Here is a 57,671-nt window from a genome sequence, read left to right as displayed (position 1 = left end):
GGGAAAAGTCTAGTAATTAATGAGAGAGAACTTCCTCTTTTATTAATCAGACCTATCTATCCATATTTTTATTAAATTAAATTGTATAAAATATGACTTGGTCAGATAAATCTTGGGAAACAATTAAGCCTATTTTTAACTCAATTTTAAAAATGCCTTTTATTCAGGAATTGATGAATGGTAATTTAGATAAAGAAAAATTTAAGTTTTATATGCAACAAGATTCGAAATATTTAGAAAATTTCGGAAAAACTTTATCCTTACTAGCATCAAAAAGTTATGATGTCAAAGAGACAATATCTCTTATTCATTTTGCTGAAACTGCTATTATAGCTGAAAGAGAATTACACGAGTTCTATTTCAAAGACTTTAATATTGTTCCGTCAAATATTATTGAGCCTTTAATTCATCATTATACAAGTCATATCAAAGCTGTTTCTTCATTCGAATCAGTTGAGATTGGAATGGCTTCAGTATTGCCTTGCTTTTGGATTTATAAAAAAGTGGGGGAATATATCTATGAAAATCAGAAAAGCAAAAATAACCCGTATCAAAAATGGATTGATACATATGCAGGTAATGACTTTGATTTAGTTGTTAAAGATGCAATTGATATTTGCGATAATTTTGCTTTTAATGCATCGACAAAAATTCAAGCTCGTATGACAGAAGTTTTCATTACATCTACAAGATTGGAATTTGAGTTCTGGGATTCATCATATCAAATAAAAAAATGGAAAGAGTTTAAAAAATGAAAGAAGAAATAAAAGCGGTAATTTTTGATATGGATGGTGTTCTGATTGATTCTGAACCTTTTTGGGAAATTGCAGAAAAAAAAGTTTTTGGCTCATTAGGTGTTAGTCTAACACCTGAATTATGTAGTCAAACAAAATTTATGACCACAATTGAAGTTACTAAATTTTGGTACGGTTATTATCAATGGGAAGGTAAATCATTTCAAGATGTTCAAAACGAAGTTATTGAATGCGTGAAATTGCTGATTAAAAAAGAAGGGAAAGAAATTAAGGGAATAAAAGGTCTTTTGAAATTTATAAAAACTAAAGGATTTAAAATAGGCCTCGCAACAAATGCACCATATGAGCTAATTCCAGTTGTTCTTGAAAAATTAAATATATCTGATTATTTCGATTTTTTTACATCTGCCGAATTTGAAAAAAAGGGTAAACCAAATCCAGCAGTTTATTTGTCTGTTGCTAAAAATCTGAAAATAAATCCTAAAAACTGTGTTGTTTTTGAAGATTCTTATTCTGGTTTATTGTCAGCAAAGAGTGCTGGAATGAAAACTGTAGCATATCGTCCAAAAAAAGAAAACTTAATAATGAAAGAAAAAATTGAAGATTTCGTAATTCATTCATTTTCGAATCTAAATTCAATAAATAGAATTTTCATTTAGTGACGGATGTTTTTTTATATTGTGTACAACGTGTTTGTATAAGATTAGTTGCGTGTTTAAGCACTAAAGTTAGCAAACAAATCACAGATAGAAAGTCTGAGAGGACTTTCGTAAGCAAGCTAGAAACTAGCAATTAATTTTATACGGTGTTAGGTAACGTTTAATCATAAGGAATCAGTTACTTCAAAATCTCCTGAATTAAAGTACGCTTTAGGGAAGTTACTTTCTTTCCCGTCAATCGTTGGCCAAATAGGATTCGTTGAGAAATCACTTTCACAATTTTCATAAAAGAAAGTAATTAAATCGTTAGAAACATTACAAACAGTGAAAATTGAATCTCTGAAATATTCCTTATATAATTCCGTGTGTTCGATTGATTTCTGATGTATTATTTTATTTCTGAGTTTCTCAAGTCTGTCAAAGTTGGCAAAAAACTTTTCTTTTTCAATAGGGTCAGTTTCGTATATGTCTGGTAATATTTCTTTAATCTTAGTTTTCAATGGTAAAAGTCTCTCGATAGAGCTTCCTTTGAACCTTTTTTCATAATGAACTCCAGCTTCTTTTTTTATTTCAAAATACTCATATTCTTCTGGAATACTAAGGTTTACAAAAGCTTCAATAGTAGTATAAGTGAATACAATAGAAGTTTGGATTTGTTCTATGAAGTCACAAATTATTTTAGAGCTTTCTTTGATGTCATCAAGAGAGTTTTCAATATTGTCACGTGTCTTAATTTCTTGAAGTAAACGTTTAGCTTCATTTTGAGATTTATTCGAAACGGATAATAATATTGCGATATTGTTCGGCGTAAAATATGAAATTTTCTTATTCCCAATTTTAGCATTTTCTCCCTCTAACATAAGAGCTTCTCCAGAGCCATCTTGAGAGACAAAATGAATTGGACGTTTAAGTCTCTCGTTGAATATTTTAAATTTTTCTGGATTTGCGGAAATAACTAAAGATTTTTTGTTACTTGAATTGGTTGGGGTAATTTTTGGAATTTCAGGTTTATTTCTATTGAGTTTAATAGAACCGAATGTTTTGCCGAATAATTCAGGATGTGGTTTAATTACATCATCAATAAATTTATGCAAAATGATATTATAAAGATGAACAGGTAACTTATCACCTTTAATTAAACTTATTATATCATAAACAACAAGACAGTTATCCTTAATTCCAATATGAACAGTTCCAGCAAATACCTCTTGATCAGATTTTTCTTTTGTATACTTAAAATATGTGGACGAAAAAGAAGCTAATTCATTTTCTTTTAAGTTTTTATTCTTGGTGAATTCTTTCGATAAGATTGATTGTTCTTTCCAATCTTTTAGTTTTAATTTCTTCAATTCAGCAATAAGAGAAATCAATTTTTTTTGATTGTTGAATTCTATTTTCAGATCTCTATAGTGTCTCATAGTGAATGTTACCTAACGGCAGTCTGTCTCAAAACTACCTGATTTGGTCTTAAAAATAGTTGAAATTAGGATTGAAAACAAATGCACTACTTTCTGTTTCCTTCTGTTTTGGCTCGGTTAAAGCTTTATTTCTTCTTATAGCGGCTTTTATAAGCTTTTTTAAGCTTAAAAAGAGGTTGAATATTAGTTCGTTAAGGTCGATTTTACTGTTGAAGAGTCTTCTTAAATTATAGGCCAGTGCGATGAGTCCAAAGTCGGCTGAAGCTGCTTTAATGCCTCTTTTGGTCATGATATGGTCAAAGCCCCATTGTCGTTTCATGGTGCCATAAGGATGCTCGACCAGTGCCTGTCTTTTTTTATAAAGCTCTCCGCTTTGTTCAATGCGCTTGGCATTGCCCTGGATGCTTTTGGTAAATTGAGTACGCTGGATGATTTTACCGTTGGCTTTAGCTGTGGTACAGTGGCTTCTTACCGGGCATTGTTTGCAGGCTTTGGTCTTGTATTGTTTAAAGGTATAGTTTCTAGCTTTGTACCAGGAGCCATTGCTGGATAAAGTATTTCCCTGGGGGCAGGTATAGGTATCCTCATCAGTATTATAGGTAAAGTTTTCAGCGTTATAACGAGGATCTGGTGCCTGGCTTTTACGTCCAATGGCCGGAATGGCCACCAGGGTATTGATACCCAGACTATCGGCAATATAAAACTCGCTTCCGGTATGGTAGCCTTTATCATAAAGCGCGGTAAAGGTATTGGTTCTTAAAATAGCTTTAGCTCTTCTAAGCATGGTACCCATTGCTTTTTTATCATTTTGATTGGTGAGTTTGTAATCAATGAGGAACTTATGTTTGGCATCTACGGTAGTTTGCGCGGTGTAGCATACCTCGGTAACGGTTCCCCTTACAATTTGATGCCTACTATCAGGATCAGAGGTTGATCGTTGTGGATTTTCAGAAGAAACATCATTGTCCAATTCTTTTTGTATTGCCCAGTATTTAGTCTGTTGCTCTTTACGTCCTTTAATTTGCTCTTCAATTTCTTCGGTCTTTTTCTGGTCGCCATCAGCTATGGCTAGTTCCTGGTTATGCTCTTTGAGCTTGTTATCAATATAGTCGAGATGCCGCTGGATTTTCTTTTTGTTGTAGTTGTTCTTTTTGCTGTTCTGTGCCCTTAGTTTGGTAGAATCCCCAGCGATAAGGGTTCCCCCGATCAGGTTGAAGTTGCGGGCAATGGACACACTTTGGCGGAATACCTTTCGGATGGCCTTTGGGTTTTCTTTTCTAAAGCGGGCAATGGTATTGTGATCGGGTTTCAGGTTTTTAAGCAGCCAGATCACCTCGATATTTCGCTGGCATTCTTTCTCCAATCTTCGGGAAGATCGCATCCTATTCATATAGCCGTAGATAAAGAGTTTGAGCAGGTCTGCTGGATGATAGGGCGGTCTTCCCTGAGAAGCTATGTTTTGAAAGCCCATTTGGGATAAATCTAGCAAGTTTACGAATTGATCGATGAGTCTTACGCTATTATCCTGGGGGATCATATCATCCAAACAGGTCGAATAAAGGCTGAGCTGTTCGCGGTCTTGTCCTTGTTGATATTCCATATCCTAAAGATACGGAATTCTTAGGTTTTGAGACAGTCTGACGGCTCCGGTTATAGACAAGTAGCGGGAGTAGGGACGTGAATTTGTCGGCTTAACCTTTTGTTTCTTGGTTTACTAAATTAAACTTTTTCGGAAAAACCCGCTATTTGCTATAACCGATGTTAGGTGCTGGCTATTCCTCATTCAAAATCTTTCTAATTAATTTTAATGAGCTATGATATTCCAAATCATTTTTAAGATTCTTTTCCATATGATTTATCTCAGCTAAAACCTCTTTATTTTTTTTGCATTTATCTCGAAGTAAACCACCAAAAAATTGAAAATCAGAGTAACTTCTTTTGTGACCAAGTTTGCCAAGTTCGTAATGGTAGCTCACTTTTATCTTAACATCAGTTTGAACCATCTTATTTACTAATGTGAAATCATTTTCTGTAAAATTCTTAAATAAAGTTTCTTTAGTTTCAGTCATTGTTGATTCAAATATTCTCTTTTTAAAAGCGTATTCAAACTCTTCCAATGTTTCATCTAACCAAGAATTCAAATCTGTCAAAAATTGATCTACGTTATTTTGATATCTTTTATGTTCATTTCTTCTTCTAAAAGATTCCAATAAATGTTCAGGTTCGTATATATAATAACTGTTAAAAATTTTTTCAAAATCAACAGCAGTTAACTTTACAATGTCTTCGAAGGCCTGAGCTTTCAGTACCTTTTGAAGGTTTTCCACCCTTTTTTTAAATCTCTTTAAAATCTTCTTACACTTTTTAATTACCTCTTCTATATAAGTTTTTAAAAATGAGTAGTGTCTGTTAATTATATCTTCAATCTTATACGATAGTTTTTCAAAAGAGTAATTATTATCAATGTGGTATCTGGAATATGCAATTTCATTGCTATTAGAATGAATATCCATTAAAACGGAAGATTTTAAAACTTCTATTCTTTTACCATTATGCTCGATTCTTATCTTTCGAATAGGATGGCCTACTAATTCATTTCTTAAGTTTCGATTTATGCTGTAATCCCCATCTTCGTAAAGTTGACCTTTTGATATTTTACAACCGAATATTCTTAATAATTCCAGAATTAAATCTTGTTGAATATAAATTGCCTGTAGAAGACCAATGTGGTACGAAAAAGCGCTTTGAAAATTATCCGTTTCAGTATTGTTTTCAATTACTTCTAAAGTATCTCCAAGGTAGCTCATTAAATTGCCGAAGGATGTTGTTTTTATATCATCTTTATCAAAATTAATTTCATTTCTGCATTTTTGGTAATCCCACAAGTAGTGAGTCCAAAAATCAGAAATTTTGTCAAGCTTAAATTTTATTTCTTCAATCATTCTTGGAATAGCTTGCACCTAACTTGTTTTATAAATAAAAAAGTGCCGAATTACCTAAATATTAATCCGGTTATCGACACTTTTTTCAAATCTTATATATTTTTTTCTTCACTATTTTTTTTCCAATAATTTCTCCAAATAAGCCACCTTATCCTTTTCCGCTTGAACCAAACGCTCATAAAGTTCAACGACTTTATCTAAAGGGTTAAACGTACAGTGAAAATTATTTAATGGACCGTTATTCACACTGTTATCGTTGAAATTATTAATATTGTGAAAAATCGATTCCTCGGAAAAATTCTCAATAGCCTCTCTACTCACCCCTAAAACTTTCGCCACTCTTTCCAACTTTTCATCCTCAATATGCTCGCTTTGTTCTAAGCTGGAAACACTCTGTTGGCTGATTCCTAATTCTGCGGCAAGGGTTTCTTGCTTCATTCCTCGAAGTTCTCTGATTCGGCTGATTTTTCTACCGATATGACTGGTTTTTGTTGCTGTGCTCATAATCTCAAATATAAACATTCTTTTTAAAAGTTGCACTCCTCACTCTTTGCAGTAAAAAACAAGTTCTTTATTGTTTTTTACTGATTATTTTGGTTCGCTACGGTCGCTTCTTTTTAAAACTTGAAGGCTCATTGATCATCACTGAAGTTTAACTTTAACACCTTTTGATCTATGCTTACCAACTTGCATTCACCCAAAGTTATAGAATTTGCGTTAACCCAAATTACGGAAATCCTCAAAAAACATATCGAAATTACAAGTTTATACTATTTCGGTATGCAATCATCGGCACAGGGAACTCATAATTCTTTGAATAATGATGCTTCCAAGAAACAGCAACACTATCATTTTTATTTGCTGCTACTTAGCAAACATATTAGCCCAAATGCTGTTGCTAACCTTTCAGATATTGTCTTTCAGGAATCGGGCGGTAAATATACTATTAGCTTATTACTCTATATGCCTAAGCAACTTATAGCAGCTTCGGATCACAATAAATACTTCTTTTCTAAAATAATCCAATCAGGTGGTTTGGTTGAGGGTGCTCCCTTTGAATTAGCTCCTTTACGACTCAGCCAAATCCCTGAACTGGATATTACGGGCATAATCAACTACACACAAGATCGAATCGCAATAGCCAAGCATTGTCTAAACTTAAGTTTTAAGAAAGAAAACGCTGGAATATTAAGCGCTCATTTAATACGATTGTCTTTTGAGCAACTTTGCTTAGGAACTATTTATGCGTTTCTGCATTACCATCCGCAACATCACCATCCGTTTTATCTTTATAAACTTGTTCAATTTAGCCATGAAATACCTCCCAATATTTTTTCAGAAAACCTATTTGAACAGTCCCCACTAAAAAGCATCTTTTGCTTTCATCATACTGAACTTCGCTATAGAGGTAAGTCTTTATTCTCAGTAGCAGACCTTCACATGGCGCATTCTTATTGTCAATGTCTTTTAGATTATCTCTTGCCAATTATTAATCACCAATTACAAACTTTAAAATCAGCATCCCATGAAAACGAGAAAACTTGACCAACTAAAATTGAAACAGCTAAAAAGAATTGGAACGACCGAGTATGGTTTAAAAAAAGAAGAAACCAAACGTCATACGTATAGAAGCGCTACCGTTCGCTTTGGAGATCATACCGATTACGTAATGCGTATTAGATCATTATTGGAAGTCTGTGTCTTAGCCTTAGATGGTGAAGGCGATTTTTATTCTAAAAACTTAAGCCACCAAAGTAAAAATTCCAGTGTCCAATTAGTCATAAAAATGGTCATTGAACTAATGCCAGATGGAGATATGTTTCAATTGGAAAAAATTATAGCCATACTGGAAAATGACACAGACTATATTCATTTCCCTAAGAAACTCAAAAAACAAATCCTTAAAAACCAAGAACGCTATGAAAAAAGAAAAACTCATCAATAAGCTTCAGAAATTTAAGCAAGATCATATGTTGCATTTAACCCCTGATACCAGTAGAAAAGGAAAATGTTATAAGGGGACTTATAGAGTTGATAGCCACTTGGATCTCATGTTTTTGATCACAAACCTAATTAAGGTATGTATTGTAGCATTAGAAGAGAATGAACAATTATGTGATCTGGAAGTACCCAATCCCAAATATAACGTTATGGAAGTACTTCGTTTTGTAACCCAGCTTATACCATCGGAAGAATTAGCTTTAGTCGATAAGCTCTCGGAATTATTGGAAGATATAGAACTAGAAAATAAAGTAGCTACGGAAAATTCCTAACATTGGTTGCTACATAGGAAGTGTACACCAATTTTAAATAGGTACATTGTATCAAATTGCGTGCTAATTCAAGATGTGTGTCTGTGGACACAATCTTGGTTGCGCCCCATGGTTGCAACGAAAAAAAAGAGATGTTTATGGGGTTAGTATTATTTGATTCCATTTACTTTTTTTATCCAGAGCATTTGCCCTTTTAGTTCCATTGAAGCACTACTAAAGATCAAATGAAATAGGCTTTAGGATTATTTCATTTACTTCTTTTAGAGCCGTCACATTACCTTTTTGATATTAATTCTTCTACAGGATTTAGGATTAGGAAAAGGGCTATAAATAGGAAAGCGAAGCTGACCGGTTTATGCGCCCGCTAATGCTAAATCCTGTTCTTTTGAGATCAAAAAGGTAAGGCTGTATTACTCAAAGTAAGCTTATAACTACGAAATACAGATCGGTCAAGGTTATTGGAATGTTGCTAAAGCGAACGTGAGCCAAAAGCAAATATTCCGCTTCAATCCATTCAAATTTTTGTTTGCTTTTGGCTTATGTTCAAGACCATTTCGACGAACCGTTTTGACTGCAACATAGTGAAAGGAAATATGGTGAGGATTGTTCGATTTATACCTAAAATTTCATTTTTACTAATTTTTCACGAAAAAAATTACCTATTTATAGGGCTTCCCAGAGGTTTTACTGGAAATTTAGTAAAAAATATTTCGAGTTAAATATATAAAATATTGATAAACAATAAATTGAGTAACTATAACATCGCTCTGCGTGTTATCCTCTTGCTATTCATTTTTTCGATGCTATCTCTATAATGAATACCTTAAATTTGAAAGTAAAATTCTAAAAGTCAATTAAATGATTGTCTGAACTTAAGAGGTGATACGTTTGTTTTTTTGAAAAACTTACTAAAAGATTGTGGATGTTCAAATCCTAAATGATAGGCTATTTCACTTACTGAAAAATTAGTAGTTGATAATCTACTTTTGCTATTTCGATGAGTTTATTGTGAATGATTTGTTGAGTGTTTTGCCCTGTAAATGAGCGTAACATATCACATAAGTAGCGTGCTGAAACATTTAATTGAGTTTCTATATAAGTAACCGTTGGAAGTCCTTCATTTAATATTTGTTCTTTTTCAAAATAAGAGTATAATAAATGTTCTATTTTGGAAAGCAGATCATTGGTGCAGAACGCTTCAATCAACGTCATTCCAGGATTTATATGCCTTGACATAAAGTCCTTTTTTCAAACTCACGATTAATTCACAATTTGTATAGAACTGTTTGAAGTAGGTTGAAGCTTCGTAAGTCGTAAAATTAATTATTAATAAAATTCCAGCAAAATTTGGAAAAACTATTTCTGACCTAATTCTTTTTCTTTACGCCACCGGTAAAAAACTGAAGGTAAGATATCCAAATCCTCACAAATCTCAGCTATGTTGATTTTAACATAACTTAATTCTACTGTTTTCTGTTTAAACTCTAAAGTGTTCTATTTGGCTTTACATCTAATAATTGCTAAATTAAAAAAATAGAAATACTATTCATTCAACTCTCTGTACAGTTTTATGCAGTATTTTCAATTATAGGGATGTGGGCTTTCATTAACTTAAAGGCATGCTTTTATTGCAAGTCCAGCTGCTCGCTTTTTTAACTTATTTCAGATAACTTCAACACTCGATTATCAACAAGTATTTCAGGGTCAATCTTTCTTTTCTTTTGTGTAAGCTTTTCGTTGTCTATTTTCACTTTTTTGATTTCATCTATCTTTTTTCTTAAATTAACCCAACGGTTTATTTTGTTTATTAAATAAAAATCGTCTTGATAAAAATCATCCTCTTGAATGATTCCTTTTGTCAGGCAATCTTTTACAATCTCCTTCATTAGTATATTCACCTCTTTATTTTGTTTTCCTCCAAAATATTCAGATACTAAAAATTCATACTTGGATTGAAACCACTTTCCGTACTCTTGAGAAATCAAGACAATTCTATTATCAACTATTTTTAAACCACTTAGAAACCATATAATCTCTTTTATTGAAATTTTCCCAATTTGAAACAGGTCCCTTAGCGTATAATCTATTCTATCGGCTGATAAAAAAGGTAGAGGATACTCCAAAAGTTGATATTTTTCAATATCAACAAATTTACTGGGATCAAGTTGATATTTTTTGAGAACATCATTAAGTTCTTTGTCTCTTAAGACTTTTTCAAATCTTTTTTCGTGATAATCTTCTTCTTCGATATCTAAAACATAGTCAATTAAATGAGAGAATGCGGTATGTGATATATCGTGAATTAATCCGGCTATTTGCTCTTCAATACTTCCACCTAATTTTTTTATTAATATCATTACTCCGATTGAATGTTCAAATCTCGTATGGTTTATTTTCGGATTGACTAAAAAAATTGCTCCTCCTTGATGGATCCCTTTTAATCTCTGAAAAACACTTGTATTTATCAGATCTTCGATAACATCTGTGAATTCAAATTCTCCGTAAATTTTATCTATGTACTTCATTTTTTCTAGCTTTCAGGTCAACATTATTACAAATGTAAAATAGATAAATTGGTTTTCACCTTTGATTGATTTTAGAATATAGATGTGATTTGTTTTATCCATTGCTCAATGTTTTCGGAATTTGCTCTATCTGCTTTGTCGAAGAAAAAATGTTGTTTGACTTTTAAACCGCAATACGTATAAATACCTTTGTCTGATGTTAGCGATAGAGCCGTATCCATTCCCATATTTTGATACTCGGTATGTGATTTTCCTTGTGTATTAATGATTACAACTTGTTTATCGGCAAGCAATCCTTTTTGAATACCTTGATCATACCGATAAGCGAAGCCGTAACTGAAAACCCGGTCAATATAGCCTTTTAGTATCGCAGGTAAGCCTGTCCACCAAATCGGATGTATAAATGTAATACAATCTGCCCAAACGATGTAATCCTGCTCAGTTTTCACATCTTCATTAACCCGTCCTATTCGCTGTCCTTCCATATCTTCTAATGAAAGAACAGGATTAAAATTCAGTTGATATAAATCCCTAACTTTTACCTGATGCCCACTTTCGGTAAGGTTTTCTAAAACTACTTGTTTTAACCGACCATTTAAACTTTGGGGATTAGGATGAGCGTAAATAACTAAATGTTTCATTTTCTACTTTTTTAATTTGTTATAACAAAAGTAGAATGTTGCTTTTCCCTAAAATTGTAAGAAAACGAAAATCAATTTATAGGATTACAAATATCTTGTTGGAATTTCAGATATTTTGTGGGGCTAAGATTTAGGTAATGTTTAAAGTCGTTAATAAGTTGGCTTTGGTCGTAGTAACCACAATCATTTATGATCGTAAACCAATCCTCTTTTGTTGCCTTGGAAGCAATGTTTTCAATGTATTCAACGGCTTTTAAAAATCTTTCGTAACGGTTAATTTCTTTTACAGAATATCCGAAATGTATTTTTTGTTTGAGTTGAATAGTTCGTTCTGTTTGGTTATTGTGGCTAGCAATTGCTTTGATAGGATTTAGCGACTGTTCTTTAAACTTTATTAATTGTTCCGCTATTTTGTCCCGTTGTAGTAAATAGGGTTTGCAAAACTCAAGAATGTAATTTACCTGTTCTTCAACATTATCCATTCTATGGAGTTCATACCACAATGACGTAAAGCAATTTTCTCTCAAGAGCTTATCAGGATGTATTGGTGAATGTTTAGTAAGTGAAATATTACCAAAGAACCGATAAAATGCATCGTCTTTGAAATTGGCAACCAAAATTTTTGATTGCGGTGGTAACGAATATTCAAACGCTTTCCTGATTGTTCCTAACACAAGACATTTGTCAATTTCTATTTGTGTATTTTCTTTGGAATTGAGTAATGTTTTTGTTCCGAAACTGAAAATCAAAATGGTTTGGTAAGAAGGTAATAAAGTTTTTGTTATCGTTTCGCGGGATTGATTTTGGGCAAAATAGAAATGAGAAAATACGTTTTCATAGTCTGCCGGAACAGCTATTCTGAAATTGTGGTATGTTTCACTGTTTTGTGTCATTCGTTTTGTTCTTGATGATAAAGTATATGAGCATCGGTATTCAAAAATACTTCTTCATAAATAGTCTCATTTTTGCAATAATCTTTTCCCCATCTTCTTCTAAAGCAAAATGTCCTGTATCATAAATATTATAGTCTATAGTATTCACATCTTTTTTAAATGCCTGAGCACCCTGTTCTGGAAAATATTCGTCATTTTTCCCCCATACAATAAGCATTGGAGGTTGATGCTCTCGCAAATACTTTTGCCATAAGGGATATTGCTTGATGTTATCTTGGTAATCATACCATAAATCTAAATTAACTTTATGAGCATAGGGTCTAGACATTCTAAGGTAATCTAAGTGCCAAGTATCAGGATTTACAGTTTCTGGATTTCTTGTTCCATGGATATATTGCCATTTTAAACCATCCAATGTAAAGGCTGGCAACAATGCTTTTTCTGTTTTCTCATTTCTATCGGCCCAAAAATACCTAATAAGTTCCCATCCTTTTCCAAGTCCTTCCTCATAAGCATTTCCATTTTGATTGATAATAGCCGTAACTCTTTCAGGATGTTTAACAGCAATCCTAAATCCAATAGGAGCACCATAATCTTGGATCATAATAGCATAGGAATTTAATCCCTTCTTTTCCAAAAAGGAATCCATTGTTTTGGAAATATTCTCAAAGGTGTATTCATATTCATCTGGGGAGGGGAAATCACTGTTTCCATAACCAGGATAGTCAGGTGCAATCAAATAATAATCGTCTGATAAAGCATTTAGCACTTTTCGGTACTGGTGTGAGGAAGCTGGATATCCATGAAGTAAAACCAAAGTAGGATTTTCCGGGTTACCGGCTTCTCGGTATGCTATATTTATACCATCTATTTCAATTTTTTTAAATTTTGTCATTCCCATATCAGGTTTATTTTGAGATTTGAAATTTGTTTGAACTATTGAGCTTACGTTATTTGATTTTTTTTTGGGTTTTGATACCCGAATAAAAAAAGCGATGATCCTAAAATAGAATCTGATTGTTTTTTCACTTTATTTATTATAAACTAAAATTTGATATGTTACATTACCGAACATTCGGTAATGTAACATATCAAATTTTTTATCTATATCTATGTGCTATCTTTTTTAATGTGCTTTCAAAAATACTAGCATCCTGTAAACCTTTACTTAAAATAAGACTACCTTGTATATCAATCAGTGTTTGCATAGCCTTTTCTTCTGCTAAATGGCTTGATAATTTCATTGATAAACCAAAATTCTTAAATGCCTTTAACCACTCATTCATACCATTAGAAATACTTTGACGGAATAAATCCATTCCGTTTTGCATGGATAAAGCTCTAAATATGCAAGACTCCATCCCTCCATTATATAGCTTTCCTATTTGTAACAGGCCATTTTTTAATCTATCCTCAGCAGAATCTCCTTCCTTATTAAGAACGTTGAATATATTATCCGCTACCCATTTGTCCATATGATTAAGTACAGATTCCGCCATTTCTTTTTTACCATTGGGAAATCTATGATAAAGACTTGCTTTTTTTAAGCCCGTTATATCAGATAGGTCTTTTAGACTTGTGCCTTCATACCCTTGTGCCCTAAAAATTTTGGCTATAGAAATTATCAACTCTTCGTCGTTTATTTTTTGTGGTCTCATAAAGCAAAGATATGAAACCCTATTCAATTACCGAACGATTGGTAATTTATTTTAAGTTACTCCAATCTATCGCTGAAATCTCATGTCGAGCAGGAAAAGTAAGTTTCACATTTCCCACTCAGAACCGTATGTGATAGTCTCCTTCATGGCTTCTAACCTGACATTATTAAAATAGATCTCCCTTTTTTAAAGTTTGGCAGTATGTACATCAAATTAGCTCATTCCACTGTTCCATTCTCTTTACAGTAGCTTCATCAATACTATGGGTTAGGCTGTCCCTATTTCCAAGAATCGCTATTCTGACTCTATTTGGCGCTATTGTGCATTTCACCTTGCATCTTGGCATAGGTTCCCGAGTTCAGTAAATAAGCCTTAATACTGGTCATGCCTCCAAAATGATGCAAGCTTCCCCTAATTAGAACTGCCTGATTGTCTAAAATTTTATTTTTACAAGCAATCCAATACGAAGAAAAGTTTAAAGAGTATGGAAAGTCAAAAATTATATGTGCGATTAGACAGTCTAAAGCATCAAAAAAATTGAAGGTATTTTAACCGAAAACAATGGCACGCAATATATCTGTTAACTTACATACTAATAGTAGTAACTCTTTTTCAAACTGTGAGTTTTGTCTCTTTTCTAATCTTTTTTTATAGGTTTATTTGTTCTTCCTTATATTTTATAATGAACTAAGTTAATTGTTTTACAATTTTCCTCTCAACTTATCCATATCATTTGAAATTTTAGAATCAATTACTCGTGCATAAATTTGCGTAGTAGATAGCTTAGTATGTCCTAACAGCTTGGAAACTGTTTCTATAGGTACACCATTAGCTAAGGTTACCGTCGTGGCAAAAGTATGTCTTGCTGCATGAAAACTAAGTGCTTTATTGATCTTGACCGCTTTGGTAATCTCTCTTAAGTATTGATTTGTTTTTTGGTTGGAATACACCGGAAGCAAGATATCACTGTTACTTACCCGCGGATGGTCTTTATATTTTTCTAGGATGCGTTCAGCTTCTTCTAGTAGTGGGATTCTAAGCAACGTGTTTGTTTTCATTCGCCTTGTATAAATCCATTTTTTACCATCAATACCGATTTGAATATGCTTTTTCTTTAGTTCCAATACATCACCATAAGGCAATCCGGTATAACAGCAAAACACAAAAATATCACGGTTAATGCTAAGGGTAGAACGTTTAAACTTCTTATCCTTGATCTTTTCTAATTCTCCCTTCGATAAATAAACCATATCAACATGATGAAAACGAAGCTTAAAACGTTTAGTAGGGTTCTTTTCAATCCAATCCAGATCTTCAGCAAGGCGCATAAGCTTTTTAAAGCGTTCCATATGTTTCATGACGCCATTATTACTTAAAGATGGTAAATCACGCAAAAATCGCTCAAAACCAAGCGTAAATTGGTAGTCGATCTGTTTTAGATAAATGTCCGAAATGTTACATTTTCCTTTGAGGTAATTCTTTAGATAGGTTTCTGTAGTCGTATAATTTTTTAATGTTCCATATTTCAAAACACCTTTCATTTTAGTGGAGTGGTAGTCCAATAATTGGGTTAAGGTGTAGTGTTTTTTATCAATGCCCAGATATCTTGACTTTACTGCACTGGCGGTAATCACCTGATCTTCCTTTTGCAGGCTGTCATAGGCTTTATATAAAAATGCCTTGGTATCGTCTATCTTTTTATTGAGTTGTTGGCTTTCCATACTGCTGCCATTTAGCTTGCAAGCTGACTGGTTCCAACGGCTTACTTCCAAGCTACGTTTTAGGCTCATTTCAATATAAATGCCGTTAACTGATATTCGGGCATAAAGGAGGGCTTCTTCCGGCTTGTTTTTTTTCTTGCGGATAAAAAAAGAAATCATAAATGTTTGAGTGGTACGCATCGTTTTGTTTTTAAATGAAACAATAATTAAGGGTTGAAAGCCAAAACGATCAATATGTACTAAGGGGCATGGGGCTAATCAAGATACAAAAAATAAGCTCACGATTAACTCACGAAAAAGACCAAAACTCACGAATAACTCACATTATAGCTGGTACAGTTTGGTAGAATTTAACGCATTAAAAAAGGGTAACTATATGAAAACCATATAATTACCCTTTTTTAACCAAAATTTGGTAGTTCAAAAAGTCGGGGTGGCAGGATTCGAACCTGCGGCCTCCTGCTCCCAAAGCAGGCGCGATAACCGGGCTACGCTACACCCCGAGTAATTTATGAATCGCGACTTGGACGCGATAGTGCGGAGAGACTGGGATTCGAACCCAGGCATCCAAAAAGGATGACAGCTTAGCAGGCTGCTGCATTACCACTCTGCCACCTCTCCGTTTTTTAAGAACTTTGCAAGTATTTTTGCGGTTGCAAATCTAAGCCATACTTACGAACCCTGCAAGAGTTTCAAAGGATTTTTGCTTTTAATTTTAGGAAATAAGTCGTGTTTTAAACTTAAGTTTCTTCATTTCAGTTATTTAAAATTTATAAAAAAATCAAATATTTTCAAGTTTTAGATAATTAGCGACGGTGGCTAATATTCTCTGATGTTTTTTTACAAAAGGATTTTCTAAATTCCATACGTAGCCTGCTAAAACTGCGCATATTTTTTCTTTGAAGTCTGGATTAGGATTATCATGAAATATGATGTCCTGTAAATCACCATTGTACCAGGCTTTAACATAACTGGAAAATACATCGATCCCTTGTTTCATGTAGTCTTCGTACTCTGTTTGCCAGTCTACTTTTTCGCCGTTTAATTCTTTTAGAGCAAGCTTAGCCGCTTTTAAACCAGATTCGGTTGCGAAGCTTACTCCAGATGAAAAAACAGGATCCAAAAATTCTGCACTATTACCGGTTAATGCAAATTTATCACCATAAAGGCTAGTGACACTTTTTGCTATATGTTTGATTTGCTTGGGAGCAAATTCTACTTTATAATTATTAAATCTGCCTTTGTAATGATTTAATTTAGAAAGCATTTCAGCAAACGCAATCTCAGGATCATTATCAAATTTTTTAAACCAATTAGTAGGAGCCACAAAACCTAAACTTGTTTTTCCATTAGAAAAAGGAATGTACCAAAACCAAACTTCGGTTTCTAAAATTTCAAAAGTAATTAATTCACCTTCTTTCCCTTCTGGTCGTTTAGTTTCTTCAATGTGGGTGAAAACCGAAGAATGAGATTCTAATTTTGATGGTTTTTCCAAGTTTAACAAACCTGCTAGGACACGCCCAAAGCCACTACTATCAATAACAAACTTCGCTTCAATTTGTGTTTTATATCCGTTTTTATCCTGAATCGTAATAATAGGATTTTCATTACTGAAATCGGCTGCTATCACTTCAGTTTCAAAAGCGATATCAACACCTCTGGATAGTACTTCAGTAGCTAAAATGTTGTCGAAATCGGCTCTTGGTACTTGCCAGGTCCAATCCCAACCTTTACCGAATTTCTGGCTAAAATCAAATTCTCCAATTTTCTCGTCTTTTATAAAACGCGCCCCGAATTTTTTCTGAAAACCAGCATTTTTCAGAACCTCTAACAAACCGGCTTCTTCAAAATTATCCATGCATCTGGGAATAAGACTTTCGCCAATGCTGAAACGAGGAAATAACTGCTTTTCTACAACTTTTATTTTGACACCGTATTGCTGAAGATACCCAGCAGAAACCATTCCTGATGGCCCCGCGCCAATAATTAAGATATCGATGAATTCTTTAGTCATTCGTCTAATTTAGATTTTATCACTGCGGAAATATTTCTGAAGTAAAAGTAAAAAATATAATGATTCTTCTGGATCGTGCAATTTTGCTTCCCGATGCTTTCCGTCAAAATGTTTTAGCGTAGGGATTTAACAGAATTTCTTAAAATTTGTACTAAATATACTACATTTGCGCTCGTACCAAAACACGCCCATTTTCAGTAATAAATTATGCTTAGCATCAAAGCACCATTAAAATTAAGCGATTTTCAACTTATTTTATTTGAAAATCAACAACTTGAAATTTCAGAAGAAGTTTTCGAGAAAGCAACAAGTTCATTTTCTTTCCTACAGGATTTCGCAAAGGATAAAGTCATTTATGGTGTAAATACGGGTTTTGGACCAATGGCGCAATACAAAATAAAGGATGAGGATCGTTTGCAGTTGCAATACAATCTTATTAGAAGTCATGCTTCTGGAACAGGAAAAGCTATGGGTCCTTTGTATGTAAAAGCTTCTATGATCGCGCGTTTAAATTCGCTTTCCTTAGGATATTCTGGTGTAAACAGGTCGGTTTTGGAGACCATGCAGCAATTGATCAATAAAGACATAACGCCACTTATTTTTGAACATGGTGGAGTAGGAGCATCGGGAGATTTAGTACAATTGGCGCATTTGGCTTTAGTGTTAATTGGTGAAGGAGAAGTGTTTTATAGAGGAGAACGAAAAGCTACAAAATCGGTTTTTCAGAATTTAAAGATCAACCCCATTGAAGTTAAATTACGTGAAGGTTTAGCCTTGATTAATGGAACTTCGGTAATGACAGGAATTGGGATTGTGAACTTAATTTATGCAAAACGTTTATTAGAATGGTCGATTTGTTGCTCTTCTATGATTAATGAGATAGTTTGTGCGTATTCCGATCATTATTCTTCAGAATTAAATAGCTCTAAACTTCATAAAAGTCAGCATAAGGTGGCTGAAATGATGCAGGAGCATTTAAAAGATAGTAAGCGAATTAAAAATCGTCAAGATCACTTATATCGAGAAACGTCAACTTCAGAAGAAGTTTTTTCAGAAAAAGTTCAGGAATATTATAGTTTGCGTTGCATTCCGCAGATTTTAGGTCCGGTATTAGCTACTATAAATTCCGCAGAAAATATTTTGATGGACGAAGTAAATTCTGCTAATGATAATCCTATTGTAAGCGTAGAAAAACAGATGGTCTATCACGGTGGTAATTTCCATGGAGATTTTATTTCTTTGGAAATGGATAAACTAAAGCTGGTAATTACCCGTTTATCGATGTTAAGCGAGCGCCAATTAAATTATTTATTAAATAGCAAATTAAATGAAATTCTTCCACCATTTGTGAATTTGGGAAAATTAGGACTTAATTTTGGTTTGCAGGGAGCACAATTTTCAGCAGTTTCAACCACGGCAGAAAATCAAACACTATCCAATAGTATGTATGTGCACAGTATTCCCAATAATAACGATAACCAGGATATTGTAAGTATGGGAACCAACGCGGCCAACATAACCAAAACGGTGATCGATAATGCATACCAGGTGCTAGCCGTACAAATGATGGCGATTATTCAGGGAATGAAGCATATCGATAATTTGGATAGCTTTAGTACCAAGTCTAAGGAGATTTTCGAAAAATTTAATGATAAATTCCATTTGGAAAAAGAAGACTTTCCATTATATAACTCTATTGAAGATATAACGAAATCTTTGAAAGAAAACGATGCATATTAAATGAAATACGCTTTAGTAACAGGAGGTTCGCGCGGGATAGGAAAAGCAATAGCCATGAAACTGGCAGCAGATTTGGGATATCATATTTTACTGAATTATCATTCGAATACCGATGCTGCTGAAGAAACCGCTAAACTTATTAAAGATTTTGGCTTAAACTGTGAGCTTTTAAAGTTTGATGTAGCCAATCCTGATGCAACCAAAAAAGCCATTGAAAACTGGCAAAACACCAATCCAGATGCCGTTGTAGAGGTAGTGGTGAATAACGCAGGAATTACCAAAGACGGTCTGTTTATGTGGATGGGAGAAGAAGATTGGAATTCGGTAATTAATACATCGCTTAATGGGTTCTATAATGTAACCCAACAGTTCGTAAAAGGCATGCTTCAAAAACGGTATGGTAGAATTATCAATATCGTTTCTTTATCTGGTGTAAAAGGCAATCCCGGGCAGGTAAATTATTCAGCAGCTAAGGGAGCAGTAATTTCTGCAACAAAAGCATTAGCGCAAGAAATCGGAAGACGAAAAGTAACGGTAAATGCGGTAGCTCCTGGATTTATTGAATCTGATATGACGGCAGATTTTGATGAAAAAACGCTAAAAAAAATGATTCCGATGCAGCGTTTCGGCCATGCTGAAGAGGTTGCCGATTTAGTTAGTTTTTTAGCTTCTAAAAAGGCGTCGTATATCACGGGAGAAGTTATAAACATCAATGGCGGTTTATATTCTTAACTTATGGCCGGCTGGAGTGGAAAATCGAGAGGTACACTTTTTACTATTCGAATTTATGTTTTTATAATTCGGAAGATTGGTTTATACCCGGCATATTTTTTACTTGCGTTTATTACTTTTTATTTTTTACTTTTTGCTCCTAAATCTTTTAAAAGTATCTATTATTACTTCCGAAGAAGACACGGTTATAATTCCTTAAAATCTATATGGAATATTTATAAAACCTATTTTGAATATGGCAAAGTTCAATTAGATCGCGTGTTGATTACCGGCGGAGCGAAAGACCGTTATAAATTTAAGTTTGACGGGATAAAGCATATTCAAAACCTTCAGGAACAAAATAGGGGCGGAATTCTTTTAACTGCGCATATTGGTAATTTTAACCTAGCGAAACATTTCTTTGATCAAAAGCACAGCCAAACCAAAATTAATCTTGTAATTAGTGATTTTGAGCATGAAAATATCAAAAATTACATGGAATCGGTTACCGGAAAATCAGAAGTAAAACTGATTGTGCTACAAAAAGATTTGTCTCATATCTTTAAAATGAATGAAGCGCTAAAAAATAATGAACTGCTAGTTTTTGCTGCCGATCGTTACATGGAAGAGGTAAAAACCTGGAAAGCTGATTTTCTGGGGGCAATGGCTCAATTTCCGCAGGGACCTTTTAAATTGGCAGTTCGCAATAATATTCCTGTACTGTTTGTACATATTATGCGAGAGCAGAGTTATGAGTATCATTTCTATGCGAGACCTTATATTCCGAAAAAAAATACACCAAAAGAACTTTTAAAAGCGTATCTTGAAAATCTAGAAAAAATGGTCAAAAAATATCCACACCAGTGGTATAATTTTTATGACTATTGGAAAGATTTCAGCTAAACAATATTTATGGCAGAAAATTTACTTCAGGCTCCAATTTTAGATCCACAGGAGATTATAAAACTTATTCCGCAAAAACCGCCTTTTGTAATGGTGGACAGCTTACATGATTATACAGATCTTACAGGGATAACCGGTTTTTTAGTACCAAAAGATAATATTTTGGTAGATGACGACTGCATTTTTTCTGAACCGGGACTAATCGAACATATGGCACAAAGTATGTCTTTGCATCGTGGTTATCAAGGGTATATTGGCGGACTAAAAAAACCGAAAACAGGTTTTATTGGTGCGATAAAATCGGTGGAGATTTTTCGACTTCCAAAAGTTGGGGAGAAGCTTACTACCTATGTTGAAATTTTGCATGAAGTAATGAATGTAACTTTGGTTACCGCTAAAACTTTAGATGAAAACGACCAGGTTATTGCTACTTCAGAAATGAAAACCGTGACCGTAGATTAATTCTTAAATTTTTTTAAGATGAATAAAGAGTTATCCAAACAGTTACAATTACAGGTGCGTTTTAGCGAATGCGATTCTTTGCAAATTGTATGGCATGGTAATTATTTAAAATATTTTGAAGAAGGTAGAGAAGATTTTGGCCGAAAACACGGTATTTCTTATTTAGATTCAAAGGCAAATGGATTTGCCACGCCAATAGTAAAATCATCTTGTGAGCATAAATCACCATTAAATTATGGTGATGAGTTTACAGTGGAAACCACTTTTGTAAATACCGATGCAGCAAAGATAATTTATAACTATCGCATTTTTAAAGCGGAAGAATTAATTTGTACCGGCGAGACTATTCAGGTTTTTATCGATAAAAATGGGGAATTAGTGCTGAATAATCCTTCCTTTTTTCTAGATTGGAAAAAGAAAATGAAGTTGATTTAATGACGAATTTATACTTACACGATGATTGCATAATTTCTCCACTTGGTTTTACCACTTCAGAAAATTTAGAGAAGCTGAGAAATGGTACTAGTGGTCTAAAGCAATGCGCCAATAATATATATTTAGATTCACCAATTTGTGCTGGAATTATTGATGCTGACAATTTATCTAAGGTGTTTTCTAAAATTGGCAATCCAGAAGATTTTACCAAGCTGGAGCAAATGATGCTACTCGCTATTCAGGATATATTAAACAAAAATCCGGATTTTGATAGAAACCAAAGCGGACTCGTAATCTCGACCACCAAAGGAAATGTTCATCTTTTGGAAGATTTACTAGGTTTTGAAGAAGAGCGCATATTATTATCAAAATTGGGTGAAATCATCAAAGATTTCTTTGGTTTTAAACAGAAACCAATAGTGGTTTCCAATGCTTGTATTTCTGGAGGCTTAGCATTGTCTGTAGCCAAAAAAATGATTAATGCTGGTCAATTTTCAGAAGCGATTGTGGTAGGTGGCGATATGTTATCTAAATTTATAGTTTCTGGTTTTAATTCTTTTCAGGCGCTAAGTGATACAGCTTGTAAGCCTTTTTCTAAAGATCGTAATGGTATAAATCTAGGCGAAGCTGCTGCTGCGGTTTTGGTAAGTGATAGCAAAAAAGCACATTCAAATTGTATAAATTTGGTAGGAGATGCTTCAGCGAATGATGCTAACCATATTTCAGGACCATCAAGAACCGGTGAAGGTTTGCATAAAAGCATTCAAAATTCGCTAAAAGAAGCCAGGATTTCTTCCGAAGTTATAAACGCGATTTCTACTCATGGTACCGCAACAGTTTATAATGACGAGATGGAGGCTATTGCGGTTTCAAGAAATAATTTAACCGAAATTCCTTTAAATAGTATCAAAGGCTATTATGGGCATACGTTAGGAGCTTCTGCTTTGATAGAATCTATTGTTTGTAAACATATGATGCTGAATAATGAGATCTATCCAAGTTTGAATTTTACTCAGTTAGGCGTTTCAGAAAAAATCAATGTGATAACAGAATATCTAAAATCGGTAAACCTGGAATATATGCTAAAAACAGCATCGGGTTTTGGGGGATGTAATTTAGCGATGATTTTTAAAAAAGAAGTAGGGAATGGCGAATCTTAAATTAGAACATTGGGTTCGCATTAAAAATGGAAAGATAATTTGCGACGATGAAATTGTTTTTTCCTCGGAAGAAGGAACTGGTAAATTTATCAAAGCTGCTTTTAAATTCCTGGAAATCAAATATCCGAAATTCCATAAAATGGATCGACTTTCTAAACTTGGATTTATAGCTTCAGCAATATTAGCCAATAAAACCAAGTTTGATGAAGATACTGCCTTAATCTTTAGCAATCACAGTTCTAGTTTAGAGAGTGATAAAAAATATCAAAAATCAATCAAAGAGTTTCCTTCGCCTGCACTTTTTGTGTATACGCTACCAAATATCGTTTTGGGAGAAATTAGCATCTATTTTAATCTGAAGAGTGAAAATGCGTTTTTTATTGAAGATCAGTTCAATGCAAATTTATTATTGAAATATTCTGAGCAATTAATTGAAACTGAAAAAGCAGAAAAAGTGGTTTGTGGTTGGTTAAACTTGCAAAACGATGAATATGATGTATTTTTGTGGCTAAATTCGAATGCTCCGAAAGCGGAAATTTTAGAACCACAAATAAGGAAAATATACGATGCCGATTATGACTGATTTGCATACCGAGTTAAAAGCCAGTATAATAGAACAGCTGAACCTGGAAGATATGGAGGTTAGCGATATAGAAAATGACGAGCCTTTATTTGGTGATGGTCTCGGTTTAGATTCCATCGATGCGTTAGAATTAATCGTTTTATTAGAAAAAGACTACGGAATTAAGCTTACCGATCCTCAAAAAAGTAGGGAAATTTTTGAAAGTATCAATAAAATGGCCGATTTTATTGAAGCGAATCGTACAAAATAATTTATGACCAAGAGCGTAGCGGTTACAGGAATGGGGATCCTTTCTTCTATAGGAAGAAATGTAGAAGAAAACCATAGCGCGCTCGTTCAGGGAAAACACGGACTATCAAATCCTGAGATTTTAGACACAAATCATCGAAATTTGCCAATTGGCGAGATCAAATCTTCAAATAATGATCTTGCTGAAATGCTGAATTTGGATAAAAATCATGTATTTACCAGAGCAGCTCTTTTGGGAACGCTAGCTTTAAAGGAAGCTGTGAAAGCTTCTGGAATAAATGATTTTACCAATATTGGATTTGTAAATGGTACAAGCGTTGGTGGGATGGATATGACCGAACGTTTTTATCGAGATTATGAGAAAGATGGTACCAATCTCCGTTTTATCCAGGCACAGCATCCAGGGTTTACCACCGAGCAAATTGCAAATTACTTTGGGATTGATGCTTACGTTACAACAATAAGTACCGCATGTTCGTCTGCAGCAAATGCCATTATGATGGGCGCGAGACTTATAAGATCCGGTCGTTTAGATAAAGTAATTGTGGGCGGTACCGATTGCCTTTCCCGCTTTACGTTAAATGGTTTTAATTCTTTAAAAATTTATTCTGAAGATTTCCCGAAACCTTTTGATAAAGATCGACAAGGGCTGAATTTGGGAGAAGCTGCTGCTTATTTAGTCTTAGAATCTGCAGCTTCAGTACAGAATAAAGAAATTTTGGGCTATGTTTCTGGTTATGGAAATGCTAATGATGCCTTTCATCAAACAGCATCTTCAGAGAACGGTGAAGGTGCCTATCTGGCCATGCAAAAGGCGTTGAAAACGGCCAATCTTAATCCACATCACATAGAATATATTAATGCACATGGTACGGCGACGCTAAACAACGACCTTTCTGAAAGTAGGGCGTTGATAAGAACTTTTAAAGAAATGCCGGCTTTTAGTAGTACCAAATCTTTTACGGGGCATACGCTCGCTGCTGCCGGAGCAATCGAAGCAGTCTTTAGTTTGCTGGCCATAAAAAACCAAGAAATTTATCCTAATCTTAATTTTGAATCACAGATAGAGGATAGCAAACTAGAACCGGTAACTCAGCTTAAAACGGCAAATATTGAGCATGTTTTATCTAATTCTTTTGGTTTCGGAGGAAATTGTACTTCTTTAATCTTCAGTAAAAATGGATAGAAAGATTTACATAAACGGTGCTGCGAGTATATCTGCACAAACTGAAGAAGAAATTTTTTCAGAAAATGCTATGGTTTTTCATGAAAACATCTTTCCTGCCAGAGAGGTAAATTATAAAGAGCACATCAAACCAATGATGCTTCGGCGGATGTCCAAGGCCATTAAAATGGGATTGCTTACGGCAAAACAAACACTAACCGAGGCTGGGGTAGACATTCCAAACAGTATAATTGTAGGAACCGGTGAGGGCTGTAAACAGGATACTGAAAAATTTTTGGAGAATATCTTAAATGAAAATGAGCAATTTTTAACGCCTACTGCTTTTATCCAAAGCACACATAATACTGTTGGCGGGCAAATTGCTCTAGATTTAAAGTGTAGCGGTTATAACATGACATACACTCAAAATAGTGCTTCATTCGAATCGGCATTAATTGATGCTAAGCTTCAATTTACAGAAGATATGGAAACGCGATGCGTTTTGGTTGGGGGAGTAGATGAACTTGCAAAAACCAGTACGCCATTTTATAACTTAGATGGACAGCTAAAACGAGGAAAAATAAATTCTTCGGAAGTATTAGAATCTCAATCGGGTGGCACGATAACTTCAGAAGGTGCTGCCTTCTTTTTGCTTTCAGAAATACGTACACAGAATTCTTATGCTGAAATTGTTGATTGTGCCATTTATCGAGTAATTTCAGAAGATAAACTTACCGAAGAAATTAGCTGGTTTTTAAAGAAAAATGATCTTGATATTGAAGATCTTGATGCTGTAATTCTTGGTAATAATGGCGATTCAAGATATGATAATTATTATGATCAACTTCAAGAAAGAATTTTTAAAAATACGCTTCAGTTAGGTTATAAGCATTTGGTAGGCGATTATAATACGGTGACAGCATACGCGTGCTGGCTGGGTGCCCAAATTTTGAAAAGAAATATAATTCCGCAGCAATTAAAATTGAATGATATTTCAGTAAAAAAGCCAAAATCAATTTTAATTTATAATCAGTATCTTGGCAAAAATCATAGTTTAACTTTGCTTCGAAGTCTTTGAAATTCCGTATTCTAAATTTCTTTATCTGGATTTTTTTAATTGCCGTGGCGATGTATTGTGGTGTTAACGGACTTGCGCTTTGGCCTATTGCAGCTGCCGCAATTATGTATCCTGTTTTCTTAATCACCATTTCTACAAATATTAGGTGGAATGTATTCGCTAAAGGATTTCATCATCAAAAAGATCATCCTAAGAAAGAGGTGTGTTTAAGCTTTGATGATGGTCCTACTAATGTTACACCAAAAATTTTAGATCTATTAGATAGATACGATGCTAAAGCTTGCTTTTTTTGTATTGGTGAGCAAATGGAAAAATATCCAGAAATTGCGCAGGATATTATCGAAAGAGGACACATTATAGGAAATCATACCTATTCTCATACTCGAAAAATGGGATTTCTTTCCTCTAAAAGTTTAGCGAGAGAGATTGATGCGTGCAACATAATAGCAAATGATATTACAGGTTTAAATCTTAATTTATTTAGACCACCTTTTGGGATTATTAATCCTAAAACTAAAAGTGCCTTAGATAAAACCGGGCATCTGGTTATTGGTTGGAATCTTAGAACATACGATGCTATTTTAAACGATAAGTCTAAAATTGTGAACCGTATAAAGCGAAAACTGAAACCCGGTGATGTGATTCTATTACATGATAATAAAGATCAAACACCAATAATATTGGAACAATTGTTGTTGCATCTAAAATCAAACGGATATCGGGCAATTAGGCCAGATCAATTATTTAAAATCAATGCGTATAATTAGTATAATACTGTTTTTTTGCAGTTTGGGAATGTTTGCACAACGTAGTAACTTTACTAGTGTAAATTTGAAATCATCTTCTCAGCTTACCGAAAAAATGGAATCGGCTAAAAGTCTTTATGGAGAATTCGAGCAAACCAAAGTGATGAAAATGATGGATGCTGAATCTTCTTCGTTCGGTAAAATTTATTACAAATCTCCAGACATTATAAAGTGGGAATACACAAAACCTTTTCTTTACTCATTACTTTTTAAAGATCATTTTTTATATATTAATGATGATGGGCATAAGAGTAAACAAGATATGAGTAGCAACAAAATGTTTGCAAAACTTGGCGATCTTATTACCGGAAGTCTTAATGGTAAGCTTTTAAAGGACGACGAACATTTTGATGTAGAATACCAAAAGAAAAATACTAATGTAGAAGCCATTATTACTCCAAAAGACAAAAATATGGTCGATATGTTTGAAAAAGTAATTATGAGCTTTGGTAATGATAAAATGCTTCAATCGGTGAAATTACTTGAGGAAACGGGGGATTATACTTTAATTAGTTTTAAAAATTGGGAAATGAATAAGCCTATAAAACCTTCTGTTTTTCAACCATAACATAATTTTTTAGCACATTTTTTACTATAAAAGAAAATTTGGTGTTTTTTCAGGCTATAACCTACATTATGTAGTTATTTTTGAACTTAATTCTGTATTTTCGTCAGAATTAAATCCCTATTATGTTGCTTAAAGATTTTTACAAAGTCTTAGAATCTTCTAAAGAAGAAGAAACATTTGTTACTAAAATATCTATTGAAAAATCTCATTCTCTTTATGCCGGTCATTTTCCAGATCGACCCGTGACTCCTGGCGTAATTTTAATGCATCTTTTTAAAGAGGAAGCTGAAAGGCGCACAAATAAAAACCTAGCATTGATTAAAGCAACAAATGTGAAATTTATGGCGGTCGTAGATCCTAATACTTCAGATAAGGTTATTCTCGAAACTAAAATAATCGAAGAAAATGGGATTACGAAAGTACAAGGAGTAGCGAAACAAAATGACGCTTTAGCTTTAAAATTCAATGCTTTATATAAAGCTGTTTAAAAATCATTTTTCTTACTTCGATATTCCTATGTTTCGGGCTTTTTAATTAATACTTTTGCATTTACAAAAGAATTAATTTGAGTACTACTGGAATTTATCAAAATCGATTTAAAGCTTTAAATTGTTGTATCATAGTGCCTACTTACAACAATCAGGGTACTTTAGCTTCTGTACTGGAAGATCTTCTAGTTTACACCAATCAGATTATTGTTTTAAATGACGGAAGTACCGATAATACCAAGAATATTCTCAAGAATTTCGATGCTATTGAAATAAGAAATTTTGAGAAAAATCGTGGAAAAGGCGTAGTTCTCAAAAAAGGATTTAAAATTGCTGAAGAATTAGGGTACGATTATGCGATCACAATAGATTCTGATGGACAGCATTATCCCGATGATTTAGATGTTTTTTTAACTGAATTGGAAAAAAGAAATCCCGGTGATAAAGAACTTCTTTTAATTGGTGATAGAAATATGGGAAGCGATGGCGTTCCCGGGAAAAGTGCTACCGGAAATGATTTTTCGAGTTATTGGTATCTGGTGGTAACTGGATTTCAGCTTCATGATACGCAAAGTGGGTATCGTTTATATCCTTTAAAAGTGATAAATTCTGTCACTTATTATACTTGGAAATTTGAATTTGAGATTGAAATTATCGTTAAAGCAAGCTGGCGAAAAGTTGATGTAAAAAATGTGCCTATAAAAGTGCTTTACGACGAGAAGAATCGCGTAAGCCATTTTCGTCCTTTTTGGGATATTGTAAGAATCACATTATTATACATGTGGTTTGTACTGGTAAGTTTTTTCTGGATTCATCCTCGTAATAAATACCGCGATTTTAAGCAAAAAGGATTTAAGCGATTTTGGAAAGAAGATATTATTAAAAGTAATGATAGTCCGGCGAAAAAAGCTACTGCAATTGCTGTTGGTATTTTTGTGGGATTATCGCCATTTTGGGGAATACATACTTTTTTAGTTTTTGTATTAGCCGCTTTTCTCAAAGTAAATAAAATAATCGCTTTTTTATTTTCCAATATAAGTATTCCACCCTTTATACCTGTAATTGTGTATTTAAGTTTTCAGGTAGGATCTGTAATCCTTGGGAATGGTTGGGATTGGAGTTTAAAATTAGAAAAAATAAGCTCTACTACAGATGTTTTTCTTGGATTAGGGCAGTATATTTTTGGAAGTCTTATTCTGGCAATTACTGCTTCAATACTGGTTTGGATTGTGTTTTATTTGTTATTTTCGGTCTTGAATAAAAAGCAGATCATCAAATCCTAAATGCATCATTTTTTTCTTAAATCTTATTATTTTTTTCAGCGAAAGAAACTGTTACTTTTTTCTGCAATATTGATTTTTGTAGCCGGTGTAGGTTTTTTGGCTTCGAAAGTACAATTAGAAGAAGATGTTACAGGCTTAATACCCTCGGGAAAAAATCAGGATGTGCTAAAGCGAATTCTGAGCGAAACTGAATTTTCAGATAAGATCGTTGTGACAATTTCGTCGGAAAAAGAGCAACCACAAAAATTAACGGCCTATGCCGATCGCTTTATAGATTCAGTCAATTCAAAAATGCCTGATTTTATAGAAAATATTGAAGGTAAAGTTCCTGAAGAAAGCATTAAAGAAATTTACAATTTTGTGTATCAAAATCTTCCTTTCTTTTTGGATAAAGAAGATTATGCTAGAATAGATGAAAAATTATCAGATTCAGCAATATCAAAACAAATAGAGGAAGATTATCGAAGCATAATTTCTCCTACGGGTATTGTTACTAAAAATTTTATTTTTCAGGATCCATTAAGTTTAGCTCCCATTGGTTTAGAAAAGCTTAGAGAATTACAAATAGGGGATAATTATTTGCTTTACAACGATTACCTTTTAACTAAAGATAAAAAGCATCTGCTTCTTTTTATAACTCCTACATTACCAGCTTCAGAAACTAATAAAAACAATCGATTTGTAGATCAGCTTCAGCAGCTTCAGCAGCAATTGAACTCGGAATACCAAGGTGTGGAAGGCGACTTTTTTGGCGGTGTTCTATATTCTTTAGCTAATGCCAATCAGATTAAAAAGGATGTTCAAATCACTATTAGTATTGCTATTTCAATTTTGTTGATTTTACTTATCTTTTTTTATCGTAAAATTTATGTTCCATTAATTCTTTTTATTCCGGGGATTATCGCGGCAATAACGGCAATTGCAATCCTCTATATTTTTAAAGGCAGTATTTCTGCAATTTCAATTGGCATAGGTTCAATTTTACTGGGCATTACTTTAGATTATGGGCTGCATATTTTAACACATTACCGCAATAATCATAATATTGAAAAGCTGTACCAAGAAGTAACTACACCTGTTTTAATGAGTAGTTTTACTACTGCTATGGCGTTTTTATGTCTCTTGTTTGTAAATAGTGAAGCGCTAAACGACTTAGGAATTTTTGCTGCGCTTAGCGTTGTGTTTGCTGCTTTTTTAGCTTTGCTTTTAATACCTGTTCTTTACGGAAAGAGAATTAGCGAAACTCAAAAAATCACTTTTTTAGATAAGTTTGCCGGGGTTCGTTTTTTTAAAATTAAGCCCTTGTTTTATGGCGTAATTGGATTGTTTGTACTCGGGCTTTTATTCTTTTCTAAAGTTGAATTTAACAATGATCTCAGTAAAATTAATTTTCAGCCTGAAGCGATTAAAAAAGCAGAACAGAAAATCCAGAATATCGCCAATAGTAGCGGAAAAACACTCTATCTGGTAAGCTACGGCAAAACCATCGATGAAGCACTACAAGAAAATTCTAAAGTTTATCAGGAAGTTAAAAGTATTAGTGAGAGAGAGGAATTAAATAGTTATAGCAGTATTGGTGGGTTAGTACTTTCTACGCAATCTCAAAATAACAAAATTCAGCAGTGGAAAGATTTTTGGAATGAGCGAGATACTTTAAAAATTAAAAACAAAATTCTTGCAGAATCTTCAAAATACGGTTTTAAGTCAGAAAGTTTTAAGGACTTTTACAATTTACTTCAGAAGGATTTTAATAATCTACAATTAGACGATTATCAAAATACTACCAATCTGTATCTTAATGATTTTATCTCGATTAGCGAGGATTTCGCAACAGTTACTACTACGGTAAATTTAGGTGAATTTGCGTCAGAAGAATTTACCTCGCAATTCGACAATCTTGATAGTACTCTTATCATAGACCGCGAGCGAATAAACGAAAGTTTTTTGGGGAATCTTAAAAATGATTTTAATAGTCTTATTGGGATTTCAATCTTAGCTGTATTTCTTATTCTTTTAATTTCTTATCGAAATCTGGAAATTAGTTTATTAACCTTACTTCCTATAGGAATTACCTGGGTTATTGCACTGGGCATTATGGGAGCATTAGAAATCGAATTCAATATTCTTAATATTATAATTTCAACATTCATTTTTGGTCTAGGTCTGGATTATAGCATATTTATCACCAACGCTTGTCTTAAAGAATATCAAACAGGCAAAAGCGAATTGAAAACATATCAAACGTCCATTTTAATATCTGTAATCACTACTTTATTAGGTATCGGTGCTTTGATTTTTGCCAAACATCCCGCATTACAATCGGTTTCTACGGTTTCTATAATTGGTGTAATTTCAGCAGTCTTAGTGGCTTTTGTGATTCAGGTGTGGTTATTTAATATGTTATTTATTAATCGCCGAAAGAAAGGCTTACCACCATTTCGATTTAGTAAAATAGAAAGCTTTATTCGAAACAAAATCTATTATAAACAGGATTTATACTATCGTGACGCTGTACTGGATAATTATCGATATAAACCGGTCTATAGTGATGTCAAAGCTTTATTTGCTGAAAAAAAAGAACCTTACTTACGCGTTTCTCATTTTATTGAAAAAGGGGAGTGTGTTTTCTTTTTCTATTCGGGAAACGGAGTTTTTCCAATTTACCTGAGTTATATTAATCCTAATTCCAGCATTACCGGTTACGAAATATCGGAAGATATAGACATTGCCAAAAATTGCTTCCGTAGTAAACATGAACTTTTAAATTTTACTATTGAAATAGAAAATGCCAAGACGTGTTCAACTTTTGTAATTCCCAATCATGATTTGAAGGAATTGGAAGCGATTAAAAGAGTTATAAAAGCGTATGGAAAGAAAGTAATTGTTTTAAATAAAGACTTTAAAACACAGTGGTTGCTCGATGCTAATTTCGAAATCACTTATCGACAGAGCGGAATTTTGGTATTTGAACAGAAATAAAATGAAGAAGCTTTTTGCCCTTTTTGGACTATTTTTTGTTTTTTCCTGCGGAATTAAAAAATCCTATCAGGACAAGCCCGATATTTCAGGGATTGCGGAAGTTGATACCGTAAGAACAAAGCTTAGTGAAACTCATTTTACATTAGGGAAAAACAATCTTTTTCAGAATAAATATGGAGTTTGGGAACTTTATATTGAGGGCGATGCCTTAGAACTTGGCTTAGCCAATGGTGCATTAACTCAGGATCTTATACATCATCAGGAAAATGCTTTTATGGGGAAAATTAATGAAATGGTTCCTTCTGAAGGATATCGAAATTTCCTGAAAAAACTCGTTTCCTGGTTTAATCGCAAAATGTATTTGTACGTTCCTGAAGAATACAAAAAGGAAATTTACGGAGTTTCTAGATTCGGATTAAAAAAATATGATGAGTTTGCACCGGCTTACATGCGAATGCTCTACTTCCATGGGGCGCACGATATTGGACATGCTTTGCAGGATTTAATGCTTGTTGGTTGTACAAGCTTTGCAGCCTGGGACAATAAAACTGAAGATGGCAAATTACTTTTAGGGCGTAATTTTGATTTTTATGCTGGGGACGAATTTTCGAATCAGAAAATGGTAGCCTTTGTAAATCCAGATAAAGGTCACAAATTTATGATGTATACCTGGGGAGGAATGATTGGCGCCGTTAGCGGAATGAATGCAGAAGGGGTTACGGTAACGATAAATGCGGGAAAATCTAAGATTCCAATGTTGGCTAAAGATCCTATTACGCTGGTTTCAAGAGAAATATTGCAGCATGCTTCTAATTTAGATGAAGCAATAGCGATTGCTAAAAAACGAGAGGTATTTGTTTCAGAATCTATAATGGTTGGCAGTGCAAAAGATCACAAAGCGGTTTTAATTGAAGTGAGTCCCAACAATTTCGGTATCTACGAAGTTGAAAACTCCAATCAATTGATTTGTAGTAACCATTTTCAGAGTTCTGAATACGAAAATGACAGTCGAAACCAGAAAACGATTAAAGAAAGCCATTCGCAATATCGATATGATCGTATGACAGAACTGGTTAATGAAGCTGATAAATTGACTCCTAAAAAAGCAGTTGATATTTTACGAAATAGAAGGGGCTTGGATGGAGAAAGAATAGGCTACGGAAATGAAAAAGCAATAAATCAACTTTTAGCGCATCACGGTATCGTTTTTAAACCTGAAGAAAAAAAGGTTTGGCTCTCAGCTAATCCTTACCAAATGGGCGCATTTCTCTCTTACGATTTAAATAAAGTATTTGCTGAATTTGAAGAAGGAAATGTAAATGGGAGTGTAATGAGTACAGAAGAAGTTATTCCTGCATCTCGCTTTTTGCAAACCAAAAATTATAGCGATTATGAGCAATATCGAAAATTACGCGCGGCATTTATTTTAGCATTAGATCACAATGAACAGATTAATCCAGAAAAGGCTGAAAAATTAAAGCAACTTAATCCTTATTTTTGGCAGGCGTATTATTTAAGCGGACAGTTTTATTATCGTGATGGCAATTACAAACAGGCTATTATCGACTTTAAGCAAGCTTTAAGACGAGAAGTAACCACACTTCCTGAAAAAGAACGTCTGGAAAAATTACTAAAAAAATCTTATAGAAAACTCTAATGAAAGACTTTCTTTCTCCAGAAATATCGCACCAAGAACAATGGAAATTGATAAAACAGCATCTGGATTATGCTTCCCAAAATTCGCCATTTTACAAGCAGATTTTTAAGGAGAATGCGATCGATATTTCAGCAATAAAAAATGAAGTCGATTTTCGTCGAATCCCGATGACTACCAAAGAAGAGTTGCAACAGCAAAATTTAGATTTTCTCGCCGTCGATTACACTGAAATTATCGATCATGTCACTACATCTGGCACACTGGGCAACCCGGTAAATTTTATGCTAAACGAAGCCGATTTGCAACGATTAGCATACAACGAATACGAATCTTTTAAAATTGCCGGAATCACAAAAAATGATGTGGTACAAATCACTACAACTTTAGATCGGCGATTTATGGCTGGGATGGCTTATTTTTTAGGACTTCGGAAATTGGGAGCTGGTATAATAAGAACCGGTAGTGGTTTACCTGGTTTGCAATGGGATAGTATTAAACGTTTTAAACCTAAATTTTTGGTCGCCGTACCCTCTTTTCTATTAAAACTTATTGATTATGCAAAAAAACATAATATCGATTACAAAAGTTCATCGGTTAGAGGCGTGATATGTATTGGTGAATCTTTGCTGAATGAAAAGTTGGAAGATTCGGCACTTCGAAAAAAGATTCAGGAATTATGGAATATAGAGTTGTTTTCTACTTACGCTTCCACCGAAATGGCTACTGCTTTTACCGAATGTGAGTTTCATAAAGGCAATCATATTTTACCGAATCTTATTTATCCTGAAGTTTTGAATGAGGAAGGAGCGCCTGTTGAGAATGGAGAAATAGGCGAGTTGGTGGTAACGCCTTTGCAGGTAGAAAGCATGCCTTTAATACGATATGCTACAGGAGATATGGTTATGCAAATCTACGAGCCATGTGACTGCGAAAGAAACTCTGTTAGAATAGGCCCGGTGATTGGCCGTAAAAAGCAAATGCTGAAAGTTAAAGGTACTTCACTTTATCCGCAACATATTCAGGAAGGGATGAATGCTTTAGAAATTTCAGAGTATATCATTGAAGCCAAAAAAGATGATTTTGGAAATGACCAGATTTGTATAAAAGTTTCAGAAGAAGTTTTAATGAAACCGACTAAAATTCAGGAATTATTAAGAGATAAACTTCAAATTAAACTTGAAATTCAGCAAATATCAGCTTCAGAATTATTTCAGAAAAAATTTCCTAAAGAAAGTCGAAAGCCAATTATTTTTCACGATTTGCGATCGATTTAAAATTGATAACCAAGTCCCACGTGCACCCCAAACTGACTTAAATTAAGATCACGATTTTCATCTTTAAAATCAATAGTGCTAAATTGTTTAAAATACGGATTGGCAAATACAAAAAAGTCTCCAAAATTATATTGACCACCAAAACCTAAGTGATATCCGATACCTTCTTGGGAGTTAATATTGTTATCATTTAGCTGAAAGCTTACAACAGGTCCGCCATTTACAAAAAAGTAATTCCAAAAACTAAATTCCACTAAAATAGGAATGGATAATAATTCTATTTCTTCAAGTAGTGGAGCAGGTTGTGTGTAATTACTTTCATTATAGTAAGATGAAAGTAAATCATAATATAGCGTTGAGCTAGTTTGCAAATCTGTTTTGGTATAGGTAAGTCCCGGCACTATACTTAGCTTAGCAGAAATAGGAATTGTGTATTCCATCCCTAACTCAAAAAGGTTTTCTACCTCGCTATTGGAGACACCATCTAAGTCTTCGCTTTCTAAAAGTTCGGCGTCAGCAAATCCATAAAAAATACGCAGCGATGATTTTTGTGCATAAGTAGAAACTGTAATTACAGAAAATAAAAATAATAGTAATTGGTTCATTTAATTGATTTTAAAATAGTTACAATAATTATAAAATGGTTGCGTCGCAGTTAAGATTTTTTACAAACAATAACTATTTTTTCTTCTTTTAGATTGGTGGTAAAGAATAAATAATCGGTGCCGCCATCTTTAATTTTATATTTTTTTCGGATACTCGATACATCCATAGGGAAATTACGCGTACTAATATTGGCATTTTTTCCTTTAAATTTTTTCTTTAATTCTTTCGATCCAAAAGCTATAATTTCAGTTATTTGAAATTTTCTTCCTGGGAATTTTATTTCTTTTTCTGAAGTAAATAAATGTGAATGCTGATGTAATTTTTTAATATCGAAATCATAGGAAAGTTTACCGAATAATTGACTTTTCATGATCGCAGCGTTCGGCTCGTAAAGATAATTTTCAGGCAAATTGTAACTGGGGTGTTCTTCTTCATCTAAGATCGTTTGAAAGTTTTGATCATCTTTTTTACTGAAGTTTTTAGTGATAATTTTTACTGCTGAAGTACTATCTTTCTTTAAAATCCAAAGCAATTCTTTCACTTCATTTTCTACGGCTACGATATGAATTTCAGCTACAGATTTCAGTTCAGAAATGCCTAATTTTAGATCGAGTAGAGGGGAAGTCTTTATTAGAATATGATCTGATTTTTCAAATAATAGCTCTAAATTTTCAACTACATCTGGAGTACAATCTGCCAGACGAAAAACTTTCCCACCATGATCATCTCTTCTAGCGGGATCTAAATAGATCCAATCGAACTTAAGGTCTGTAGTTCTTAAGAATGTGAGCCCATCACCAGAATTCATTTCAATATTTTCAGCTTTAAGGGCTTTATAATTATGCTGAACGATTTTAGCTAGATCCTTATTTAATTCGTTGTAGAACAGGCTTTCTACATTTTTCGAAAAGAAATAGCTGTCGATGCCAAATCCACCGGTAAGATCGGCTAAACGCTTTCCTGAAACCAAAGACGCTTTATATTCCGCAGTAATTTGAGAAGAAGTTTGCTCTAAATTTAATTTTGGTGGATATAAGATATGTTCATTTTCAAACCAAACAGGCAGTTTTCTTTCAGCGATTTTTCTTCCTGAAATTTGAGTAGCTAGTTCAGCCGCACTAATTTTTTCAAAAGGACTTCCTTTTAAAACCAATGCAGAAATATCTGCTCGAAGATTTTCATTTACAAATTGCTGAACTTCGGGTTTTAAAAGTTCGATATTCATAAAGTCGAAATTATAAATCGCGGGTGAGTCTTTTTACAATCTTGTAATCACTTAATGATTCTTTTGCAATTACTTTGATAGCGGTATAAACGGGAACGGCAACCACCATACCTACGATACCAAAAACCAAACCTGCAATAAGAATAATCAAAAATATTTCTAATGGATGTGATTTTACACTCGCCCCAAAAATCATAGGCTGAGAAATCAGGTTATCGATTACCTGACAAATAGCATAGCCTAGCATAACGTAGATTAATTTTGGAAGAATGATGGCCTGAAAATCTGCCCCTAAATTGCTTGAAATTACAAAAAGCGCCATTAGTATTCCTGCAAAGACAGGCCCTAAATAAGGAACCAAATTTAAGAAAGCACATATAAATGCAATGGCTACAGGATTATTAATTTCAAAAAGCGTGAGCAAAATCATGTAAAGGATAAACAAAACTGTAATTTGAAGCGTTAACCCCACAAAATATCTGGAAAGCAGTATTTTAATTTTATTAAAAACACGTACAAATTTTTGTTCTTTCCCACGATCAGCAAAAACAAGTATACTATTTAGCATTAACTTGCTATCCTTTAAAAGGAAAAAAGAAATAAATATTACTGAGAAAAGCGCTACGATAGTTGCTCCTAATATGCCGAAAACATTATTTAAAAATTTAGGAATTAAACTTACATCTAAACTCCTAACAAACTGACTTTCTTTTAAACTTTCTATTAGGTTAATCTCTTCAATACCTAGATAGGCATTAATCTGTGCGTTTAGATCGTTTAAGTCGCTTTTAAAAGCCTCGATATCAATACGACCTAGATACTGACTTTGCTCGATTACAATTGGGACAAAAACTAAAATAATCCCTACAAAAATCGCTAAGACCAAAAGTAAAACGATAATTACCGAAATTTGGTTGGGGATTTTTAGACGTTGTCTAAGAAAAATAACCACTGGCCGCCCAATCAAAGAGATGATAGCAGCAACAACTATATAAACGATAACCGACTGGATTTCGTAAAGGAAAAACAATAAAATCATGATTCCCAGAGCGATACCAACGGCTCTTAATATTCCGTACGAAAATTCTTTAGCATTCACAGGCTAAATATAGGATTTTCTAATTTAAGCGGTCAAGCTTTTTGTGATTTCATAAAGAGAAATTCCTATAGACTGTGCCACATTCATACTAGTATTATTCCCAAACATGTCGATATGTACAACTTCATCACAAAGACCGAGGAAATTTTCAGAAACTCCAAAATTTTCATGGCCGGCAATAAGAACTATTTTTGCTGAAGTCTCTATCTTTAATCGTTGAAGAGGGATGCTATTTTCAGTAATTTCGAGAGCAATTATTTTGTAACCTTCGTGTTTTTTCTGCTGAATAAGGCTTACTGAATCTTCCAGAAACTGAAAATCAACATATTCGTGCGTACTTCTTGAAGTTTTCTTTAATCGGTTGCTGTTTAAATTAGGTTCTATTCCGCAGAAAATAATCTTTTCAACATGAAAAGCATCGCTCAATCTAAAAATGCTACCAATATTCGCTTCTCCTGAAATATGGTCTAAAATAAGCGTAACAGGAAATTTCTTAGAACTGAATTTATTTTGGGAGTGACTAAGCTGCGTGTCCATTCTTATTAATTTTCAAATGCATATTTGATGATATTGGCGCCCATTTTTAGCGCTTTCAAGCGAACTTCTTTGGGATCGTGATGTACTTCTTCATTCTCCCATCCGTCACCTAAATCACTTTCAAAAGTAAATAGTAACACTAATCTAGTATCATCAAAAATCCCTAATGCTTGTGGACGTTTACCATCATGCTCATGGATTTTTGGTAAGCCATTGGGGAATTGATATTCTGAATGAAAAATGGGATGCGAGGCTGGTAATTCTTTTAGTTCCTTATCAGGAAAAACCTTTTTAAGTGCTGAAATTAAGTATTCGCGCATGCCGTAATTGTCATCGATATGTAAAAATCCACCACCTAAAAGATAGTTTCTTAAGTTTTCGGCTTCACTTTCAGAAAAGATGACATTCCCATGCCCTGTCATATGCACAAAAGGATACATAAAAATTTCTGGCCCTGCCGGATTTACAGTAACTGGTTTGGGATCTAATTTGGTCTCAATATTTTGATTGCAAAATGCGATAAGATTTGGCAAGCCAGTAGGATTTGCATACCAATCGCCCCCACCATTATATTTTAAAAGTGCAATTTTTTGAGCTTGTATAAATTGAAGTCCGCCTATAAGAAGTAAGACCAAAAAGCACTTTTTAATCATTATTCAGTTTCATTAATTAGGTTAATGGTATGGCAGGCAACAATTCCGGCAGTTTCTGTACGTAATCGGCTTGTGCCTAAACTTACCGGAGAAAAGTCATTTTCTAGTGCCGTATCAATCTCTTCTGTAGAAAAATCACCTTCAGGACCAATTAATATTAACGTATCGGTTTGGGCAGCAGCGGCATTTTGCAATAAAATCCTAGGTTTGTTTTCTTCGCAATGCGCGATAAATTTTTCAGCTTTAAAAGATTGTTTTATAAATTCTGAAAAAACCACAGGTTCGTTTAATTTGGGCATTCTAAAATGTAGTGATTGCTTCATCGCACTTTTTAAAACACGCTCATAGCGATCTAGTTTTACAACTTTACGCTCTGAATGATCGCAGAAAACGGGTGTTATTTCATCTACCCCAATCTCAGTAGCTTTTTCTAAAAACCACTCGTATCGATCGTTCATTTTGGTAGGTGCAACCGCTAAGTGTAGCCAGTATTTGGGCCGAGGTTCTTTTTCGGTATCGATAATTTTAGCAACGCATTGTTTAATATCTGCATTAATAATCTGCGCTGTAAATAGCAAGCCTTTGCCGTTTGTCACTTTAAGTAAAGCACCCTCTGTTCTGCGTAATACTTTAATTATATGCTTGCTTTCTTCTCTGCTAAAAACTATTTGTTGAGCAGATTCATCAATATCTGGCTGAAAAAATAATTGCATACTTATATTTTATATCGCGCCTGTGCGGTTGTCGAATAATCTGAAAATTCTTTCTTCAGAAATTTATAGTGTCCTGCAATGGCAATCATGGCAGCATTATCTGTAGTATATTCAAATTTAGGGATAAAACACTTCCATTTATATCTTTTTTCGGCATCGATCAATGCGTTTCTTATACCACTATTAGCAGAAACCCCGCCACCAATAGCAACCTGGTTAATCCCTTTTTCCTTTACCGCTTTTTTTAGTTTATCCATTAAAATCTCTACGATAGTATATTGAATTGAAGCACAGATATCTTTCAGGTTCTTTTCAACAAATTCTGGGTCTTCTTTCACATGCTTTTCAACGAAATAAAGCACCGCAGTTTTAAATCCACTAAAACTAAAATTTAATCCGCTTACTTTTGGTTTAGGAAACTTAAAAGCTTTAGGATTTCCTTCTCGCGCGTATTTATCGATTAGCGGTCCTCCCGGATAAGGCAAACCTAAAATTTTTGCACTTTTATCAAAAGCTTCTCCAACGGCATCATCAATGGTTTCGCCAATAACTTCCATAGAAAAGTAATCGGTGACTTTTACAATTTGAGTATGCCCACCACTAATCGTCATTGCTAAAAAAGGGAATTCTGGTTTTGCGAATCCATCTTCTTCAATAAAATGTGCTAATATATGCGCTTGCATATGATTAACTTCTATTAATGGGATACCTAATCCCATAGATAAACTTTTTGCAAAAGAAGTTCCAACTAGTAGAGATCCCATAAGTCCCGGACCTCTGGTAAAAGCAATTGCAGATATATCTTTTTTACCGATATTTGCCTTTGCAATGGCTTGATGAATCACAGGAACAATGTTTTGTTGATGCGCTCTAGAGGCAAGTTCTGGAACAACACCACCATATTGTTGATGAACTTCTTGAGTAGCGACAATATTACTACGTATCTTGCCGTTGCAAAGTATAGAAGCAGCAGTATCGTCACAAGAGGATTCTATTCCTAAAATATAGATATCTTGGGCCATATTCGGGTTGTTGGGCATAAATATTGATAATTAGAACGCAAAGTTAAAACATAAAAGCATATCAAAAAATTCTGGAAAATATTAACTAGAACATTGGTTGGATTGCTTTTGCTGTTTATACTACTGCTTATAGTTTTTTCGATACCGTCGGTTCAAACTTCTTTGGCCGATAAACTTACCAAATCTTTAAAAGAAAACAATAATGTGAATATAGATATTGGCCGTGTGTCGCTAAGTTATTTTGGCGACGTTCAGGTTAATAACATTTATATTGAAGATCACCACCAAGACACATTAATATTTGCTAAAGAACTAAGAACTTCAATAGTTGGCTTAGGGAATTTATTGAATGGTTCTCCAAAACTTGGAAAGACCGCCGTACAGGATTTTACGATGCGTATGCGTAGATACGAAGGTGAAGATCTGGATAATATGGGTGTTTTTATAAGTAAATTAAGTTCTGAATCCTCATCCAACAATAAACCTTTTAAATTAAGTGTTTCGAATCTTCAGGTACTGGATAGTCGATATAGTTTTATTGATGAAAATAATAAGTATCCTGAAATTATCAAATTTGATGAATTAAGCATTAATGCTGATAATTTTGGAGTTGATGGAGCTGAAATTACGGCAGATATCAAATTAATTAGAGCGCATGACAGGCGAGGAATGCAAATTAAGCGCTTAAGTACAAATTTTCTCTATAATCCTACCAATATGAAGCTAAGTGAGTTGGAGATTATTACAACTCATTCAGAAATTTATGCCGATTTAGATTTTAACTATCAGGAAGGCGATTTTGGAGATTTTTTCAATAAAGTAAAAATAAATGCAGATTTTCACGAATCTGAAATTTCTTCTAATGATCTTCAGGTTTTTTATGACGCTTTTGGAGATGATGAATCTTTAAATTTAAGCGCTAATTTAAGTGGTAATTTAAATGATCTCCAGATGAACGATGTGCAGCTTTTTGGTTTGGATCGCAGTGCTATCTACGGAGATCTTCATATGAAAGGTGCTTTTACAGGTGAAGCGGAAGATTTCGAACTAAGTGGTGATCTAAGCAATTTTTCTTCAAATTACTATGATTTAGTTAACTTTTTACCCGGAGTTTTAAGTGGAACACTTCCGCAAGAACTTAGTGCTTTTGGGAATGTAAGAGTGGATGGGAACACAAAAATCACCAGTTCTTCTGTGGATTTAAATATCAATCTAACTTCTCAATTGGGATCGGCTACCGCAAAAGTTTATTTCAATAATCTGAATAGCGATAATGCGGGTTATGCCGGAAATTTAAAAGTAAAAGATTTTAATTTAGGAAGGTTAATCGAAAACAAAGAAGTAGGAAAAACTTCTTTTAATTTAGATATTGATGGAACTGGATTTACCGCCGACAATTTAAATACAAAACTTAAAGGCCAAATTTCAAAATTAGGTTTTAAAGGATATAATTATGCCAATATCCGTGTGATTGGGAACATGCGTGCACCGGTATTTAACGGAAATCTGGCAATTAACGATCCTAATTTAAGAATGGAGTTTAATGGTCTCGCAGATTTATCTTCAGATGTTAATAATTATGATTTTGAAGCTTCTGTAGCCTATGCCGATCTTTTTAAAATGAATCTTATTGCTCGCGATACGATTTCTATTTTTAAAGGAGATATTATTATGAATATGGCGGGCACAAATATCGATGATGCTGTTGGTCAAATTTTATTGCTGAATACTTCTTACGAAAATCAGATGGATATGTACAGATTTGATGATTTTAGCATCAAATCTAGCTTTGAAGGGGACATTAGGACGATCGCCATTAATAGCCCAGATGTGCTTAGCGGGGAAATGAAAGGTCGCTTCAGGTTATCTGAATTAGAAGCTTTATTTCAGAATTCTATAGGTTCAATTTATACCAATTATGAGCCGAATGTGATTACCAATAATCAGTTTATGGAATTCGATTTCGATGTCTACAATAAAATTGTCGAAGTTTTTTATCCAGATTTAACCTTATCTCCCAATACTTTTTTGCGGGGTAGAGTAGAGTCTGATGAATCTGAATTCACACTTAATTTCAGGTCTCCAGAAATCGATCTTTTTGATAATATTTTTCAGGGAGTAAACCTTCAGGTAGATAATACCAATCCTATTTATAATACTTATTTTGAAGCCGATAGTGTTTCTACTGCAAACTATAATTTTTCAGAATTCAGTTTTATTAATGTAACACAGCGCGACACCTTATTTGTACGTTCTGAATTTAAAGGTGGAAAAACCGATGAAGATGTTTTCAATATTAACTTATACCATACGATCAATAAAGAAAATCAATCTGTGGTAGGAATTCAGCGTAGTGATCTTACGTTTAAGAAAAACACCTGGTATATTAACCAAAATCGAAATAAGAAAAACAGAATTGTCTTTGAAAACAGCTTTAAAGATATCATCATAGATTCTTTAGTGATGAATCATGAAAACGAAGAAATTCGCTTAAGTGGTGTTGTTAGCGATTCAACCTACAAAGATTTACAGCTAAATTTTAATAATGTTGATCTTCATAAAATCACACCAGAAATTGATAGTTTGGATATAGGTGGGATTTTAAATGGTAAGTTAGATATACTTCAGGAAAAAGGTGCTTATTACCCCAATACTTCGATGCTAATCGATTCGTTAGAAATTAATGAAATATTGCTTGGGAATATGAATTTAGACGTCTCGGGTAACGAAGATCTTACCAAATACGAGATTAATGCAAAGCTCCAAAAGGAAGGCATAGAATCACTTTCAGCTAACGGAGCTATAAATGTTGAAGGCACACAGCCCACGATAGATTTAGAATTAGCGCTTCAGAAATTGAATATGGCTGCATTTAGTCCGTTAGGAGGTGATGTATTAAGTGATATTCGTGGTTTAGCATCAGGTACGGCTACAGTAACAGGTAATTATAAAAATCCAGATTTTGGAGGAAGCCTTTTCTTAAATAAAGCAGGATTAAAAATACCTTATTTGAATGTTGATATTGATTTTCTAAATCAAGCCGAAGTCATTCTCGATCAGCAGCAATTTATCTTTAACGATATTGATATTCGGGACACCAAATATAAAACGCGTGGAGTATTAAAGGGAAATATTGCACACGAGAATTTTACAAAATGGTTTTTGGATCTGGGGATAACCACCGATAGATTATTGGTGCTGGATACAGAAGCCGACGAAGATGCTCTTTATTACGGTACTGCATTTATTAGCGGAGATGCAGGCATTAAGGGGCCAACAGATCAATTAGTGATAGACGTAAACGCGGCTACAGAGGAAGGAACAATTTTTAAAATTCCGCTAAGTGATCAAGAATCTGTAGGAGATAATTCTTATATCCACTTTTTAACTCCGGAAGAAAAGGCAGCACGTGCAGCAGGTAAAGAGATTGAGATACCTGAAGTAAAAGGAATAGAGCTTTTGTTTGATCTTGATGTTACCCGGGATGCTGAAGTAGAAGTAGTAATCGACCAAACAAGTGGTAGTACATTACGTGGTCGAGGCGCAGGAAATTTACTTCTAGAAATTAATACTAATGGTAAATTTAACATGTGGGGTGATTTTATCGTGTATGAAGGTGTTTATAATTTTAAGTATGCTGGTTTAGTACAAAAAGTATTTAATGTAAAATCTGGCGGAAGTATTAATTGGGACGGTAATCCATTACAGGCAGAATTAAATGTTAGCGCTATTTATTCGCTAAATGCCAATCCTGCAGTATTATTAGAAAACCCTTCAGTGAATCGAAAAATCCCTGTAGATGTTGTGATCAATCTACAAGGACAGGTAATTCAACCAGATATTAATTTTGATATTCAGTTTCCAACGGCAAGTTCTGCGGTGCGTTCAGAATTAGAATATCGTATGGATGATAGAGCAAGCAGAGAGCTACAGGCATTATTTCTAGTAACACAAAATGCGTTTTACAGCGAATTTGGATTAAATCAAACTGCGATTACCGGTACGTTAGCTGAAAGAGCTTCGAGTATTGTAAACGATATCTTTGCGGATGATGATGGTAAATTTCAGGTAGGTGTTAACTACGTTCAGGGAGATCGTACTCCAAACCAACAAACAGTCGATCGATTTGGACTTACATTGAGTACCCAAATTAGTGAAAGAGTACTTATTAATGGAGCAGTGGGAGTTCCTATTGGTGGTACTACCGAATCGGTTATTGTTGGAGATTTGGAAATCGATTTTTTGTTAAATGAAGATGGTTCTTTAAGAGCTACAGTTTTTAATAGAGAAAATAATATTCAATTTATAGGTGAGCAGATTGGATTTACCCAAGGTGTTGGATTATCATATTCTGTAGATTTCGATACTTTCAAAGAATTGATTAGAAAAATAACAAATAAAGAATTGGAAAGCTCCAATACTCCTCAGGAAAATGTAAATGAGAAAATTGAAGCTAAAAACTCATTGGCTCCAGACTATATCAACTTTCCTTCTGAAGATACAGATTTATAAACACTAAAAATAATTGATAATTTGAAGTCAATTAAATCCCAGTTCGTTTACTATTTTCGTGTTTACTTTGTAATTTTACAATCCAAATTATAATTATTTTATGAGTAAAAGAATTAAACGAATCGGAGTAATAACTTCTGGAGGTGATGCACCTGGAATGAATGCTGCAATTCGCGCTGTGGTTAGAGCATGCTCTTATTATCATGTTAGCTGTGTAGGTTTTTTTAATGGATATAACGGGTTAATAAACGGAGAGTTTGAAGAGCTTGACGCTCGTAGTGTACGTAATATTATAAATTTGGGAGGTACTTTCTTGAAGAGTGCTCGTTCTAAAGAATTTAGAACAAAAGAAGGAAGAGCAAAAGCTTATCAAGTTCTCAAAAAAGAAAAAGTTGATGGATTGGTTTTGATTGGTGGTGACGGAACTTTTGCTGGGGGACAAATCTTTAGTAAAGAATATGATATTCCTGTTATTGGAGTACCGGGAACTATTGATAATGACATTTTTGGAACTTCACACACTATAGGCTATGATACTGCTTTAAATACAGTAGTTACGGCTATAGATAAAATTAGAGACACAGCAAGTTCTCATGATCGCTTATTTTTTATAGAAGTGATGGGAAGAGACGCCGGTTTTATAGCACTAAACACAGGAATTGGTGCAGGAGCCGAAGAAATTTTAATTCCAGAAGAGAATTTAGGCTTAGATCGATTACTAGATTCTCTAGAAAAGAGTAGGCGATCGGGCAAGTCTTCGAGTATTGTTATAGTTTCTGAAGGGGATAAAATAGGTAAAAATGTGTTTCAGCTTGCCGATTATGTTAAGGAAAATCTGCCTTATTATGACGCCAAAGTTACAGTTTTAGGGCATATTCAACGAGGAGGAGTTCCTACATGTTTTGATCGTGTATTAGCAAGTAGACTGTCTGTAAAAGCTGTGGAGTTATTGTTAGATGATCAAAAAAATCTGATGGTGGGTCTTAAAGATGATGATATAATTTCTTGTCCTTTAGATGATGTGATTCATGAGAAACCATCGATAAATAAAGATTTGCTTAGAATTTCTGAAATACTTTCGACTTAATGAAAACAATTGCGATTATTGCTCATAATGGGAAAAAAGCTGAAATGGTTCAGTTTCTAAACGAATATCGATCGGTTTTAGAATCAAAAGAAGTGCAATTAATTTCTACCGGTACGACCGGTAGCAAAGCCGAAGTTGCCGGATTTAGTGTACATAAATTATTATCTGGTCCGCTTGGTGGCGATGCACAAATCGCGAGTAGACTAGTAGAAGGAAAGGTTGATATGGTGGTTTTCTTTAGAGATCCTATGGATAAACATCCTCATGAACCCGATATTTTTATGCTAATGAGACTTTGCGACGTTCATAATATTCCTTTAGCTACAAATCCGGCAACGGCAAAACTTTTAGTGGAAGGTATTTAAATAAATTTATCTCTTGAAGAATACTAAACCTCTATTATTTATTTCGATACTTTTTTCATTATATAATTCTTTTGGGCAGAAAAATGAATCTAACTATCAGGGTGAATTTTATAAATTAGGTTTCAACTATGGGTTTGGAAGTGTAGATAATCCTATCTTTACAGATGATGATTATTTATATGATTTTCAGCTTAGAAAAATTGAAATCTACTATAAAATTAAAGAAGGAATTTTTTATGATTTAGAATTTATTTTTCAGCCAGAATATAATACCGTTAAACATCAACTCACTAGTGATAGGTATATTGTGGGTGTTAATCATCCGTTAATTGATAGAGTGGAGGAAATGAAAACACTTAAAAAATTTCATGAATATATAATGAATTTTGGGATGATTGCTAGAAAGAAAATCGGCCATTCCAGTAGTCTTTATTTTCTTGCTAGTATTGGTCCAGGTTATTTTGAGAAGACCAGTGAACGTATGGAAAAAGGAATTGGTTTTTCTGATAATTTGGCAATAGGTTTTAGTTACGATATCAACCGATTTTTTTTGGATTCACGGATAGGTTATCGCCATGTTTCTAATGCTAACATCAATCAGGTGAATGATGGATATGATTCTTTAATAATAGATATTGGTATAGGATTTTATTTATTATAAGAATACTATTTGCTTTAAATCTCAAAAAAATCTAAAACTTCTTTCCAGTTTTTTGCTCTGGAGTGGTTCTTAACTTTTAGGTTGTGGAAAGCCTCAAAAAGTAATGTTTCTCCTTTAAAAGGATCAAGATTTTTTGGGTGATCATCAATCATAAAATCTGTATTGATAATACTTTTATTTCCGCAGAAAATAATATTCTTCCAGCTTATAAAAGGAAAATGATTTTGTAGCCAGTTTCTTTTTTCAGTAAGACTAATTGGGAATTCCATAGCGGCTGAGACCACATAAATTTCGTAGTTTTCTTGTAGTTTTTGTACTGCATGTATAGCTCCATCCATAACTGGAGCAGTTTCGAAGAAATGTGATGAGTTTGCGTACTTTTTTATAATGCCCTTTACAGGAAAAGCATTAGATTCAGATTTACCTCGAATATCTTCCCGAGATAAATTTTCACTATATTCCTTATTATACCAGGTTAAAAAATGCGTTTCCACATCTGCCATCACACCATCCATGTCTATGGCTATAGATTGTTTTTTCATTAATTTTTATTCTAAATTAGAATCGCTAGAATTTTCCTACAACACCTATGGTACCCGCGCCCATGGTTAAATGCCAACTCACTTTGGTCTCTTTTCTTAATTCAGGATTATTTTTCATTAATGTTTGCTGATCGAGATATTTATCTACCGAATCTACTACGGCGATAGTCAAAGCCATACTTAAAGCCACATCGGTAAGCCAGTGAGCTCCTTGCCAGAGTCTGGATACTGGTGAAACCATTCCTGCTAAGTATAAACCTCCTTTAACCCAGGGACTTTCAAATTGCTTACTTAAAGCGTAAAATGTCGTAAATGATAATATGGTATGTCCTGAAGGAAAGGAATGGTAAGTACCCTCTTTAGAAAATGGTTTAAAAGATAATCGATCTCTACCATCGCCGGGACGGGCTCTTCCCGCAATATTCTTAGAAATAGTTTGTATAAGTCCTGCACTACTTGCTGCTGAAATCATTAAAATCCCTGTTCTTCTAATTTTAGGACTTTTAGTGAATAATCCAGTAAAATAGATTAATCCGGTGACTCCATAGTTGTTCTGCGGACTTCCAAAATACCATCCAAATTCTTTGATAACGCCCGGAACATCTTCTTCTTGATCTCTAAAAAATTGATGAGCTTCTTCATCCATAAGATTCAGCCCTGCGGCTCCTATAGCCGTTCCCAAAAAAAGACCGATATCATCATTTTGCCATTGGAAAGGTCTAGAATACGTGTATTTTAATCCGCCAAACATAAGTTCAGCATCACTTTTTAGGGTTTCCCAGGTCGATTCATCTGGATTATTAAAAGTAGAATTAAATTCAGGAGTTCCTTCCTGAGACACTACTGAAGTTGTTATTACTAAAAGTAAGCTCTGAAAATATAGCTTTAGATTAAAGCTTTTCAATTTCATCTTTAAAATTTTTTACAAATAAATAGTATTTACATAAATTAAACATCCTATTAAAGATTTTTTTAATTGGAAAGTCCATAATGGTCTATTTTATACAAGTATTTTTTTTTGCCAAATTAAGGGGTTATTTGAATTGTTTTCCTAGCTTGTAGCCTTGATAATAAATAAGTTGAAAATGAATAAATATCAGCCTAAGGAAGATAGGTACATTAAAATGAAATACCGCCGCTGCGGTAAAAGTGGCATCAAATTGCCGATGATTTCGCTAGGATTATGGCACAACTTTGGGGATGTTGACGATTTGGATAATGCTAGAGCTATTTTAAGGACAGCTTTTGACAATGGTATTACTCATTTTGACTTGGCTAACAATTACGGGCCGCCGTACGGTAGCGCAGAAAAAAACTTCGGGAAAATTTTTGCTGAAGATTTCAAACCCTATCGGGACGAATTGATTATATCTTCTAAAGCAGGTTATGATATGTGGCCAGGACCCTATGGGAATTTTGGTTCAAGAAAATATTTAATAGCAAGCCTGGATCAATCACTGCAACGGATGGGATTAGATTATGTAGACGTTTTTTATCATCACAGGCCAGATCCAGACACACCTTTAGAGGAAACTATGGGAGCTTTAGATCAAATTGTAAGAAGTGGTAAAGCGTTGTATGTAGGCGTATCTAATTATCCCGCTGATAGAACTGCCAAAGCTGCTAAAATCTTAAAAGAACTAGGAACTCCATTTTTAATACATCAACCAAGATACAACATGATAGATCGTTGGGTTGAAGAAGATAAGCTGTTGGATACTCTAGAAAATGCTGGACTTGGTAGTATTGTATTTTCTCCGCTTCAGCAGGGAATTTTAACAAATAAGTATTTAAATGGCATACCTAAAGGCTCTCGCGCTGATAAAGAGGGCACTTATCTGCAAAAAGATCGAATTACTCCTGAAATTGTAAATAAAGTGCAACAATTAAATGAAATAGCAAAAGAGAGAAATCAAAGTCTGGCGCAAATGGCTGTTGCCTGGTTGCTTAAAGATGAGCGTGTAAGTTCAGTTTTAGTAGGAGTGAGCAAGATAAAGCAGCTGGAGGATAATATTTCAGCTTTAGACAATCTTGAATTTTCTTCAGCAGAATTAGAGAAGATCGAAAGCATACTTCAAAATTAAAAATATCAAAAAACCTCGAATCTATATTCGAGGTTTTTAATACTTCATTTTATTCTATTACCGCAATAGCGCTTATTTCTACATTTACAAACTTCGGTAAATTGGCAACTTCTACAGTTTCTCTTGCAGGAGCAGTTTCAGCTTCAAAATAAGTTGCATAAATTTCATTAATTTTACTGAAGTTATTCATATCACTAATAAAAATAGAGGTTTTAATCACATTTTCGAATGTGCATCCAGCTTCAGTTAAAATCGCTTTTAGGTTATCCATAACCATTTTAGTTTCCGATTCTAAATCTCCAGTTTCCAAATTTCCGGTTACCGGATTAATTGCTATTTGTCCTGAAATAAAAATCATATTTCCGGTTTTTACAGCCTGATTGTAAGGACCAATAGGAGCAGGGGCTTTTTCAGTTTTTATTATTTGTTTTTTCATAATCTTTATTTAGTGGTTATAGGTTTTAGTTTCTTCCGATAGTTCTTGTTGGCTGTCTACGCTTGTCGTATTTAATATCACTTAATACCGATGATTTTATACCAATAAAGAAATTCCATGATCTTCTTGCGCTAAATGGCACCCAGCTAAAACTCATTCTCCAACTTTCTAAATCTCTTTGGAATCGTAATTGCGTGTATGTAAACCCTCCTTCTCTAATATCAAATCCAGAAGATGCTCCTACGGCCCACTTAGGTGATAATTCAACATCACCAGAAAACATAATGGAATGTGAGGAAATTTCATTTTGTCTTCTTTGGTTACTATATGTCATCGTATATGATAATCGTATATCCCATGGAATTTTATAGCGGTACCATTCTTTGTTTTTCTCCTCTTCTTCATCGCCTTCAAAAGGATCTTCATCTTCATAGAGATTGCCGTCTAAATCGGTATTTTTTCCGAAGAGATCATCCTTACGACCACCATTTCTATAGGATTCGTTATCAATTTCATCTTCATTTTCGTTATCCTTATCTGAAAAATCTTTGCTTGAGAACGAATATCCAAAACTAACATTAGCATTTGTTAATCTAAATAAACTACCGCCATTGGCGATATTTAGCTTGTCGATACGCTGATTACTATTATTAAGCGCATAAGGATCTAGATTTCCGGTAAAGTTTATGTCAAGTTTATTCTGAATAATCGGAATTCCTCCTCGAACGGATACTGGCGCTAATTTTAAAGAATCTGCGGCTAAATTATAAGAAGTACTAAAGCTAAAATTGTTTAATAATTTAATCTTTTTGGGCTCGGTAGCTGTACTGTCTTTATCTCTTACTTTCGCTTCTAACGTGTTACTAACGCTCAATCCAATAGAACTTGAATAGTTTCGGTTAGGCGCTCCATAGAGTGTTCCTGTAAATCTGGAATATTCTACAAGATCTGTTAATCCATCTCTGCCGCTACCCGTTAGAGGTTCGCGCTCGTAGGTATCATAATATTGATCGAAAGCAGGGTTAATTCCGTAGCTAATAGATGGTCTAATAACATGTCTTATAGCTTGTATTTTACTGTCTTTACTAAAATCTTTACGTCCATAAAGCGTAGTACCTAAACTGGCGTTAAAGTTATAGGTACGATAAGAATCAAATCCATTAATAGTATCGATAACCTCACTATTGGTAGTTTCGTCGTAAGAACGCTCGTAAGTTTTAAATACCCAGTTTTCTTCAAAATTGGTACTTGCACTCACACTAAAATACTTAAGAATCTTAAAATTTGTAGCTAGAGGGATACTATGCTGTGCACCCAAAACGGCATCTTCAAACATTTCTGGTTGAAAGAATAAAGAATCGGTGGTATTAAACCGGTTTTCAGCTCTTAAATTATATTGCAAATTTATATTCTGAATGATCCCTTTTTTAGATCCGCCTTTAGGCGCAAAAGGATATATACGATCTACACTGGCCTGCAGTGTAGGCAACGTCATATTAATTTCTCCCGTATTGGTATTTTGACTATGGGTTGCTGTTAAACTGAAATTAACACCGGGATTTCCTTCAAAAGTTTTACTATAAGAGACAGAAGAACTAAGTGTATTATTTAAGAAATTAGCGGTGTTACTCTGGTTTACAGATTGCTGATAGTAATTACTACTACCTAAATTGACGGAAGCCGAAAATCTGGATGAAGGACTCGCCTTTGCATCCTGACTATGGGACCACCGGATGTTATAAACCGAACTTTCCGAAAAGTCAGGAAAACCTCTCTCACTATTGTATTGCCGCTCGTATCTAAAACTAAAATTCCCTCTAAATTTATATCTTTTCGTATAGCTAGATTCAAGTCGCAGTGCATAACTTCCGTTGGTATAATAATCTCCAACAGCCAAAAGATCTGCATAATCGCTTAGTGCAAAATAATATCCTCCATTTTGTAGAAAATAACCTTGCTGGCTATCACCAAAAGACGGAATTATAAATCCTGAAGTCCGTTCTTCAGTAAGCGGAAAATAACCAAAAGGTAATCCTAAAGGTGTAGGGATGTCTGCGATATACATATTTACTAAACCAGAAACAATTTTCCTGTCTGGGACAAACTTTATTTTTCTGGCATAAAAATAGTATTCAGGATCGTCTACGTTTTCTGAAGTTGTAAAACGAACGTTCTTCATAAAGTATACAGAATCATTCTCTCTTTTAGTCACTTGTCCTTTTACATTAAAAGAAGCTTCCTGTGTTCTTGAGTTATAAACTAAAGCTCGTTCTGTATCAAAATTAAACCGAATGGAGTCGGGTTCTACTGTTTTAGCTCCCTGCTGAAAAACAGGTGTTTGTGTATAGGCTCCGGTAGAGTCTGTAATACCGTAAGCATAGACTTCGTTTTTTTCGTTGTCTATAATAATGTAACCGGCGTCTATGGTCATATCCTGGTAAACAACCTGGGCTTCGTTGTAGAGATACATCTTCTTTTCACGATTACTTAGCCTCATATAATCGGTTGCTTTGTAATCTACTACATCGGTAATCATCCGGTTTTTTTGCGCTCGCTTAAGTGTGTCTGTTTGAAAAAGACCAAGAATGCTATCCTGAGATTTAATCATTTGTGCTAAAGGTAAGGTACTTACCATAACAAGAGAATCTTTCTCAGCTTCTATCCTAATACTTTGATTTTGTTCAATTTCCTGAGCCTGTAAAAGCGCACTAGAGAACAATAGGAAAATACAGCAAAAAAGTATATTGGGTATATTTGTTTGCAATGCTTTAAGTACTATTTTTGTAAAGAATGGCTTACTTTTTGAGTTTCCAAAATTACATATATTTTTTTAGCTAACTTTTGTGATCACGCGAAAATAGTAATTAAAATATTCACCCAAGAATTAGCGTTGCTTATTTATGAGAACGAATATACTTCAACTTTTAGTATTAGCTTTTATTTTAGTTTCAGGACAGTTATGTTTAGCTGCAGAAAAACCAATGCCTACAGATCCCTTTGTAGTAGTTTTAGATGCCGGTCATGGCGGTAAGGACCCCGGGAACATGGGAAATGGCTATAAAGAAAAAGACATCGCCCTAAGTATTGTTTTAAAAGTGGGTAAGGAGCTGGAAAAAAAAGGAATAAAAGTAGTTTATACCCGTACTACCGATGTGTTTATTCCTTTAATGGAAAGAGGACAGATTGCTAACGATGCCGAAGCAGATCTTTTTGTTTCTGTACACTGTAATTCTCATAATTCTCAGGCTTCAGGAACAGAGACTTTCGTATTAGGATTAAATAGGAATAAAACTAATTTTGAAGTTGCTAAGCGAGAAAACTCGGTAATCTATATGGAGGAAGATTATAAAGTAACTTATAATGGTTTTGATCCTAATTCTCCAGAGTCATTTATAGGTATGACATTGATGCAGGAAGAATATCTTAATCAAAGTATACTGTTGGCCGATTTAATTCAGAAAAAATTCACATACGATCTAAAGCGTAAAAACCGTGGAGTGAAAGAGGGAGCTTTAATTGTATTGCACCAAACCTATATGCCTAGTGTTTTGGTAGAAGTAGGTTTTCTTACTAATGATAGTGAAGGAGCATTCTTAAACAGTACGCCCGGTCAAAATAAAATGTCTGAAGCTATTGTAGAAGGTATTTTAAACTATGGTGCGCAAATTAATATGTCATCTTTAGAAAGTATTGCGCAAATTCCAAAAGCTGTACCACAATCTGAATCTGGTGTTAGTATAGACGGTAAACCTGCAGACTATTATGAAGGAATCATTTTTAGTGTTCAACTCGCGGCTGGATCTTCGAAACTAGAAACCAAGTCTTATAATTTTAAAGGTATCGAGAATGTCTTTAGAAAAAAAGAAGGAAAATTGTACAAATATTATCTGGGTGAAACCTCTAGCTACCTTGATATACAAAAAATCCATCAAAATGCGATAAACAAGGGCTATCCAAATAGTTATATTGTAGCCTTTAAAAATGGAGAAAAGATTACAGTTAATGACGCGTTAAAAACTAATGTCAATTAAGATACTTTTCTATATTTATGCCTAAATTTGTTTGCATACTAAAAAACTAGCTTTTGAAATATTCTAAAGAGGTTAAAACCGCTATTCTTGCTATCGTTGCAATTGTACTTCTTATTTTTGGGTACAGTTTTCTAAAGGGTAAGAACTTATTAGATTCCAGTCGTACATTTTACGCAATTTATGATGATGTTGAAGGATTGTCACCTTCATCTGCAGTAACCATTAATGGTCTAAAAGTAGGACAGGTTACAGATATTGATTTCTTTAATGAAGTAGGTCAACTTGTAGTTACTTTCACAGTAGAGAAAGATTTTACTTTTTCTAAAAACAGTACCGCTAAGGTATACGGAGGTGGGATTATTGGAGGAAAATCATTAGCTATCGTGCCAGAATACGAAAAAGGTGAAATGGCTCAAACTGGAGATACTTTAGATAGTAATGTTGAAGAGGGAATAATGGAATTGGTTAATGAGCGCCTTACCCCACTTCAGCAAAAACTAGAGAGAACAGTTGTAAGTGCAGATTCATTACTTACCTCTATAAATGATCTATTAAATGATAGCACTACCAATAATATCAATAATACATTCAAAAATTTAAATGCCACGATGCGATCTTTGAAGAATACCAGTGGTTCTTTAGAAGGGATTGTGCAGGGTAATGCTGAAAATCTGAATAAAACTTTCGATAATCTTAATAAAATGTCTGGTAACTTTAAAACAGTATCAGATTCTTTAAAAGCTATTAATCTAGGTCAGATTACAGATGATTTGGAAACCGTAGTAGCAGATTTTAGAAATATAGCCGATAATCTTAATGATGGGCAGGGCACCGCAGGAAAGTTACTAAATGACGATAAAGTTTATAATAACCTTGATCGTGCTACCAAGCAGTTGGAAGAACTCCTTCAGGATATTAAATTAAATCCTAAACGATACGTTCATTTCTCTGTTTTCGGTAAAAATCCTGGTCCTTATGACGAACCTAAGGATTCTTTAAAATAAAATAGATATGCAAATTGTTTCTCAAATACTATTTCTAATAGCATTAGTAGCTGGTATTTCATTTTTTGTTAGAAATATTAGAAGGATGCTAAGAAATATTAAGCTTGGGAACGAAATCGATCGTACAGATAATCCTTCAGAAAGATGGTCTAAAACACTAAGGATAGCTTTTGGACAATCCAAGATGGTAAAAAAGCCAATTTCTGGAGCGCTTCATATTATTGTTTATTTAGGTTTTATAATCATTAATATTGAAGTTTTAGAAATTATCATCGATGGTATTTTTGGTACCCATCGTATCCTTTCTTTTCTGGGAGGATTCTATAACGTTTTAATTGGAATCTTTGAAGTTTTAGCACTCTTAGTATTATTAGGAGTAATTATTTTCTGGATTAGAAGAAATGTATTAAATATTTATAGATTTCTAAGTCGAGAATTAAAAGGATGGCCTAAAAACGATGCTAATTATATTCTTTATTTCGAAATGGTGTTGATGACGCTTTTTCTAATAATGAACGCTGCAGATTATCAACTTCAATTAAATGGAGCTGCTCATTATGCTCATGCAGAAGGTATAATTGGTGGATTTCCTATTAGTCAATTTATAGCTCCTCTTTTTGAAGGACTTTCAAATGCCACTTTAATAATTATTGAAAGAGCAGCATGGTGGCTTCATATCTTAGGAATATTATTTTTTCTAAATTACCTATATTATTCTAAACACCTTCATATTCTTTTAGCCTTTCCAAATGTTTATTTTTCCAAATTGAATCCTAAAGGAGAAATGAACAATCTAGAAGCGGTTAAAAAAGAAGTAGCGCTTATGATGGATCCTAATGCCGATCCTTTTGCCGCACCCGCAGAAGACGAAGGAGAACCCGAAAAGTTTGGCGCATCAGATGTTATGGATCTCAATCAGGTACAACTATTAAATTCTTATACCTGTACGGAATGTGGTCGATGTACTGCGGAATGTCCTGCCAATCAAACTGGTAAAAAATTATCTCCTCGGAAGATAATGATGGATACTCGGGATCGTTTAGAAGAAGTAGGAGAAAATATTAATAAAAATGGCAAATTTGAAGATGACGGCAAGCAATTGCTAGATGATTATATTTTGAGAGAAGAATTATGGGCTTGCACCACTTGTAATGCTTGTGTAGAGGCGTGCCCGGTTGGGATCGATCCTTTGTCTATAATTTTAGATATGCGAAGATACTTGGTAATGGAACAAAGTGCTGCTCCCAACGAACTATCAGTTTCTCTAACAAATATAGAAAACAACGGAGCTCCATGGCCGTATAACCAAATGGATCGACTTAAGTGGGCTGAAGAAAATTAATTGAACATATAGAATAGCAGGAATATGGCAGAAGCGATAAAAGTACCAACCATGGCAGAATATATGGCGGAAGGTAAAAAGCCAGAAGTTTTATTTTGGGTAGGTTGTGCAGGAAGTTTTGATGATCGTGCCAAGAAAATTACAAAAGCTTTCGTTAAACTTTTAAATGAAGCTGGAGTAGATTTTGCAGTATTAGGTACCGAAGAAAGTTGTACCGGTGATCCTGCAAAACGCGCAGGAAACGAATTTTTATTCCAAATGCAAGCTGCGATGAATATCGAAACCTTGAATGGCTATGAGATCGAAAAAGTAGTTACAGCCTGCCCTCATTGTTTCAATACAATTAAAAATGAATATCCTTCTTTAGGCGGAACTTACGAAGTAATACACCATACACAATTTTTAAAATCTTTACTTAATGAAGGTCGTTTAAAAGTTGAAGGAGGAAAATTTAAAGGAAAGCGAATTACCTTCCATGATCCTTGTTATTTAGGCAGGGCAAATGGTGAATACGAAGCACCTAGAGATCTTTTAAAAAAGTTAGAAGTAGAACTTATCGAAATGCGCAAATGCAAAAGCAACGGACTTTGTTGTGGGGCAGGGGGTGCGCAAATGTTTAAAGAACCAGAACCCGGGAACAAAGACGTGAATGTCGCCAGAACCGAGCAGGCGATGGAAACTAAACCCGAGGTAATCGCTGCTGGCTGTCCTT

The 57,671-nt window shown here is 34.1% G+C and carries 53 protein-coding genes, 2 tRNA genes, 2 pseudogenes and 1 riboswitch (2 of these 58 running past the window's edge); of the genes and pseudogenes, 31 read left to right on the top strand and 26 right to left on the bottom strand.

Going from position 1 to position 57,671, the window contains the following annotated elements; translation table 11 throughout:
* Positions 1-21, top strand: a riboswitch (TPP riboswitch); it begins 73 nt to the left of the window's first position.
* 71 nt (positions 22-92) lie between these two features.
* Positions 93-755: a thiaminase II gene (gene tenA, locus PBT89_RS09035; protein ID WP_270061609.1), complete on the top strand. Its 663-nt coding sequence runs from the start codon at positions 93-95 to the stop codon at positions 753-755.
* Entirely contained in the window at positions 752-1,414 is a 663-nt protein-coding gene (gene hxpB / locus PBT89_RS09030) for a hexitol phosphatase HxpB (RefSeq protein ID WP_270061608.1), read from the top strand. The genes tenA and hxpB overlap by 4 nt, the downstream gene beginning before the upstream one ends.
* A gap of 164 nt (positions 1,415-1,578) precedes the next feature.
* On the opposite strand, the gene PBT89_RS09025 is transcribed toward hxpB, so the two are convergent.
* From PBT89_RS09025 to PBT89_RS09010, 4 genes are all read right to left on the bottom strand, one after another.
* On the bottom strand, positions 1,579-2,832 hold the full coding sequence (locus tag PBT89_RS09025; RefSeq protein WP_270061607.1) for a hypothetical protein: 1,254 nt from the start codon (positions 2,830-2,832) through the stop codon (positions 1,579-1,581).
* 49 nt (positions 2,833-2,881) lie between these two features.
* Complete coding sequence (locus tag PBT89_RS09020; RefSeq protein ID WP_270061606.1) at positions 2,882-4,432, bottom strand: IS1182 family transposase; 1,551 nt, start codon at positions 4,430-4,432, stop codon at positions 2,882-2,884.
* Positions 4,433-4,604: 172 nt separating this feature from the next.
* Positions 4,605-5,792 carry a hypothetical protein gene (locus PBT89_RS09015; protein WP_270061605.1) on the bottom strand — a complete coding sequence of 396 codons (1,188 nt, stop codon included), beginning with the start codon at positions 5,790-5,792 and terminating at the stop codon, positions 4,605-4,607.
* A 93-nt stretch (positions 5,793-5,885) separates the two neighbouring features.
* Positions 5,886-6,278 carry a helix-turn-helix domain-containing protein gene (locus tag PBT89_RS09010; protein ID WP_270061604.1) on the bottom strand — a complete coding sequence of 131 codons (393 nt, stop codon included), beginning with the start codon at positions 6,276-6,278 and terminating at the stop codon, positions 5,886-5,888.
* Positions 6,279-6,449: 171 nt separating this feature from the next.
* Between PBT89_RS09010 and PBT89_RS09005 the strand changes: the two genes are divergently transcribed.
* The 3 genes from PBT89_RS09005 to PBT89_RS08995 are packed head-to-tail and all read left to right on the top strand — an operon-like array spanning position 6,450 to position 8,047.
* Positions 6,450-7,319 carry a hypothetical protein gene (locus PBT89_RS09005; RefSeq protein ID WP_270061603.1) on the top strand — a complete coding sequence of 290 codons (870 nt, stop codon included), beginning with the start codon at positions 6,450-6,452 and terminating at the stop codon, positions 7,317-7,319.
* Positions 7,300-7,719 carry a hypothetical protein gene (locus PBT89_RS09000; protein WP_270061602.1) on the top strand — a complete coding sequence of 140 codons (420 nt, stop codon included), beginning with the start codon at positions 7,300-7,302 and terminating at the stop codon, positions 7,717-7,719. The genes PBT89_RS09005 and PBT89_RS09000 overlap by 20 nt, the downstream gene beginning before the upstream one ends.
* Positions 7,694-8,047, top strand: coding sequence for a hypothetical protein (locus tag PBT89_RS08995; RefSeq protein ID WP_270061601.1), 354 nt, complete (start codon positions 7,694-7,696; stop codon positions 8,045-8,047). Before PBT89_RS09000 ends, PBT89_RS08995 begins: the two co-directional genes overlap by 26 nt.
* Before the next feature lie 850 nt (positions 8,048-8,897).
* On the opposite strand, the pseudogene PBT89_RS08990 reads toward PBT89_RS08995, so the two are convergent.
* From PBT89_RS08990 to PBT89_RS08940, 11 genes and pseudogenes are all read right to left on the bottom strand, one after another.
* Positions 8,898-9,232 (bottom strand): annotated as a pseudogene (locus PBT89_RS08990) (helix-turn-helix domain-containing protein); the annotation flags it as partial.
* 186 nt (positions 9,233-9,418) lie between these two features.
* Positions 9,419-9,565 (bottom strand): annotated as a pseudogene (locus tag PBT89_RS08985) (transposase); the annotation flags it as partial.
* Positions 9,566-9,699: 134 nt separating this feature from the next.
* Positions 9,700-10,572, bottom strand: a complete 873-nt coding sequence (locus PBT89_RS08980; RefSeq protein ID WP_270061600.1) for an HD domain-containing protein — start codon at positions 10,570-10,572, stop codon at positions 9,700-9,702.
* A 71-nt stretch (positions 10,573-10,643) separates the two neighbouring features.
* Positions 10,644-11,213, bottom strand: coding sequence for an NAD(P)H-dependent oxidoreductase (locus PBT89_RS08975; protein WP_270061599.1), 570 nt, complete (start codon positions 11,211-11,213; stop codon positions 10,644-10,646).
* A gap of 71 nt (positions 11,214-11,284) precedes the next feature.
* Positions 11,285-12,106 (bottom strand): helix-turn-helix domain-containing protein, encoded by an 822-nt coding sequence (locus tag PBT89_RS08970; RefSeq protein WP_270061598.1) that lies wholly within the window; start codon positions 12,104-12,106, stop codon positions 11,285-11,287.
* Between the two features lie 40 nt (positions 12,107-12,146).
* The gene (locus PBT89_RS08965) at positions 12,147-13,001 is read right to left on the bottom strand and encodes an alpha/beta fold hydrolase (RefSeq protein WP_270061597.1); all 855 of its coding nucleotides are present in this window, start codon (positions 12,999-13,001) and stop codon (positions 12,147-12,149) included.
* Between the two features lie 205 nt (positions 13,002-13,206).
* Positions 13,207-13,764: a TetR/AcrR family transcriptional regulator gene (locus tag PBT89_RS08960; RefSeq protein ID WP_270061596.1), complete on the bottom strand. Its 558-nt coding sequence runs from the start codon at positions 13,762-13,764 to the stop codon at positions 13,207-13,209.
* A 701-nt stretch (positions 13,765-14,465) separates the two neighbouring features.
* Complete coding sequence (locus PBT89_RS08955; RefSeq protein ID WP_270061595.1) at positions 14,466-15,665, bottom strand: site-specific integrase; 1,200 nt, start codon at positions 15,663-15,665, stop codon at positions 14,466-14,468.
* A 248-nt stretch (positions 15,666-15,913) separates the two neighbouring features.
* Positions 15,914-15,988, bottom strand: a tRNA-Pro gene (locus PBT89_RS08950).
* A 35-nt stretch (positions 15,989-16,023) separates the two neighbouring features.
* Positions 16,024-16,106, bottom strand: a tRNA-Ser gene (locus PBT89_RS08945).
* A gap of 160 nt (positions 16,107-16,266) precedes the next feature.
* Positions 16,267-17,499 carry an NAD(P)/FAD-dependent oxidoreductase gene (locus PBT89_RS08940; RefSeq protein WP_270061594.1) on the bottom strand — a complete coding sequence of 411 codons (1,233 nt, stop codon included), beginning with the start codon at positions 17,497-17,499 and terminating at the stop codon, positions 16,267-16,269.
* Positions 17,500-17,706: 207 nt separating this feature from the next.
* Between PBT89_RS08940 and PBT89_RS08935 the strand changes: the two genes are divergently transcribed.
* The 17 genes from PBT89_RS08935 to PBT89_RS08855 all read left to right on the top strand — a co-directional run bounded on the left by PBT89_RS08935 (position 17,707) and on the right by PBT89_RS08855 (position 35,040).
* Positions 17,707-19,239 (top strand): HAL/PAL/TAL family ammonia-lyase, encoded by a 1,533-nt coding sequence (locus PBT89_RS08935; RefSeq protein ID WP_270061593.1) that lies wholly within the window; start codon positions 17,707-17,709, stop codon positions 19,237-19,239.
* The gene (gene fabG, locus PBT89_RS08930; protein ID WP_270061592.1) at positions 19,240-19,971 is read left to right on the top strand and encodes a 3-oxoacyl-ACP reductase FabG; all 732 of its coding nucleotides are present in this window, start codon (positions 19,240-19,242) and stop codon (positions 19,969-19,971) included. It abuts the gene before it with no gap.
* Between the two features lie 3 nt (positions 19,972-19,974).
* The gene (locus PBT89_RS08925) at positions 19,975-20,853 is read left to right on the top strand and encodes a lysophospholipid acyltransferase family protein (RefSeq protein ID WP_270061591.1); all 879 of its coding nucleotides are present in this window, start codon (positions 19,975-19,977) and stop codon (positions 20,851-20,853) included.
* A 9-nt stretch (positions 20,854-20,862) separates the two neighbouring features.
* On the top strand, positions 20,863-21,315 hold the full coding sequence (locus tag PBT89_RS08920) for a hypothetical protein (RefSeq protein WP_270061590.1): 453 nt from the start codon (positions 20,863-20,865) through the stop codon (positions 21,313-21,315).
* 18 nt (positions 21,316-21,333) lie between these two features.
* A complete protein-coding gene (locus PBT89_RS08915; protein ID WP_270061589.1) occupies positions 21,334-21,750 on the top strand; it encodes an acyl-CoA thioesterase in 417 nt (138 codons plus the stop codon).
* Complete coding sequence (locus tag PBT89_RS08910) at positions 21,750-22,910, top strand: beta-ketoacyl-[acyl-carrier-protein] synthase family protein (RefSeq protein ID WP_270061588.1); 1,161 nt, start codon at positions 21,750-21,752, stop codon at positions 22,908-22,910. Before PBT89_RS08915 ends, PBT89_RS08910 begins: the two co-directional genes overlap by 1 nt.
* A complete protein-coding gene (locus tag PBT89_RS08905; protein ID WP_270061587.1) occupies positions 22,897-23,493 on the top strand; it encodes a 3-oxoacyl-ACP synthase in 597 nt (198 codons plus the stop codon). Before PBT89_RS08910 ends, PBT89_RS08905 begins: the two co-directional genes overlap by 14 nt.
* Entirely contained in the window at positions 23,486-23,743 is a 258-nt protein-coding gene (locus PBT89_RS08900; protein ID WP_270061323.1) for a phosphopantetheine-binding protein, read from the top strand. Before PBT89_RS08905 ends, PBT89_RS08900 begins: the two co-directional genes overlap by 8 nt.
* Before the next feature lie 3 nt (positions 23,744-23,746).
* The gene (locus tag PBT89_RS08895) at positions 23,747-24,928 is read left to right on the top strand and encodes a beta-ketoacyl-[acyl-carrier-protein] synthase family protein (protein WP_270061586.1); all 1,182 of its coding nucleotides are present in this window, start codon (positions 23,747-23,749) and stop codon (positions 24,926-24,928) included.
* Positions 24,921-25,985, top strand: coding sequence for a beta-ketoacyl synthase chain length factor (locus PBT89_RS08890; protein WP_270061585.1), 1,065 nt, complete (start codon positions 24,921-24,923; stop codon positions 25,983-25,985). Before PBT89_RS08895 ends, PBT89_RS08890 begins: the two co-directional genes overlap by 8 nt.
* Entirely contained in the window at positions 25,982-26,752 is a 771-nt protein-coding gene (locus tag PBT89_RS08885) for a polysaccharide deacetylase family protein (RefSeq protein WP_270061584.1), read from the top strand. The genes PBT89_RS08890 and PBT89_RS08885 overlap by 4 nt, the downstream gene beginning before the upstream one ends.
* Complete coding sequence (locus PBT89_RS08880) at positions 26,739-27,359, top strand: LolA family protein (protein ID WP_270061583.1); 621 nt, start codon at positions 26,739-26,741, stop codon at positions 27,357-27,359. The genes PBT89_RS08885 and PBT89_RS08880 overlap by 14 nt, the downstream gene beginning before the upstream one ends.
* 122 nt (positions 27,360-27,481) lie before the next feature.
* Positions 27,482-27,847 carry a hydroxymyristoyl-ACP dehydratase gene (locus tag PBT89_RS08875; RefSeq protein ID WP_270061328.1) on the top strand — a complete coding sequence of 122 codons (366 nt, stop codon included), beginning with the start codon at positions 27,482-27,484 and terminating at the stop codon, positions 27,845-27,847.
* Between the two features lie 77 nt (positions 27,848-27,924).
* Entirely contained in the window at positions 27,925-29,130 is a 1,206-nt protein-coding gene (locus PBT89_RS08870) for a DUF2062 domain-containing protein (RefSeq protein WP_270061582.1), read from the top strand.
* Positions 29,131-32,109: an MMPL family transporter gene (locus PBT89_RS08865; RefSeq protein ID WP_270061581.1), complete on the top strand. Its 2,979-nt coding sequence runs from the start codon at positions 29,131-29,133 to the stop codon at positions 32,107-32,109.
* A gap of 1 nt (position 32,110) precedes the next feature.
* Complete coding sequence (locus PBT89_RS08860; RefSeq protein WP_270061580.1) at positions 32,111-33,766, top strand: C45 family peptidase; 1,656 nt, start codon at positions 32,111-32,113, stop codon at positions 33,764-33,766.
* Positions 33,766-35,040 (top strand): phenylacetate--CoA ligase family protein, encoded by a 1,275-nt coding sequence (locus PBT89_RS08855; RefSeq protein WP_270061579.1) that lies wholly within the window; start codon positions 33,766-33,768, stop codon positions 35,038-35,040. Before PBT89_RS08860 ends, PBT89_RS08855 begins: the two co-directional genes overlap by 1 nt.
* On the opposite strand, the gene PBT89_RS08850 is transcribed toward PBT89_RS08855, so the two are convergent.
* Genes PBT89_RS08850 through tsaD form a run of 7 tightly spaced genes read right to left on the bottom strand, consistent with a single transcriptional unit; the run spans position 35,037 to position 40,895 of the window.
* Positions 35,037-35,645 (bottom strand): hypothetical protein, encoded by a 609-nt coding sequence (locus PBT89_RS08850; protein ID WP_270061578.1) that lies wholly within the window; start codon positions 35,643-35,645, stop codon positions 35,037-35,039. The genes PBT89_RS08855 and PBT89_RS08850 overlap by 4 nt on opposite strands.
* A gap of 50 nt (positions 35,646-35,695) precedes the next feature.
* Positions 35,696-36,871 (bottom strand): class I SAM-dependent methyltransferase, encoded by a 1,176-nt coding sequence (locus PBT89_RS08845; protein ID WP_270061577.1) that lies wholly within the window; start codon positions 36,869-36,871, stop codon positions 35,696-35,698.
* 10 nt (positions 36,872-36,881) lie between these two features.
* Positions 36,882-37,970, bottom strand: coding sequence for an AI-2E family transporter (locus PBT89_RS08840; RefSeq protein WP_270061576.1), 1,089 nt, complete (start codon positions 37,968-37,970; stop codon positions 36,882-36,884).
* A gap of 24 nt (positions 37,971-37,994) precedes the next feature.
* Entirely contained in the window at positions 37,995-38,507 is a 513-nt protein-coding gene (locus PBT89_RS08835; RefSeq protein ID WP_270061575.1) for a TrmH family RNA methyltransferase, read from the bottom strand.
* Between the two features lie 5 nt (positions 38,508-38,512).
* Positions 38,513-39,160, bottom strand: coding sequence for a DUF4159 domain-containing protein (locus PBT89_RS08830; RefSeq protein WP_270061574.1), 648 nt, complete (start codon positions 39,158-39,160; stop codon positions 38,513-38,515).
* Positions 39,160-39,873 (bottom strand): 16S rRNA (uracil(1498)-N(3))-methyltransferase, encoded by a 714-nt coding sequence (locus PBT89_RS08825; protein WP_270061573.1) that lies wholly within the window; start codon positions 39,871-39,873, stop codon positions 39,160-39,162. Before PBT89_RS08825 ends, PBT89_RS08830 begins: the two co-directional genes overlap by 1 nt.
* A 2-nt stretch (positions 39,874-39,875) precedes the next feature.
* Positions 39,876-40,895, bottom strand: a complete 1,020-nt coding sequence (gene tsaD / locus PBT89_RS08820; RefSeq protein ID WP_270061572.1) for a tRNA (adenosine(37)-N6)-threonylcarbamoyltransferase complex transferase subunit TsaD — start codon at positions 40,893-40,895, stop codon at positions 39,876-39,878.
* Positions 40,896-41,057: 162 nt separating this feature from the next.
* On the opposite strand from tsaD, the gene PBT89_RS08815 reads away from it, so the two are divergent.
* From PBT89_RS08815 to PBT89_RS08800, 4 genes are all read left to right on the top strand, one after another.
* The gene (locus PBT89_RS08815) at positions 41,058-45,407 is read left to right on the top strand and encodes a translocation/assembly module TamB domain-containing protein (RefSeq protein WP_270061571.1); all 4,350 of its coding nucleotides are present in this window, start codon (positions 41,058-41,060) and stop codon (positions 45,405-45,407) included.
* Between the two features lie 100 nt (positions 45,408-45,507).
* Positions 45,508-46,494, top strand: a complete 987-nt coding sequence (pfkA, locus tag PBT89_RS08810) for a 6-phosphofructokinase (protein WP_270061341.1) — start codon at positions 45,508-45,510, stop codon at positions 46,492-46,494.
* Entirely contained in the window at positions 46,494-46,859 is a 366-nt protein-coding gene (locus PBT89_RS08805) for a methylglyoxal synthase (protein ID WP_270061570.1), read from the top strand. Before pfkA ends, PBT89_RS08805 begins: the two co-directional genes overlap by 1 nt.
* Positions 46,860-46,872: 13 nt before the next feature.
* Positions 46,873-47,520: an acyloxyacyl hydrolase gene (locus tag PBT89_RS08800; protein ID WP_270061569.1), complete on the top strand. Its 648-nt coding sequence runs from the start codon at positions 46,873-46,875 to the stop codon at positions 47,518-47,520.
* A gap of 14 nt (positions 47,521-47,534) precedes the next feature.
* On the opposite strand, the gene PBT89_RS08795 is transcribed toward PBT89_RS08800, so the two are convergent.
* Both PBT89_RS08795 and PBT89_RS08790 read right to left on the bottom strand, forming a co-directional pair.
* The gene (locus PBT89_RS08795; protein WP_270061568.1) at positions 47,535-48,062 is read right to left on the bottom strand and encodes a 5' nucleotidase, NT5C type; all 528 of its coding nucleotides are present in this window, start codon (positions 48,060-48,062) and stop codon (positions 47,535-47,537) included.
* Between the two features lie 25 nt (positions 48,063-48,087).
* Positions 48,088-48,972 carry a phosphatase PAP2 family protein gene (locus PBT89_RS08790; protein ID WP_270061567.1) on the bottom strand — a complete coding sequence of 295 codons (885 nt, stop codon included), beginning with the start codon at positions 48,970-48,972 and terminating at the stop codon, positions 48,088-48,090.
* 175 nt (positions 48,973-49,147) lie between these two features.
* Here PBT89_RS08790 and mgrA point away from each other — a divergent pair, with 175 nt between their 5' ends.
* Positions 49,148-50,146 carry an L-glyceraldehyde 3-phosphate reductase gene (gene mgrA, locus PBT89_RS08785; protein WP_270061566.1) on the top strand — a complete coding sequence of 333 codons (999 nt, stop codon included), beginning with the start codon at positions 49,148-49,150 and terminating at the stop codon, positions 50,144-50,146.
* A gap of 49 nt (positions 50,147-50,195) precedes the next feature.
* Here mgrA and PBT89_RS08780 read toward each other — a convergent pair whose 3' ends face one another.
* Positions 50,196-50,582, bottom strand: coding sequence for a RidA family protein (locus tag PBT89_RS08780; protein WP_270061347.1), 387 nt, complete (start codon positions 50,580-50,582; stop codon positions 50,196-50,198).
* 25 nt (positions 50,583-50,607) lie between these two features.
* Positions 50,608-53,346: a putative LPS assembly protein LptD gene (locus PBT89_RS08775; RefSeq protein WP_270061565.1), complete on the bottom strand. Its 2,739-nt coding sequence runs from the start codon at positions 53,344-53,346 to the stop codon at positions 50,608-50,610.
* 136 nt (positions 53,347-53,482) lie between these two features.
* Here PBT89_RS08775 and PBT89_RS08770 point away from each other — a divergent pair, with 136 nt between their 5' ends.
* The 4 genes in view from PBT89_RS08770 to PBT89_RS08755 are tightly spaced (at most 53 nt apart) and all read left to right on the top strand, a layout consistent with a single transcriptional unit that may run on beyond the window.
* Positions 53,483-54,613 (top strand): N-acetylmuramoyl-L-alanine amidase family protein, encoded by a 1,131-nt coding sequence (locus PBT89_RS08770; RefSeq protein ID WP_270061349.1) that lies wholly within the window; start codon positions 53,483-53,485, stop codon positions 54,611-54,613.
* 53 nt (positions 54,614-54,666) lie between these two features.
* Positions 54,667-55,617: an MlaD family protein gene (locus tag PBT89_RS08765; protein WP_270061350.1), complete on the top strand. Its 951-nt coding sequence runs from the start codon at positions 54,667-54,669 to the stop codon at positions 55,615-55,617.
* A 7-nt stretch (positions 55,618-55,624) separates the two neighbouring features.
* Positions 55,625-56,959 (top strand): (Fe-S)-binding protein, encoded by a 1,335-nt coding sequence (locus tag PBT89_RS08760; RefSeq protein ID WP_270061564.1) that lies wholly within the window; start codon positions 55,625-55,627, stop codon positions 56,957-56,959.
* 24 nt (positions 56,960-56,983) lie between these two features.
* On the top strand, positions 56,984-57,671 hold the 5' portion of the coding sequence (locus tag PBT89_RS08755) for a (Fe-S)-binding protein (RefSeq protein WP_270061563.1). Its footprint extends 104 nt past the window's final position; only the first 688 of its 792 coding nucleotides appear in the window; its start codon is at positions 56,984-56,986; the stop codon falls past the right edge of the window.

Origin of the sequence: Zunongwangia sp. HRR-M8, assembly GCF_027594405.1 — a bacterium.
Lineage (GTDB): Bacteria > Bacteroidota > Bacteroidia > Flavobacteriales > Flavobacteriaceae > Zunongwangia.
The sequence above is the reverse complement of the archived record's forward strand: the minus strand, read 5'-3'. Positions and strand labels throughout refer to the sequence as shown.

Excerpts from the sequence above, each read along its gene's own strand:
- tenA (WP_270061609.1), top strand. The coding sequence starts at position 93 with ATGACTTGGTCAGATAAATCTTGGGAAACAATTAAGCCTATTTTTAAC.
- hxpB (WP_270061608.1), top strand. The coding sequence starts at position 752 with ATGAAAGAAGAAATAAAAGCGGTAATTTTTGATATGGATGGTGTTCTG.
- PBT89_RS09025 (WP_270061607.1), bottom strand. The coding sequence starts at position 2,832 with ATGAGACACTATAGAGATCTGAAAATAGAATTCAACAATCAAAAAAAA.
- PBT89_RS09020 (WP_270061606.1), bottom strand. The coding sequence starts at position 4,432 with ATGGAATATCAACAAGGACAAGACCGCGAACAGCTCAGCCTTTATTCG.
- PBT89_RS09010 (WP_270061604.1), bottom strand. The coding sequence starts at position 6,278 with ATGAGCACAGCAACAAAAACCAGTCATATCGGTAGAAAAATCAGCCGA.
- PBT89_RS09005 (WP_270061603.1), top strand. The coding sequence starts at position 6,450 with ATGCTTACCAACTTGCATTCACCCAAAGTTATAGAATTTGCGTTAACC.
- PBT89_RS09000 (WP_270061602.1), top strand. The coding sequence starts at position 7,300 with ATGAAAACGAGAAAACTTGACCAACTAAAATTGAAACAGCTAAAAAGA.
- PBT89_RS08995 (WP_270061601.1), top strand. The coding sequence starts at position 7,694 with ATGAAAAAAGAAAAACTCATCAATAAGCTTCAGAAATTTAAGCAAGAT.
- PBT89_RS08980 (WP_270061600.1), bottom strand. The coding sequence starts at position 10,572 with ATGAAGTACATAGATAAAATTTACGGAGAATTTGAATTCACAGATGTT.
- PBT89_RS08975 (WP_270061599.1), bottom strand. The coding sequence starts at position 11,213 with ATGAAACATTTAGTTATTTACGCTCATCCTAATCCCCAAAGTTTAAAT.
- PBT89_RS08970 (WP_270061598.1), bottom strand. The coding sequence starts at position 12,106 with ATGACACAAAACAGTGAAACATACCACAATTTCAGAATAGCTGTTCCG.
- PBT89_RS08965 (WP_270061597.1), bottom strand. The coding sequence starts at position 13,001 with ATGACAAAATTTAAAAAAATTGAAATAGATGGTATAAATATAGCATAC.
- PBT89_RS08960 (WP_270061596.1), bottom strand. The coding sequence starts at position 13,764 with ATGAGACCACAAAAAATAAACGACGAAGAGTTGATAATTTCTATAGCC.
- PBT89_RS08955 (WP_270061595.1), bottom strand. The coding sequence starts at position 15,665 with ATGCGTACCACTCAAACATTTATGATTTCTTTTTTTATCCGCAAGAAA.
- PBT89_RS08940 (WP_270061594.1), bottom strand. The coding sequence starts at position 17,499 with ATGACTAAAGAATTCATCGATATCTTAATTATTGGCGCGGGGCCATCA.
- PBT89_RS08935 (WP_270061593.1), top strand. The coding sequence starts at position 17,707 with ATGCTTAGCATCAAAGCACCATTAAAATTAAGCGATTTTCAACTTATT.
- fabG (WP_270061592.1), top strand. The coding sequence starts at position 19,240 with ATGAAATACGCTTTAGTAACAGGAGGTTCGCGCGGGATAGGAAAAGCA.
- PBT89_RS08925 (WP_270061591.1), top strand. The coding sequence starts at position 19,975 with ATGGCCGGCTGGAGTGGAAAATCGAGAGGTACACTTTTTACTATTCGA.
- PBT89_RS08920 (WP_270061590.1), top strand. The coding sequence starts at position 20,863 with ATGGCAGAAAATTTACTTCAGGCTCCAATTTTAGATCCACAGGAGATT.
- PBT89_RS08915 (WP_270061589.1), top strand. The coding sequence starts at position 21,334 with ATGAATAAAGAGTTATCCAAACAGTTACAATTACAGGTGCGTTTTAGC.
- PBT89_RS08910 (WP_270061588.1), top strand. The coding sequence starts at position 21,750 with ATGACGAATTTATACTTACACGATGATTGCATAATTTCTCCACTTGGT.
- PBT89_RS08905 (WP_270061587.1), top strand. The coding sequence starts at position 22,897 with ATGGCGAATCTTAAATTAGAACATTGGGTTCGCATTAAAAATGGAAAG.
- PBT89_RS08900 (WP_270061323.1), top strand. The coding sequence starts at position 23,486 with ATGACTGATTTGCATACCGAGTTAAAAGCCAGTATAATAGAACAGCTG.
- PBT89_RS08895 (WP_270061586.1), top strand. The coding sequence starts at position 23,747 with ATGACCAAGAGCGTAGCGGTTACAGGAATGGGGATCCTTTCTTCTATA.
- PBT89_RS08890 (WP_270061585.1), top strand. The coding sequence starts at position 24,921 with ATGGATAGAAAGATTTACATAAACGGTGCTGCGAGTATATCTGCACAA.
- PBT89_RS08880 (WP_270061583.1), top strand. The coding sequence starts at position 26,739 with ATGCGTATAATTAGTATAATACTGTTTTTTTGCAGTTTGGGAATGTTT.
- PBT89_RS08875 (WP_270061328.1), top strand. The coding sequence starts at position 27,482 with ATGTTGCTTAAAGATTTTTACAAAGTCTTAGAATCTTCTAAAGAAGAA.
- PBT89_RS08865 (WP_270061581.1), top strand. The coding sequence starts at position 29,131 with ATGCATCATTTTTTTCTTAAATCTTATTATTTTTTTCAGCGAAAGAAA.
- PBT89_RS08860 (WP_270061580.1), top strand. The coding sequence starts at position 32,111 with ATGAAGAAGCTTTTTGCCCTTTTTGGACTATTTTTTGTTTTTTCCTGC.
- PBT89_RS08855 (WP_270061579.1), top strand. The coding sequence starts at position 33,766 with ATGAAAGACTTTCTTTCTCCAGAAATATCGCACCAAGAACAATGGAAA.
- PBT89_RS08850 (WP_270061578.1), bottom strand. The coding sequence starts at position 35,645 with ATGAACCAATTACTATTATTTTTATTTTCTGTAATTACAGTTTCTACT.
- PBT89_RS08845 (WP_270061577.1), bottom strand. The coding sequence starts at position 36,871 with ATGAATATCGAACTTTTAAAACCCGAAGTTCAGCAATTTGTAAATGAA.
- PBT89_RS08835 (WP_270061575.1), bottom strand. The coding sequence starts at position 38,507 with ATGGACACGCAGCTTAGTCACTCCCAAAATAAATTCAGTTCTAAGAAA.
- PBT89_RS08830 (WP_270061574.1), bottom strand. The coding sequence starts at position 39,160 with ATGATTAAAAAGTGCTTTTTGGTCTTACTTCTTATAGGCGGACTTCAA.
- PBT89_RS08825 (WP_270061573.1), bottom strand. The coding sequence starts at position 39,873 with ATGCAATTATTTTTTCAGCCAGATATTGATGAATCTGCTCAACAAATA.
- tsaD (WP_270061572.1), bottom strand. The coding sequence starts at position 40,895 with ATGGCCCAAGATATCTATATTTTAGGAATAGAATCCTCTTGTGACGAT.
- pfkA (WP_270061341.1), top strand. The coding sequence starts at position 45,508 with ATGAGTAAAAGAATTAAACGAATCGGAGTAATAACTTCTGGAGGTGAT.
- PBT89_RS08805 (WP_270061570.1), top strand. The coding sequence starts at position 46,494 with ATGAAAACAATTGCGATTATTGCTCATAATGGGAAAAAAGCTGAAATG.
- PBT89_RS08795 (WP_270061568.1), bottom strand. The coding sequence starts at position 48,062 with ATGAAAAAACAATCTATAGCCATAGACATGGATGGTGTGATGGCAGAT.
- PBT89_RS08790 (WP_270061567.1), bottom strand. The coding sequence starts at position 48,972 with ATGAAATTGAAAAGCTTTAATCTAAAGCTATATTTTCAGAGCTTACTT.
- mgrA (WP_270061566.1), top strand. The coding sequence starts at position 49,148 with ATGAATAAATATCAGCCTAAGGAAGATAGGTACATTAAAATGAAATAC.
- PBT89_RS08780 (WP_270061347.1), bottom strand. The coding sequence starts at position 50,582 with ATGAAAAAACAAATAATAAAAACTGAAAAAGCCCCTGCTCCTATTGGT.
- PBT89_RS08770 (WP_270061349.1), top strand. The coding sequence starts at position 53,483 with ATGAGAACGAATATACTTCAACTTTTAGTATTAGCTTTTATTTTAGTT.
- PBT89_RS08760 (WP_270061564.1), top strand. The coding sequence starts at position 55,625 with ATGCAAATTGTTTCTCAAATACTATTTCTAATAGCATTAGTAGCTGGT.